Consider the following 57,671-nt stretch of genomic DNA (forward strand, 5'->3'; position numbering starts at 1 on the left):
AATTCATCATGAAAGATACAGAAGCTCTTCAAGAAGAGCTTTTCGAAGAGATGAAAGCCCGCTATAAAAAGGATGATGAGTCTCTCCCTTATTTCTTTAATGAATACTGGTATATTGTGCGTTATGAAAAAGGCAAAGAATATCCTATCTTCTGCAGAAAGTATAAAAGCCTTGAGAACGAAGAAGAAATTGTACTCGATGTTAATATTCATGCGGAAGGGAAAGAGTTTTTTGAAGTAGGAAGTGTAGCGGTAAGCCCCAACAACGAACTGGCTTCTTTTTCTTCAGATGATGTAGGAAGAAGAATTTATACTCTTAATTTTAAAAATTTAAAGACTGGAGAAATTTTGCCGGATACTATTCCTAATACGACAGGAAAAGCTGTTTGGGCAAATGATAACCAGCATATTCTTTACATCAGGAAAGATAAAAGCCTTCGTGCATTTCAGGTTTATAGACATCAGCTGGGAACAGATTCAGCAGAAGATGTTCTGATCTTCCACGAAGAGGATGAGACTTTTGATGTCAATGTATTTAAAACAAAATCGTTAGAGTATATTTTTATTGCAAGCTCAAGTACTATTTCTGATGAACACCGTTTTATTCCTTCTGACAATGTATTTGCAGAATGGACAGTGATCCAGCCAAGAATAGATGATCTTGAATATTCTGTAGAGCATTATGAGGATGAATTCTATATCATTACCAATGCTGACGATGCCATTAATTTCAAGATTGTAAAGACAAAGATTGATAACTGCAGCATGGAAAACTGGATTGATGTCATTCCGCACCGCGCAGAAGTTTTACTGGAAGGTTTTGAGATCTTTAAAGACTATCTGGTTCTTGAGGAAAGAGAAAGAGGCTTGCTTCAGATCAAAATCATTGATGAGAAGACACAGGAATCTTATTATCTCCCTTTCTCCGATCCTACTTATACGGCATATATTGGAATCAATCTGGAATTTGATACAGAGATTTTACGTTACGGTTACACCTCTCTTACACAACCAAGCTCCACCTATGAATATAACATGAAGGATAAGACAACAAAGCTTCTGAAACAACAGGAAGTTTTGGGTGGAAAATTTGCTCCTGAAAATTACGTTTCAGAAAGAATCTGGGCAGATTCAAGAGATGGAAAGACCAAAGTTCCTATTTCATTAGTGTATCATAAAGATACCAAAAAATCTGCTAACACTCCGCTTCTTCTGTATGGATATGGAAGCTACGGACATACGGTGGACGCCAGCTTTTCAAATGTAAGATTATCCATTCTGGACAGAGGTTTTATTTATGCTATTGCTCATATCCGTGGTGGAGAATATCTGGGAAGAGAATGGTATGAAGACGGAAAAATGCTGTTTAAGAAAAATACATTCTTTGATTTCATTGATGCAGGGAAATATTTAATCAAAGAAAATTATACTTCATCGAAGCATATGTATGCAATGGGAGGAAGTGCCGGTGGTCTGCTGGTAGGCGCCGTGGTCAATTATGAGCCTCAGCTATTCAACGGAATTGTAGCACAGGTACCTTTTGTAGATGTTGTTACAACAATGTTGGACGATACAATCCCATTAACTACCGGAGAATATGACGAATGGGGAAATCCAAATGATGAAGAATACTATCATTATATGAAAGATTATTCTCCATATGATAATGTAGAAGCTAAAGATTATCCCCATATGCTGATCACAACAGGATTCCACGATTCACAGGTACAGTATTGGGAACCTGCCAAATGGACGGCAAAACTTAGAGAATTAAAAACAGACGATAATATTTTAGTCTTTAAGACTGACATGAGTTCAGGACATGGAGGAGCAAGCGGAAGATTTGAATCCCTGAAGGAAGATGCGTTGGAATTCGCATTTCTGTTAAAGATAAATGATAATTCATAAATGATAAATGACGGATAGCCCAGATTATAACACAATTTTTGCTTTTAAAACAAAGCAGTTAGCCATCATGATCATTAAAGAATTTTCTAAACGTCCACATAATGAAGCCTTTTCTGTGATCAGAAAACAAATATTCCGGTCTTCTACTTCCATGGCTGCTAATTATAGAGCTATGTGCAGAGCAAGATCAAAAGCTGAGCGGTTTTCTAAAATATCTATCGTGATTGAAGAAACTGATGAAACTTTGTTTTGGCTTGAAATGTTAGAGGAATTGGAATATGTTCAAAAAGAAATTATAGCAGATATAAAAACAAAGACTGAAGAAATACTGAAAGTAACTTCTTCTTATAGAAAAATGCTAAAGAACTAACTTTATCATTGATCAACTATCATTTATCATTTAAATAGATTATGAACGAATCCGAATATTGGAAAAAAATAGAACAGTTCTTCGAAGATAATTTTCAGACGGAGAAAAACCCGCCTATTGAGACCCTTTTATTTCTGATAGGGCTTCAGGAGCTGGGAAGCGGCCAGCAAAAATATACAAAAGAAGATAAAGTAAACCTGATCCACATTGCTGTCTGCAGATTACTTGAACCTTTTGGATATTATAAATTTACACACTATGAAGACGGATGGCCACATTTTGAAACTCTGGAAGAACTTCCGGAATTAAAACCTAATGAGCAGACTTTGCTGATGAAAAAGGCAATTATCCAGTATTTTCAGGAAGAGGAGCTTTTGTAAAGGCAGGAAGCTTGAAGAATGAAGCAGGAAGTTAACCCCTGTTGATAAATAAAAAAGAGGATTTTCCATGGAAAATCCTCTTTTTCATAAATGATTATTTTTTACTGGTTCAAACTTATCCAATCAATTCTTCCAATTGATTAAGCCCCATTTTAAAACCTTCTTCAAATCCCATATCCATAAGTTTTTTCATAATTTCAGGAGAATGATAATGGATATTAATGGTTACTTTAGTTCCTTCCTCCACTCCGGTAAAGCCAAGCAGCCATTTTGACCTTGGGAAATCTTCATTGACATTCCCTTTCTCATCACAGAAGGCACTCATCCAGTCGAGACTTCTGTGCTCCGTTATTTCCCCATATTGAGTTTGAGCATACATAGGTCCTTTTTCACCGTTTGGGCCTACCATTGTATACATCCAGATCCCTCCTTCTTTGAAATCCTGACTTACCGTTTCACATTTCCACGGTTTAGGCCCCCACCACTCATCCAATAATCTGGCTTGTGTAAAATGGTTCCAAATGGTTGAAACATCAGCCTTAAAGATCTTCATAACATAAACATTTGATGCATCAAAATCTTTGTTGAAAATAATAGCAGATTCCATAATTTTTATTTTTAATAAAGTTAGCATTTTATTATTGAAAAGGACTTTTCATATAACAAGTAAAGGATAATTCATAAATAATTGTTAAAAAACACTCTTTTAAGAAAAAAAAAACAATTATTTGGCTCGTTTTTTGTTTATGTAGTCTTAAAATAATTAATTTTAACATTCATTTTTTCAAAACCTATATAATTAAATAATGAATAACAAATTCATCCCAATAATTTCAGTGTTTATGACAATCTCACTGATTGTCTTCGTGACGCTCCAATTTTATTGGTTGAAAGGCTATTACGGCGTACTGGAACAGGATTTTTCAAATAAAGTATATGCGGTTTTGGAAAGTACTTCAAAAAGTATTGAAGAGATTGAAGCTGATAAATACCTGAATCAGGATTATAAAGATTTCAGAAAAAATATTCTGGCAAACAGTAAACAGCCGTCTTTAACTACAATCCAACAAGTGCAAGACTCCGGTACTCAAAGACAGATTATTTATTCCAAAAATATTATTGAAAAAACGCAGCTCCCAATTTCTCAGAAAGGAGATTCTATTAAGCTGACTACTCTATATACGGACGAAGCTGCCTACAAAATAAAAAGAGACACCACAAACCGCGAACTTCTTACCACAGATATCAATCAGGAGATCGAAACGGGAGATTACTCTATGAAAGAGTTTGTGAAAGTATATGGAAACAACCTTCCTATTACTAAAAGAGTAGATCCTAAAACACTGGACTCCGTTATTGCCAAAGAACTTAAAATACGAGGGATCACTGCCAAGTTCGGATATGGAGTTCTGGATCGTAATAATAAGCTTACCAGCATTGCCAATAAGGCTTATAAAGAAAAGAAAGACAGCAATACCTACAGTTTTCCTCTTTTTGCAGATAAGAAAAATACGTTATACAGCCTTGCATTGGTATTTCCTAAAAAAGAATATTCCCTGGCGATGAATAACTGGCCGATGCTTTTGGGAACATTCCTTTCTCTCCTTACCATTCTTGGGATTTATATTATTTCCATCAATTATATGATGAGACAGAAAAAGCTTGCTGAAGTAAAAACAGACTTCATCAACAATATGTCCCATGAGTTTAAAACTCCATTGGCAACCATTTCTGTCGCAACAGATTCATTGGCTAATGACAAAATTGCCACCAATCCGGATAAGGTAAAATACTATTCCGAACTGATCAAACAGGAAAACTTAAGGATGAAAAAGCAGGTGGAAAATGTGCTTAATATGTCCAAGCTTGAGCGAAATGAAGTAGAGCTGTTTTTAAAGGAAGCCAACGTAAGAGAGCTGATTAAAAAAACAACAGAATCTTTCAATCTGATTGTACAGCAAAGAAACGGAACGCTTACGCAGAAGTTCAATGCTATGCAGTACAATTTTAAAATAGACGAATTCCATATCTCCAATATGCTGGTCAACTTACTGGATAATGCCAACAAATATTCTCCTGAAGCACCGGAAATACATGTGGAAACAAGAAATGAGGGACACTGGTACGTGATTGAAATTTCCGATAAAGGAATGGGAATGGATACCCAGAATAAAACCAAAATTTTCGAAAAATTCTTCAGAGAAGAAACCGGAAATATTCACAACGTAAAAGGACAGGGATTAGGCCTTTCTTACGTGAAGAAAATTGTAGAACTGCACAAAGGACAGATTATCGTAGACTCTCATAAAGGAAAAGGAAGTACGTTCACGATAAAGCTGCCAATGAGCTAGAAAATAAATGATAGATGATAAGTGATAAATGATAAAAAATATCTTCACATCAATTATCAATGATCGTTTATCAATTATAAGTTTAAACCAAATATCAAAATATAGAAGATAGAGTGAGGAAGTTCATTCTTAATTGTTAATTATTAATTATTAAAATTATGAGCAACAGAATATTATTAGTAGAGGACGATCAGAGTTTCGGGGCGGTGCTTAAAGATTATTTGACCATCAATAATTTTGAAGTAACTCTTGCCACTGACGGAGAGCAGGGACTAAAAGAATTTACAGAAAATGAATTCGATATCTGCATATTTGACGTAATGATGCCTAAAAAAGACGGATTTTCATTAGCGGAAGATGTAAAAAAGATTGATAAAAATACACCCATCATATTCCTTACTGCAAGAAATATGAGAGAAGATATCTTGAAAGGATATCAGCTGGGAGCTGATGATTATATCACAAAGCCTTTTGATACTGAACTTCTTTTATACAAGATCAAAGCAATTCTTCAGAGAAGTTCTACCTTGGAAAATGAAGAACAGGAACAGTTCAAGATCAGCAATATTTTCTTTGACTCTATGCTGAGACAGCTGAAAGTAGGTGATAAAGAATACAAGCTTTCTCCTAAAGAAAATGAATTATTAAAACTTCTTTGCATCCACAGAAATGATTTTATGCCGAGAGATCTTGCCTTAAGAAAAATCTGGAAAAAAGAAAATTACTTTACAGCAAGAAGTATGGACGTTTATATTGCCAAGCTTCGTAAGTTGTTAAAAGACGACGAAGGATTAGAAATCATCAACGTTCACGGAGAAGGATTCAGACTTTTGGTAAAAAATTAATCCAAAAATCAAATTATAAGTATAAAATTAGCAAAACAATTGAAAATGTTTTGCTAATTTTGTTTCATACCCATGGATATGAAGAATACATTTATAGGTTTGATCGCCGTATCACTATTAGCCGCATCCTGTAGTAAAAAGGATGAAAGAGCTACTTACTTAAAAGATGAAGCTAACGCAGGACAACCCAACGTAGCCCTAAATACCACCTCAAAAACCGCTCTGATGGATCAGGCAGGTATCCAATCCAGCCCTAATCCTGCTCCTATGGCTACCGCTCCGGGAATGAATCCTCCACACGGACAGCCCGGACACCGATGTGATATTCCGGTAGGACAACCTCTGAATGGTGCTCCTGTTACAGCTACTCCTGCTTCTCAAAATATAAATGCAAACGGAAACAATATTGTTCAGTTAGATCCTAATGCCGTAGCACCAGGAAAAATTACCATTGACAACAATGGAAAACAGGCGAAAACAGCGCCGGGAATGAACCCTCCACACGGACAGCCTGGACACAGATGCGACATTCCCGTAGGACAGCCATTAAACAGTAAGCCCGCTCCAACACCACAGCCAGCACAAAATACAGTTCAGGCTACTCCAAGTCCGGCTCCCGCTCCTGCTGCACAGAATCTGGCAATGGGTGAAAAACCCAAACTGAATCCGGCACATGGAGAACCCTGGCATAGCTGTTCTCTGAAAGTTGGTGATCCATTACCATAAATTTTGTATTTTTGCAGAGATGAAGCTGTTTCACCTACTTGCAATAGTTTTTTGTCTGGGAGTTTTTTTGATTCCCAAGGATAACTTTTATGCGCAATCTATGCAGAAAACATGCTGTAAAGCAGAATCTTCTCAAAAAATGGACTGCTGTAAAAATCATTCTTCAAAAAAAGACAGCAACCATGATAAAACAAAATCATGTAATGATGACTGCTGCTCGTCATGTGTTGCCTGTTACACGTTTATTGAAACCCCTTTCTCAAAAAATTTACGTCTGGAACTTTCTTATTACAAATCAAATAAGAATCCTCAGTTTCAGTATGCAGATCCTTATCTTTCAGACCGTTTAAAGGAAATCTGGCAGCCGCCCAAGATAGGTTAATTAAAATCTTAAGGGTTCATTATGTCCTATAGTGAACTGTTTTTTTAATTAATTTAAACTTTTAAACAAAATGAAATTATCTATTTCCAGGTTGATACTTGGTGCATTATTCCTGTTTACCCAATTGATATCTGCTCAGACCCTTTCAAAAAATCAGTTCAAGGTAAAAGGGAACTGCGAAATGTGCAAAACCCGAATTGAAAGTGCGGCCAAAAAAGCAGGTGCTAAAACGGCAGTTTACTCTATCAATCTTCAAACCTTAACCTTTGAAACAGACAAAACATCTGCCGATGATATCTTAAAAAAGGTAGCTGATGCAGGGCATGATAATGAGAAATTCAAAGCTTCTGATACAATCTATGAAAGCCTTCCGGGATGTTGTCATTACGACCGGGACTTACAGCCTTCACAGGCAGAAACACATCATGAGAACCATGCAGAAACTAATATTTCCACTAAAAAAGAAAATGAATTCTACGTAAGAGGAAACTGCGCTTCTTGTAAAGCAAGAATTGAAAAGGCAGCAAAAGATGCGGGTGCGAATACTGCGGAATGGAATGCAGAGAAACAAACGGTTGCTTTACATTTTGATCCTTCAACAACCTCATCAGATAAGATTTTAAAAGCAATTGCTGATGCAGGTCATGATAATGAAAAATATAAAGCATCAGATGACGTATACAACGGACTTCCGGGATGCTGCCTGTATGACAGGGATTTTACTTTTGGTGAACCCAATCCAAAAGTACACTACGAAGAAGAAACAAAGCATGAGAATCATAAAAGCAATGATACCTCGAATGCCCAGGAGGATCATGCTCAGCACGAAAGGAGTATTGATGGTGTTGTTGTAACAGGCTCTAAGACGGCAACAGCTTTAAGCAAGAAAGAGGCCGGACTCGTCTTTAATATCGATAAAAAAGAGCTGTTAAAGGCAGCTTGCTGTAATCTTTCCGAAAGTTTCGAAACCAATGCAACGGTAGATGTATCTTTCAGCAATGCGGTTACCGGGACAAAACAGCTGAAAATGCTGGGTCTGGATCAGAAATATACCAGCTTAACGAAGGAACAACTCCCTGAAATCAGAGGATTGGCTTCTGCTTACGGATTAAACTTTATCCCGGGAAGATGGATTGAGAGTATTCAGCTGACAAAAGGTGGAAGTACCGTAACGAACGGTTATGAAAGTATCACGGGGCAAATCAATACTGAGCTTTTAAAGAATGCAAAGACTCCTGAAACATCGCTAAACCTTTTTTCTGACTTCAATGCAAGAGCAGAGATCAATATTACCAATGTTTCTCCTATCAACGATAAATGGTCACAGACTTTCCTTCTCCATGGAAACGGAACGTTTGGAAATACAGATATGAATGATGACGGTTTTCTGGACAGACCGAAAGGAATACAGATCAATGCAGCCTATTTATTGAATTATAATGACCTTGAAAAGTCAGGATTCGGGTCTCATTTCGGGATTAATTTTATCAGAGATGAAAGAACTGCAGGACAGATTGGTTTTGATAAAAAATTGTCTCAGGATAAACAGTCTCCCTATGGTGTAGGAATCGATATTTCAAGATTCCAAGTCTGGAATAAAACAGGGTATGTTTTTAAAGGAAAACCTTACCAGAGTATCGGATGGATGAACCAGTATGTATATCACCAACAGGACAGCTTCTTCGGATTAAGAAATTATGCAGGGCAGCAGCACACATACTATTCCAATTTAATTTTTGAAAGCATCATCGGAAATACCAACCACAAGTATAAAGCGGGTGCAAGTTTCTTATATGACGGTTATAAAGAAACGTATTTGCTGGATGATATGAGAAGAAATGAAATTGTACCGGGAATTTTTGCCGAATATACTTTAACAGGTTTAAAATATACTTTAGTGGCTGGTTCAAGGGTGGATTTTCACAACCTTGCAGGCACTCAGTTTACACCGAGACTTAATTTTAAGTATGATTTCACGCCTCAGACTATTCTAAGACTTTCTGCAGGGAGAGGATTCAGAACGGCGAATGTTTTTGCGGAAAGCCAGCAGTATTTTGCATCGAACAGAGCCATTAATATTGTACCCAACGGAGGAAATATTTACGGATTAAGACCCGAAATTGCATGGAATTATGGGGCAAGCTTACAACAGGAATTTAAGCTATTCGGAAGAAAATCCAGCATTATTGCAGACTTTTTCAGAACAGATTTCCAGGATCAGGTGTTGGTAGATTTGGACAAGTCTCCTCAACAGCTGACATTCTATAATCTGGAAGGAAAATCCTTTGCTAATTCATTCCAGACGCAGTGGGATTTTACGCCTTTCAAAAATTTTGATGTAAGGCTAGCTTATAAGTATTATGATGTACAGGCTGATTATATCGGAGGAAGAAGAGAAGTTCCTTTTATGGCGAAACACAGGGGTTTTGTGAACCTGGCCTATTCAACCAATAAAAATGATAATGGTGGATTCTGGAGCTTTGATACGACTTTAAACTGGGTTGGAAAGCAAAGACTTCCTGATACATCAACTAATCCGGCAGAGTTTCAGCTGCCAGCTTATTCGGAATCTTATGCAGTTCTGAATGCTCAGATCTCAAGAAATTTCAATAAAAAGATCAGAGCTTATGTTGGAGGAGAAAACCTGACTTCTTATTATCAGAAAAATGCGATTGTAGATTTTAAAAATCCTTTCGGAAATTATTTTGACGGCGGAATGGTGTACGCTCCAATTATGAAGGCGAACTTCTATGTGGGACTGGATGTGACGTTTTAAAAGCGGGAAGCTGGAAGAATGAAGCAGGAAGTGCTATTAGCCGGTAGAATTCTTATTTGGGAATAAATTACAGATGTTCTCTGAATAAACAAAACCTAATAGGTCTTTGAGACCTATTAGGTTTATTTTTTTGCTGTCAGCTAATAAATTCAGCATTGATACCGAAGAATAATAAAAAGTTTTGAAAACCCGCAGCAACTCCCATCTTCCTGACTCAAGCTTCCTGACTCAATACAAAATCCGCTTCAATGAAGCGGATTTTGTATTTATCTCCCAAAGTCATCCTGTACTCTTACGATATCGTCTTCGTCTGAAGGATTGGAGGCATCGGTATGCTGCCAGATTTCAGCTACAATTCCCCAGCCTGACAAACCTATCAATCTGTGTCTTTCACCCTGCTGAAGTTTCACCTGATCTTTCGGCCCGTATTCTTTCAATTCTCCTTCTTCATCAGTATTGCTTCTTTTAATTCCTACCATTCCTTCCACTACCTGCCAGATTTCGGCTCTTCTGTGGTGATACTGCCAGCTTAATCTTGCTTCCGGAGCAACGATAAGAATTTTTGGGCTTAGTTTTCCTCCTATTCTCAGGTTATCTACATCAATTCCATCGAAATATTGGTTGGCAAAATCCTGTGCCTGTGTTTCATCAATTACAAAAAAACCACCCCATGGTCTTGTATCATCTTTTGCTGCGATGTTAAAACCTTGTGTCTGCAGCATGCTTCCTACTCTATCGAATATTTCTTTTTTTCCTGTACTCATACAGCTTGTATTTCTAAATTAACAATTATTTATTTGATTCTTCTTTTGACATTGAATAGGGAAAATCTTTTTCCTGTGAACCTCTTTCTTTATTGGGCTTGTTATCCATCTTAAAGTCTAAAATGGCTCCTTTCATCAATTCTTTATGGCTCAGCCAGTTTTTGGAGTAAGGCTGTTGGTTTACGTTCAAAGATTTTACATATAAATTATCTGCGTTGTTTTCCGGAGCTTTTATTTCAATTTTCTTACCATTTTCCAAATAGATGGTAGCTTCTTTAAATAAAGGTGCTCCCAACACATACTGATCCGTTGCTGGTGTTACCGGATAAAACCCAAGGGCTGAGAAAATATACCATGCGGAAGTCTGTCCATTATCTTCGTCACCGCAATATCCATCAGGAGTTGCATGATACAGTTTATTCATTACCTGTCTTGCCCAATATTGGGTTTTGTAAGGTGCTCCTGCATAGTTGTACAGATAAATCATGTGCTGAATAGGCTGGTTTCCGTGGGCATACTGTCCCATATTCATGATCTGCATTTCTCTGATTTCGTGGATCACGCCTCCATAATAACTGTCATCAAAAACCGGAGGCAATGAAAATACTTCATCTAATTTGGCTTCAAATTTCTTTTTCCCACCCATCAGTTCTGCCAAACCGTCGATATCCTGGAAAACAGACCATGTGTAATGCCAGCTGTTTCCTTCTGTGAAAGCATCTCCCCATTTGAAAGGATTGAATGGTTTCTGGAAATTACCGTCTTTATTTTTACCACGCATCAGACCTGTTTCTTTATCAAACAGATTTTTGTAATTATACGCTCTTTTTTTGTAAATATCAATTTCTGAAGCTGGTTTTCCCAATGTTTTCCCCAGTTGATAAATGGAAAAGTCATCATAGGCATATTCTAACGTTCTTGCCGCATTTTCATTGATTTTCACATCGTAAGGAACATAACCCAATTCATTATAATATTTTACTCCTGCACGGCCTACCGCTTCAATAGGGCCTTCGTTATTGGCTCCATGTTTTACGGCCTGCCAAAGGGTTTCCACATCGTATCCACGAAGTCCCTTGATATAGGCATCTGCTACTACGGACGCGGAATTGTTTCCGATCATAATATCAGAATATCCGGGGCTGCTCCATTCCGGTAAGAAACCTCCTTCTTTGTAAGCGTTCACCAATCCTTCCTGCATTTCAACATTGATCGAAGGATACACAAGATTCAGGAACGGGTACAAAGCACGGAAAGTATCCCAGAAACCTGTCCCGGCAAACATTCTTCCATCTACAATTTTCCCGTTGTAAGGACTCCAGTGTTTTATTTTGTTCTGCGCATCCACTTCATATAATTTTTGCGGGAAGAATAAAGTTCTGTATAAAGAAGAATAAAATGTTCTCATCTGCTGATCTGTTCCTCCTTTTACGTCTATTTTTCCAAGTGTTTTATTCCAGATATTTTTAGCATCGTTTTTTACCTGTTCAAAGTTTTTATTTCCGATTTCTCTTTTAAGATTCAATTCTGCCTGTTCAAAGCTGATGAATGAAGAGGCTACTTTTGCATAAACCGTTTCTTTGTTTTTAAGTTTAAAACCTACTACAGCTCCGGTATGATCACTGGTAATTTCCAATTGATCATTCACCAGTTTATCGTCTTTCCAGGTTTTTGTCAGTTCAAAATCTTTATCAAACTGAATGACAAAATAGTTTTTAAAGTTTTCATATTTCCCGGTAGAATATTTTGTCGTATAGCCCAGAATTTTTCTTTCCTTCGGTAAAATCTTGATGTAAGATCCTTTGTTTAACGCATCAACCACTACATAAGCGCTGTCTGTCTTTGGAAAATCAAATTTAAAATAAGAGGCTCTTTCCGTAGGGGTAAATTCTGTGGTAACATTGATGTCCGCAAGATAAACGCTATAGAAATAAGGTGTGGTAACCTCAGCTTTATGGCTGAACCAGCTTGCTCTTTCGTCTTCTTTAAATTTCACTTTTCCTACTCCAGGCATGATGGCAAATGCGCCATAATCGTTCATCCATGGAGAGGGCTGGTGAGTTTGTTTAAACCCTTTTATTTTATCTGCATCGTAGGTATATGCCCATCCGTCACCCATTTTACCAGTCTGCGGTGTCCAGATATTCATTCCCCATGGAAGTCCGACGGCCGGATAGGTATTTCCATTGGATAATGAAGGTTTGGATTGTGTTCCCATCAAAGGATTCACATAATCTACGGGAGATACATTCTGACCTAAAGCCCAGGCCTGTAATAACAGTAAGCAAGTAGAAAATATAAACTTCATTGTATCTTTTCGTTTTTTAATTTATATACGCTTTTTTAATGCATAGCTGGCAGCTCCAAGAATGGCCGCATCTTCAAATATAGCAGAAATTTTAACCTGCAAGTTAATATTATTCTTTGTTAAATTCTGGATAAATCTTTGCTCAAAATAAGGATAAGCTTTGGCTATATTTCCTCCTATAACTAAAACTTCCGGTTTGTAGTGATCTACATATTTAACGATAAATTCTGAGAAAGAGTCTGCATATTCATCAAATATTCTGGTCTGTATTGCTTTGGGTTTATCCAACAAATCTTTAGTCCCTGAGATTTCTTCTCCGGTTATTTCTTTATAACGATTCACAAACCAGCGTGTTGCCAGATAGTCTTCACTGATGGAACCTCTGAATGGAGAATCCCATAAGTCTTCATCAGTAGCCAATTCTCCATTGAAGAAGGTAGTTCCCAAACCTGTACCGAGCGTCACTCCAAAAATTCTGTTGAAACCCTGGGCACAACCTCCGTATACTTCTCCTTCCATAAATGCTGCAGCATCATTTACAAAATGAATCTGCTCCTGAGAAATACCGAGTCTTTTTGCCAGCTCTTCTTTAATATTCACCTGATAGATATCAATAAATTTTCCCTGCTGCATCAGCGATATCCCATTTTCATAATCGAAAGGTCCGGGCATTGCGATACCGATCAGAAGATCTTCTTTTACCAGATTATGAGCTACTTTATGGATAGCTGAAACCCATGCAGAGAAAATAATCTCTTTTTTATCAAAAGCATCTACATGTTCTCTCACATAGGTGGATGAAATGATTTCACGCTTTTCCGGATCCACCTGAGCCAGCGTGATATGTGACCCTCCGATATCAATTCCTACTATATTCTGCATTATTTTTTATTTTAAATTCAAACATCCTTTGACTGAAAAAACAGACAAACAGGAAAACACCTCCTGTCTGTCTGCTTTGTATTTCAGACTTTATATTATCAATTCCGATAACTATTTCATTATCTTAAACTTATTTTACGATTACTTTACCAGTCGATATCACTTTACTGTTTGCAGATGTAATCTTGTAAATATAAGTACCACTGATTAAATCCTGTGTATTCACTGCATTATTATTTTGATTAATGTTCTGTTTTTTGAATAATTTTCCTGAAATATCATACAATGCTACTTCAGCTGCCGAATTGTCGCCAATAGCAAAGTGAATATCATTTCCTCGTTTCACAGGGTTCGGATAGACTGCGCTGTTGTCTTTCACAGATTCAACATCTTTCACTGCAAGATTAGAAGCACAGGCAACATCTGTTCTCCAGTTGGCATCTGTCATATTGATCAGGGTTGCAAAATGAGTGTTGGCTGTAGCATCCAAAGCTCCCATTCCACTTCCTTCATCCATTTTCCAGTTGGCTTCAAGACCTGTAGAGTTGGCAGGAACATTACAGCTGTTACTCAGGATTTCCTGTGGTGTAAGTGCTTTTTTCCAAACTCTGAATTCATCCAGAAAACCGTTGATTGTACGGGAATTATCATAGTTTCGTCCCAGATAAAGGATTCCGTTTGCCGTAAAGTTACCCGTTACCGCAAAAGTGGCATCGAGGTTCCCATTTACATAAATTTTCATTGCCGCACCATCATAAGTGGCTGCTATATGATACCATGTATTAGTGTTGAATGCTGTATTCGTATTCAGTTTCACCTGTGACGAACCAAAACTCAATATAAACTGCAGCTTATTATTCGCTAGGTTTCCATCTCCGAAACGAAGCATGGCCGAGTTATTATCTCCTACTTCTATACCCATTACTGATGAAATATATGGGAAGCCTGTTTTGAAAGCATTTACTTTTACCCAGCCTTCAAATGTCACAGCATTTCCACTCAGGTTAAATTGTCCTGCATTAAGATAGTGTGTGCTTCCGTTAAAAGAAAGAGACCTTGCCCCCGGACTTGTAACCGGAGCAAAACCACTGTTGAATGCTCCTTCCCCTGAATAGGTACTTGTAGTTCCTCCCGCACATGAAGCCTGTACTTTCCATACATAGTTTGTATTAGGTGTCAGGTTTTGTAATGAATAGGAATTAGTTGTAATATTTGGAATTTCAGACCAGGTTGTAGCAGTGGCAGTTTTATATTGCAGTGTATATGAAGTTGCGTTTCCTGCATCCCAAGACAACTGAGCGGTATTACCAAGGAAACTTCCGGAAGTCAATCCTGATGGCGTAGTGCAGCCACTTCCGGAGTTGAACCTTGGGGCAAAAATATAAGTACTTGTTAACGTCGGTGAGCAGTTGGACTGTATTCTCCAATCGTAATTGGTATTCAGGGTAAGATTGTTGATGACAATATTATTCCCTGAATAATTATTAGCAACGTTTGTCCATACCGTTGAATTGGCCGGCTTGTAATCAATATTGTAAGACTGGGAAGCATTGGAAGTCCAGTTCAGCTGGGCTGAAGTTCCTGTCACGTTGGAAACATCAAGTCCCAATGGCGGATCACAAGCCTGTCCCTGAGACCATGAATATAACTGACCGCTTAAGAGTGTATTTTCATTATAAAGAATATTGGAGCCTGTGCTAAGATAGCTTGCTACGTCCGTTCCTCCCAGATCATACCACATAAACACTCCGTATTGATCATTCTTTGTACTGGTAGCTAAGCTTGCCAGTGTAGTTGCAGAAGTTGAACTTGGATTTGAGTTTTGAATCCAGGTTGCAGCAGCAGAAATTTTAGATTTATCAAGAGGTGGAACAACAGGTGCATTGTAAGTACTATACATTGCGTTCCAGGTATAATTAATATAATTTCCTGCTAAATCTCCGTTATACGTTTGTCTTGTAGTAGCAGGTCCGTAATAATAGAATGTGATCAGTTTATCCGGCATTGCAGCTTTTAATTCCTGCAAAAGCATTACAAAAGAACTGTTATTGGGCTGTCCTGTTCCGTTATTTCCATATCCCGCGTATTCATCATCAAGGTCTACTCCATCCAAACCGTAGGTATAAACAGTATGAGCTACCTGTAAAGCGAAATCTTTAGCCGCTTCACGGTTAGGAAAATTGGAAATCCCGGCTCCCTGGTGGTTTCCCAATAGATCCAGTAATACTTTTATTCCTTTTTGCTGTAAGGGTTTTACGTAAGTATTAACATCATTCAGAACTTTAGTAACATTATTATTGTTTGAGATATAAGCTCGGTTTTTGGAAACATCATAGTTGATATTCGCTGCAAAAATAATCGCAACATCAAAAAGCTGTCTGTTGGTATTCTGCAGAGTATATGAACCTGCATTCAGCATATTATTGTTATTCACCTCCACATAGCAGACTCCCAAAGGATTAAGCTGTTGTGCTTTGAGCAACGGCGCTGTCTGAAGCATCAGGGCCATTAGGGGAATAAAAAAGGATTTTTTTCTCATAGTATATCAATTTTGTAGTAGAAAAATCATTGGGCCGAAGCCCAATGAAATGGGTTATTATTTTACAATTAGTTTTTCAGATTGTTTCAGGCTTCCATCATGAGATTCAAACTGAACGATGTAATTTCCTGCCGGAATTCTGCTCAATTCATATTGATTATCTCCTGGATTCAGGGATTTTGTATCTACGATTCTTCCATTAAAATCATAAATTGTCAACTTTCCTTTATTGTATTCATCCGGAACAGACACTGTCAATAGTGAAGATTTGCTTACCGGATTAGGATATAATTTGATTTGATTTTTAAGGTTTGTCTCTCCTGCATTTATCGCTTTTTGCCCTGCAGTTCTTGCTAATACTGAACTTCCAGTTGTACATGGTATATCTGCTCCCCAATTAGAAGCATCAACACCTGTCAATGTTAAAGTCACACCATTCCCTGAAGTATCCTGAACAGTAGAGCCACTTCCTTCGTTAAACTTCCAATAAGCAGCCAGTGAAGTTGCCGGAACAGATACATTACACATCTTCTGGCTGATTTCCGTCTGGCTTAATGCGCGCTTCCAAACTCTTACCTCATCTATTTTTCCATTGAAATTCCTTGATGTGTTATATAAATATCCTACGTTGAATGCACCTGTTGAATTCACACTTCCGGTTTGTGTTTTAGTTGCATCCAAAACACCGTTGATGTACAATTTCATATTGGCTCCATCATAAGTAGCTGCTACATGATACCAGGTATTGGCATTCAAAGCAGTTGCAGAAGCCAGTTTTTGCTGTACATTATTAATACTTACCACAAACTGGAGTTTATTATTAGCCAGACTGGCATCTCCTAATCGTAAGAATGCAGAATTGCTGTCGCTTACCTCCGTTCCCATGATAGAGGAAATATATGGGAAAGCAGATTTGAAGGACGAAGGTTTTATCCATCCTTCAAAAGACAATGCAGAACCGCTTAGATTCATATTTCCGGCGGCTCCTGATTCACTGGTTCCATCCAGAGACAGAGCATAAGAACCTGTAGGCGTTGTTCCTGAAGTACTTGTAAATCTTGGAGCAAACATATAAGCGCTTTTCACGCTGCAGTTGGTTCTGATTCTCCAGTCATATTCGGTGTTAGCTGTTAATCCGGAAATAGTTACAGAAGTGGCACTTGTTGCAGATACGGCATTCGTCCATGTTGTGGAAGAAGCTGGTTTATAATCAACATCATAGGTATTGGTCCCTACGGCTGACCAGTTTAGTTTTGCGCTTGTTCCGGTAAGATTGCTTGTGTACAATCCGATAGGTGCATCACAATTTGTGCCTTGTGTCCAGGATTGTAAAGTACCGCTTAAAACGGTCGGCTGTCCATACAATGTCTGAGTTCCTGCTGAAAGTTGTGCCGTTTCATTGCTTCCGTGCAGATCATACCACATAAATACTCCGTATCCGCCATTTTTGGTCTGAGTTGCCAGACTGGTTGTTGTAGAATTGGAAGTATTTCCCATCCACACCGCTGCCGGAGAGATCTGTGCTTTGGTAAGCGGAGGTACATTAGGCGCGGAGAATGTTCCATACATCGCATTCCAGCTGTAGTTAACGTTGTCTCCTACTCTGGCTCCGTTCCAGGAAAGTCTTGAAGCAGCCGGGCCATAATAATAAAATGAAATAATTTTATTTGGTAACAATGCTCTTAACTCCTGAACAAGCATTACAAAAGAGCTGTCATTAGGCTGCCCTGTTCCGTTATTTCCGTATTCAGAGTATTCATCATCAAAATCAATTCCATCAAGACCGTAAGTGTTCACTGTATTGGCAAGCTGTAATGCAAAGTCTTTTGCGGCTTCGCGGGTAGGAAAATTACAGATCCCAGCACCCTGGTGATTCCCTAAAATAGTCAATACTACTTTAATTCCTTTTTGCTGAAGCGGCTTTATATAGGTATCCGCATTGGTAAGAACCTTCGTAACGTTATTATTGGAATACAGATAAGCTCTTCCACGGCTGGTATCATAATTAATATTGGCCGCAAAAATATTTACCACATTAAACAGATAGCTGTTCGATGTCTGCAGTTTGTACGCTCCTGCATTCAGGAGGTTGTTATTATTCACTTCCACGTAGCATATTCCTGTAGGATTAAGCTGTTGTGCGTTCATCAGAGAACCGGTCTGAAGCATCATGGCAATCAGTGCGGTAAAGATGGATTTTTTTTTCATTGTATAATTTTTTTAAGGTGTTTTTGGTGTGTGAATTTTATATAGCAATCCCCTGACACCTCCATTTTCGGGAAGGAATCTCAGTTGAATAAGCGATATAAAAAGGTTGGCTATGTCAGTAGCTCCGGGTTTTCGTTAAAGGTTTTCCATAACAATTCGCCAAACAGGGTATTGGCCCATGCAAACCATTCTCTGGTGAATTTTTTGTCATTGTCTTTATGGAAGGATTCATGCATAAAGCCTGTTCCTCCGTGCGTTTTCTGAAGAGTATTGATGCACCATTTGACCTCACTTTTGTCTTTCGTAGTGAGTGCCTTCATGATGATACTCATTGGCCATATCATGTCCAATCCGATATGCGGACCTCCTATCCCTTCTGCCAGCTTACCTTTGAAGAAGAACGGGTTGTTTTCTGACCACACAAATTTTCTTGTATTCAAATAAACAGGGTCATCAGCTTTCACCGCATCCAGATAAGGCAGTCCCAGCAAGCTTGGACAGTTCGCGTCATCCATCAGATTGTAGCTTCCGAAGCCATTCACTTCAAAAGCATAGATTTTTCCAAATTCAGGATGATTGTAAATTCCGTATTTTTTGATGGCTGCCTCTACCTCATCAGCAAGACTGTTCAGTTGTTGAGCCAATGTTTTTTCATTTTTAATCTCAGCCACCATTTCTGCAGCCTGACGTAAGCTTACCACTGCAAATAAGTTGGAAGGGATCAGGAAACCATAAATCGTAGCATCATCACTTGGACGGAACATAGAGCTGATCAATCCCACAGGTTTCGTTGGATAACCATATCCTCCCATAGGAACTCCGTCTGTAGCCCAAGCTGTGGTACGCTCGAATTTATAAGGTCCAAGATCATGTTTTCTCTGCTGTTCTGTAAAGGTCTGCAGGGTAAGTTTAATTCCTTTCAGCCAGTTGGCATCAAAAGGTTTTGTATCTCCTGTTGTTTTCCAGAAGTGGTAGGCCAGACGGATAGGATAGCAAAGCGAGTCGATTTCCCATTTTCTTTCGTGGGTGCCCGGCTTCATATCGGTGTGGTCATATTCTTTCCATTTACTGATCTTCTGGTCGTCGTTATAGAAAGCATTGGCATAAGGATCTTTCAGTATGAAAGTGGTCTGTTTGTGGATTACTCCTGAGATCAGCTTATGTAGTTTTTCATCTTTTTTTGAGAACTGCAGATAAGGGAAAACCTGTGCGGAACTGTCACGAAGCCACATGGCATCAATATCCCCTGTGATCACATAGGTATCCGGTGTTCCGCTGGTTTCTGTATAGTAAACAGTAGTATCCAATGTATTCGGGAAGCAGTTTTCAAAAAGCCAGCTTAACTCTTTGTTTTTTACTTTCTTTTTAAACGCTGCAATAGCACTTTCTACGGATTCGCTGGTAAAATGTCTTTTATCTTTAGGAACACGGACAACAGGAAAATCGTCCAGCACTAAATTTTTAGCAAAAACATTCTGAGTAAAAAGCAATCCGGCTCCTGCCAGCGCACTTGTTTTAATAAAATTTCTCCTTTCCATTGATACTTTGTTTCGTTTATTTTTATGAGTCTTATTTTACAGGTTTGCTTCCCATTACGAATCTCAATTCACCACCGTTCATGATATCGCTGTGATTTAACTCCCAGCTTTTGTATTCTTTTCCGTTCAGGAACATTTTCTGTACGTAGATATTCTTGTCAGATATTTTGTCTGCAATTACGGTGAATGTTTTTCCATTTTCAAGCTTTAAAGAAGCTTTCGGGAATTGTGGGGCTCCGATGGCATAAACAGGTTTCCCCGGTGTCACAGGATAGAATCCTAATGATGAGAAGATATACCACGCTGACATCTGACCGCAGTCTTCATTGTTAACGATTCCATCAGGTTTAGCTGCATACATATTGTCGCGGATATATTTTACCATTTTCTGAGTCTTGTAAGGACTTCCTGCATAGTTGTACAGGTATGGAACATGATGTCCAGGCTCATCCCCGAATCCTAAAGATCCGATGAATCCTGAGATATCAACATGTTGTTCTCCTTCCATATGAAGTGCTTCTGTGAAGGTTTTATCCAGTTTTTCTTCAAATCCTTTTTTTCCGCCGTATAGATTCATCATTTCATCAATCTGGTGAGGAACAAAGAAATCATAAGCCCAGATGTTTCCGGAAACCCAGTGGGGCTGCAGCTTTTTCCAGTCATTAAGCTTGAAATCTGCTAAGAATTTTCCGTCTTTCTGTCTTGGCCAGAAGTGATTATTTTCTTTATTGAAGGTATTCAGAAAGTTCATAGAACGTTTTTTATACACTTCTGATTCTTCTTTTTTACCTAATTTTTCAGCAAGCTGCTGGATACACCAGTCATCATATGAATATTCCAATGTTGCGGAAACAGAAGCTCCGTTCTCTGAAGGAGTATAACCTAATTTAATATAATCGTTAAGACCGCCGCCTCCATCGCTGCTGCTCATTTTATCAGTAAGAGAAGCGTCTTTCATAGCAGCAAATGCTTTTTCTGCATCAATACCCGGTATTCCTTTTGAGATTGCATCCCAGATTACGGATGCGCTATGATAGCCCAGCATACAGAAATTATCATATCCGCAAAGCTCCCAGATCGGCATGTGGTCTTTACGGTCTGTATATCTGCTGATCAGAGAATTGGCGAATTCTTTTGTATGTTTCTGATCCATAATGGTCAACAGCGGGTGGGTTGCCCTGAATCCGTCCCAATAGGAATAGGTACTGTAGTTGGTAAACCATTTGGTATTCATATTTTCCTGAGCGGCAACGTAATCTCCATTCACATCCATATAAAGGTTCGGTGCAATGAATGTATGATAAACCCCAGTATAGAAAATTTTTCTCTGATTGTCTGTACCTCCTGTCACCTGGAATCTGCCGATCAGATCTCTCCATGTCTTTTGTGCTGTTTCTTTTGCTTGTGCAAAGTTTATATTTTTAGCTTCAGTATCGAAGTTTTCCTGTGCATTTTCTGTACTCACGGGAGATAAAGATACTTTTACTTCTATACTTTCCTGATCTTCCGTTGAAAATCTTACAAAAGCTTTAGCATCCTTGGCAAGGGCAATTTTTTCATCATTTTTGATTTTTCCATCAGCATATACACCGTAAGACTTAAACGGTTTGGAAAACTCCATCACGAAGTAAGCAAACCGTTTACCTCCCCAGCCGTTGCTGTAACAGTAACCTTTGATTTTATTATTGCCTTCCACACTCACTAAAGTATGATAGATATTTCCGAAGATTTTGTTGGTAGGATCAATAATGATATTGGCTTCACTACTCTTCGGGAAAGTATATTTGTGGAATCCGACCCTTGGGGAAGCAGTAAGCTCTGCTTTAATTCCGTAGCTGTCCAGCATTACAGAATAATATCCCGGAGACGCTACTTCCTTATCATGGGTAAATTTTGAACGATAGCCTGTTTCAGGATTTTCTTCAGACCCCGGCACCATTTTCACCTGTCCTACGGTAGGCATTACCAGAATATCTCCAAGGTCGGCCCATCCTGTTCCGCTCAAATGGTTATGACTGAATCCCATGATCGTTTTGCTGCTGTAGTGATATCCGGAACACCAGTCCCAGTCGCCGCTTTTCGTATTCTGATCCGGACTCAGCTGTATCATCCCGAATGGCGTAGTTGCCCCCGGAAATGTATGTCCGTGGCCTCCTGTTCCAATAAAAGGATCTACCCAGGATAAAACATCGTTTTTATTTTGCTGGGCATTCGCTATAGAAATCAGGGTTGTAAAAAAGCAGATGAGCAGTTCTTTTTTCATGATAAGAGAGATATCGGAGATTTTTTTGTTTAAAAGCTGGTTTAAAAATAGGAAAACCATTATAAAATTCCCAGAAAACGGAAAAATTAAGATGATTAACCTATTTCCCTAAACTTTATATTACTGTATTAAATTGAATTCTTTTTCATAAAATCAATGATTTCTGAGATGTATCCAAAGGCAATCGCAACTACGGTATCAGCAGCACCGTAATATACTGTTACTTTGTCTCCTTCCGTCAATGCTGCACAAGGGAAAACCACATTGGGTACATCTCCTGTCAATTCATATGATTCGGCCGGAGCCAAGAGGTAAGGCTTCGTTCTGTACAATACTTTTGTAGGGTCTTCAAGATCAAGCAAAGCTGCTCCCATTGAATATCTGAATCCTCTGCAGGTATTGATCACTCCATGATAGAAAAGCAGCCATCCTTCTTCTGTTTTGATAGGAACAGGCCCACCTCCGATCTTTGTACACTGCCATGCACTGTCTTCAAAAGGCGTTACTTTCATCACGCAACGGTGTTCACCCCAGTATTTCATATCAGGGCTATAGCTGATATAAATATCTCCGAAAGGTGTATGTCCATTATCACTCGGACGGCTCAGCATGGCATATTTACCATTGATTTTTTCTGGGAACAAAACTCCGTTTCTGTTGAACGGAAGAAAAGCATTTTCACACTGAAAAAATTCTTTAAAATCAAAAGTATACCCAATTCCGATGGTAGGACCATTGTAACCGTTGCACCATGTAATCCAGTAGCGGTCTTCAATGAAGGTTACGCGGGGATCATATTTGTAATCGGATTCAATCATATCCGTGTTTCCGGCCTGCATTTCAATAGGATCATGATTGATATCCCAATTGATTCCGTCTTTACTGAAACCAGCAAAAATATTCATCTGTACTGACTTGTTGTCACAACGGAATACTCCGGCAAATCCGTCTTCAAAAGGAATCACGGCACTGTTGAATATACTGTTGGATGTTGGTATCGCGTATCTGTTAATGATCGGGTTTTCGGAAAACCTCCACATGATATCATTGCAACCTTCCGGGCGATCCTGCCAGGGGATCATTACTGATTGAGCTGTCATAAAGTATTTTTTACTTTTTATTTTTAATTATTATGAGTTGATTTATTGTTCTTTCTGATTTTCAGGGTAAGGGAAAGGAACGAATAAAGTGGCCAAAAAAGCAGGAATGGTAGCAATCAGCACCCAGATAAAGAACATTTTGTATCCGATCCAGTCGCTGATCGTTCCACTGATCATTCCGGGAATCATTACACCAAGGTTCATAATTCCTGTTGCAAATGCATAATGTGCCGTTTTGTGTTTTCCGGGTGCAATCTGCTGCATCATGTAGAGCATTAACCCTACAAAACCAAATCCATATCCGAAATATTCCACGACTACGGCAACTCCTACCGGCAAAAGGTCTGCTGGCTGATAATGCGCTAATAATGCATAAACCACAAATGGAATGTTGAATGCACAGCATAGCCATATCAAAGATCTTTTCAGTCCGCGGGCTGAGATAAAATATCCTGCCAATACGGATCCAAGGATAAATGCTGCAGAACCGTATGTTCCGTAAATAAGTCCGATATCTGAAGTAGATAATCCCAATCCTCCTGAGGTTCTTGGAGCTTTAAAAAATAAAGGAGCTATTTTGATGGCAAATCCTTCTGCAAAACGGTACAGAATAATGAAGAGTATACACCACAGAATTTTCTTTTTGGTGAAGAAAGAGGTAATGACTTCCAATAGTTCCTGACGAACGTTTCCGGCCGTTTTCTCATCTTTCTGCTCTTCTTTGTTTTCTTTTGGCAGAATGAAATAGTGATAAACAGCCAATCCCAAAAAGAGTAATGCATAAATCACCATAATGATCATCCAGGCATGGGTAACTCCTTTTGTTTTTTCTAAAACACCTGCGAAATAAACTAATGCTCCACTGCTTATAATCTTGGCAAGATTGTAAAAAGCACCCTGCCAGCCGATATATTTTGCCTGCTCCTTATTGGTCAAAAACCCGATATACGTTCCGTCTGCTACCACATCATGGGTCGCTCCACAAAATGCTATTACTGCAAAAAGCGCAATACTGTATTTGAAAAAATCATGCATTGGAAGACTTAAGGCTACTAATGCGAATAGAATTCCTATCGCAAACTGAGTAGAAATAACAAAGAACTTTTTTGTTTTATAGATCTCCAAAAACGGACTCCAAAGTGGTTTTAACGTCCATGAGAACAGGATAAGAGCTGTCCAGAATGTAATCTGCGAATCCGAAACCCCCATGTCTTTATACATAATTCCTGAAACCGCATTAATGGTTACAAAGGGAACACCCATTGCAAAGTATAATGTGGAAATCCAGAGAATTGGCTGAATCCGACGGGTTACGGAGTTGTTTTTTCCCATATTTAAAAATAAGATTCCAAATAAAAGAGAACATCTCAAACATTCATTCAGGCTAAAAAACGAAACTATAAATTTTTTGGAGATTCTACTCTATTCTCCTGCCTTAATGAATGTATCAAATAAAAATCTGATGTTGAGATGTCTCTTTATTAATGAGTGATTCTGAATATTTTTTATTTCTTATCCCACCAAAGCTTTGTACCTCCGGTATCAGGTCCGTTCAGCATTTGTGCAGCCTGCTGGTAATTATATAATGAAGTTTTGGTATCAATAGTGAAAGGAATTCTTCTGATCATTGCTTCTGTACTGATCGCTCCGCCGCTGTCATTTTTTCTTACTTTGAAAAGAATCGGGTAGCCTGTTCTTCTCTGCTCAGCCCATGCTTCTGGGCCGTTCGGATAAAGAGAAAGCCATTTTTGGGTAATAATTCTTTCTAATTTTCTTTCGTTGGTATCCCCGTTATTCCACGCAATCGTAATGGTACTTAGCTGAGGATTTCCTACAGCAACATTATTGTCTGCATTTTTTGGGTCAACATAAGGAGCTTCTGTAGAAGTTGTATCAGCAAGATAAGCTGCAACACTGGCACTTTTTCCCCATTCTCCGAAAGATTGCTGCACTCCGGTAGTATAATTGGTCTGAATATCACCTGCGCCGGCATAGCCTCTCAAAGCAGCTTCTGCTTTCAGAAACCATGTTTCTGCAGCAGTGAATAATTTCATTTTCCCATCAGTTCCGGAAAAATAATCTCCGCTGGCAGATTTTGCCTGTGGCTGAGAGAATCCTCCGTATGTTGATTTTCCATTTAATAAATCAATTCCCTGGCGTATTCCTATATATTTACCCTGAACATCGGCATCTTTTGCAGGAATTGCATATGCCGAAAGTCTCGGGTCATTATATCCGTTCATATAAGCCATCAAAGGTGCACCTATTAAACAGTCTCCCCATGAGTAAATGATGAAGCTCAATTCTGACTGTCCTACACTGATTAAAGCGTTATCTGCATTGTCAGTAATTAATCCCGCAGGTGAAGCCAAAGCCTCTTCTGCATATTGCTTAGATTTTGCAGGATCAGCATAGCTCATTCTCATGGCTAATCTCAGCTTTAATGAATTGGCCAGTTTTGCCCATTGTGCCATATTTCCTCCATACACTAAATCTGCACTTTTCAATGAGGTCTTATCTTCAACATTCTGTGTTGCCGACATTGCAATTACTTTCTGTAAATCTGTAATGGCTGCCGTAAGATCTGCAATAAAATAGTTGTAAGCTTCTTGTTGAGAATCAAAATCTGTAACTCCGTTAGGGTTAGGTTTTTCATATTTGCTGTAAACTACAGGACCATGGCTGTCTGAAACTCTTGCCGCTGTAATAACTTTCAGAATTTTTTTCACAGCAAGGGTTCCCGTAAAATCTACACCCGGATAGTTCCCTTTGGCAGCATTATCAATAATGATAGAATAATTAAAAATATCCTGTTGTCTGGCAATGATTCTATTGTTCCATCCATCCATCATAGAGTAAGTAAGGTTATTTACTCCTCCGTTAAATGGTGTTGCGGTACTGAACATTCCGCTGTACATATCTGCACTCAGGTTAGGATATAACTGATAATCTGCCTGCAACCCTCTCTGGATAGATTTCATAGGGTTCACAACTGCGATAAAGTCAGCGTAAAAATTTTCAGGGCCTCCAAGCTTTTCCTGATTATATTGGTCAAAGTCATTAGTACATCCGGAAGCTGAAAACAGAACTGCAGCTCCAAATACCAATGTTTTAATAGTATTGATTTTCATTGTCGTAATTGTAAAAGTTAGAAGTTAGCTTTTAATGATAATCCAATAGATCGGGTAATCGGTAATCCGAATGAATCTACTCCCACTCCACCAGGCGTATTCCCTGATACCTGCTCAGGATCAAACGGTGCTTTCTTATAGAAGAAAAATAAATTGGTTCCTACTAAACTTACCGTTGCATTTTTCAAATATTTTGAATTGACATCAAACAGATACGAAACAGATACCTGACGTAAACGTATTGTTGTAGCACTATACAGATAGGCTTCATCAACTCCTTTTCCAAATCCTTCAGTTGTTCCTACTGCTTTATAATAATCTTTAGCGTTAGTCAACCCAGTATAGGCCTGCCCTGCATTAGGAGTTCCCGGTGCATACACTGCATTTGGGATTGATACGCCTCCAGCATCTCTAGCATCAGCAGTGGTCTGACTTACTCCATATAAATCATTGGCTTTTTCTGTAAGTGATAATACTTTACCTCCGAATTTCCCATCAATAAGGAAAGAAATCCCCAGTTTACCGATATTGAACGCGTTATTGAATCCAAGAATAAACTTCGGGTTCGGGTTACCCAAATAAGAAGGCGTACTCTCTGCTAAAGGAACCCCTTTCTCATTCACAAGAACACGGCCCTGATCATCTCTTTTAAATTTGATTCCGTAAAGATCTCCAAAAGCCCCCCCCAGTTTTAATCTTGTATAGTCACCACCTCCGGTTAGTGAAAAAGTCAAGTCTTTAGAAACATTTATGCTTGTTGGTAATAATTCAACGATCTTGTTTTTATTGGCCGAAGCATTCAATGTAGCGGTCCATCCGAATTTTTCCGAATCAAAGATTTTATAAGATAATGAAGATTCAAAACCGGTATTTCGGATTTTTCCCGCATTAATATAATATGATCCCGGAGCCAAACCTCCTAAATAAGAAGGAATTGTGGTTTCCAACAACTGGTTGCTGGTATTTGAATTGTAATAAGTAATATCAAAATTCAGTTTGTTATTCAGCATTCTTAACTCAGTACCTGCTTCAAACGTTTTATTAAGTTCCGGTTTTGGAAGCAATGCCTCAAAACCTGCCCCTGTAGCAAAAGAACTCTTAGGATATACAATCGTTCCTGCATCTACTCCATAAACATATCCTTTATTATATTCAACCATTGCATTGGTGATATTCGTAGGTAATCCCAAACCAACAGTTGCATAAGACCCTCTGACTTTCCAGAAATTAATAACTTCCGGAAGTTTGAAAACAGAAGATAATATAGCATTTGCTCCTACAGATTCATAATCAAATCCGGTTCTTCCTGTTAATGCTAAAGTAGAATCCCAGTCATTTCTGAAAGTCATGTCCACATAGAACATATTTTTGTACCCTACGGAAGCACTCGCAAAAACAGACTGTACCTGTTTTTTCATGTTCGTATAGGTATTATGATAACCATCTCCCGGCGCTCTGTTTATATTCCACTGAAGGTTATTCAGTGTAAAAAGATTAGGATTTGCCAGATAAGCATTATCAATTTGTCCTATTTTATTTCTTGTCGTATTAATACTTCCTCCTACTGTAAAATCTAAAGAGATAGATTCACTTACTTTAGGACTACCGATCAATAAAACATCACCATAAGTAGAAGAATTTTCATAGGTGTTTTTAAGCATTCTACCATTAATACCATTTGCAAGTAAGCTAGGCGCTGAAAAAGCAGCAATATCACGCTGGCTGTCTGAAATATTCCAACTGTAGTTTCCTCTCACTCTTGCAATCAACCATGGATTTATCTGGTAAGACAATGAAAGGGCACCGTATATATTTTTGTTACTCACTGTTACTGGGTTTTTGTTTAAGATCCAGTAAGGATTCTGTGTCACAGGATTTCCTTTGAAGCTTCCGTCCGGATTTACTTCCCACCAGTTTTGAGCTGGCAAAAATCTCGTTTTATCCAAATAAGAATAATTATCGCCTCCGTATTGATCAAAATCTACTCCTCTCGGTAACCAGTACAAACTTGTCAAAGGAGAAAAAGAAGCTCCCGGAGTCTGTCTGTTTTTACTTTCCTGTAATGACCCGATAAAGTTGGCATCCAATGTCAGTTTATCATCAAGAAACTTACTTGAGTTTCTGAAAGAGACATTATACTGATCAAAATACGACATTGGAACCACTCCTTTATTGGTAGTATTTCCGATAGAGAAATAGTTTGTTGATTTTTCATTTCCTGACTGGAAAGAAAGGCTGTTTACCCATGTAGTTCCTGTTTGCAGAAAATCTTTAAGATAATCCTTTGAAGATCCTTTTGCACCCCAGCTGTCTACAGCCTGTCCTGGCTGCTGCCCAGCAACAGATGGATCATAAGACAGATAACTGTGCTGCAGTTTTGGAAGACTGTATGCTCTGTCTACAGTAAGGCTGGAACTGTAAGTAATTGAACTTTTCCCTGCACGTCCTTTTTTAGTCGTAATCAGAATAGCCCCGTTACCTCCGGCAGATCCATACAATGCACTAGCAGAAGCTCCTTTCAGGAAGTTGATACTCTCAATATCATCAGGATTGATGGAGCTTAGTACATCTCCCGGATCCGGCATATTGGAATACTGTCCGATATCTGCAGACTTCCCTGTTCCGTTAATAATAGGAATACCATCAATTACATACAATGGCTGTGTATTGTTTACAGACTTATTCCCTCTCATGATCACCCTTACGGAGCTACCTACACCATTGGTTCTGTTGATTTGTACATTGGAAACTTTTCCATTGATCGAATTTAATAGATTGGGAGTTTTCACTTCTGTAAGCTCATCCCCGCCAATCTGCTGGCTGGAATACGTTAAAGAGCGGGCCTGCCTTTTAATCCCCAAAGAGGTGACTACGACCTCCTCAATACTGGTTGTCTTCGTAGTGTCGGCCGCTTTTTTCTCCTGTGCATTCGCAGTAAGTGAAAAAACGAACAGAACGGGTATAACTGCTTTTCTCATAAGGTATAGATTCGTTAGATTTAATTGAGAATCAGTGACATTACTTTATTTTTTAATACAAAAAAAATTATTGTTCTTTCAGCAAAACTTTGCCATTTATGTATTAAATTATTTAAAGTTTTGTTAAGATTTAATTCACATTCACAAATCTAAATTTTGTAGTCAGTCTGATATAATACTATTTTATCATAAAACGATATTATTTTTTCAGCAATCAAAATTAAAAGCTATTAATGCTTTAAATATCAGCAAAATACAACACTTCCCTAACAATTAAAAAAGGGGATTTATTCCGTTATTTTAACAAAAAAAGTAGATTTCTGGACGGAATTATAGAACGCCAGATAGGATAAAAAAAGAAAAATGTAAATTTTTAATACGTACTATTCAATCTTTTTAACTCCTTTGAATTGCTCTTTAAATTCGGTTGGAGTTGTTTTTTTGATGGACTTAAATACCTTGTTGAAGTTCGCAATATTATTAAACCCGGCTTCGAAAGCAATTTCAAAGACCGTAAGATTTTTTTCCATCAACCAGCGTGCAGCATAACTGATTCTGATCTCATTAAGATAATTAACAAATGTTTTCCCTGTTCTTTTTTTAATAAACCTGTTAAATGTCACATTGCTCATGTTCACCAATGAGGCTACATTATCCAGCGTTATTTTATTCTCAAAATTTTTATGAACAAAATCATGAACAACCTTCATTTTATCATTATCAGCAAAAGACTCAAGCTCAATACTATACGAAGATAAAAGTGTTTTATTTTCTGCCACAGCCAATTCGTTCAGAATCTTCATAATTTCTATGAAAGATTCAAAACTGTTCATTTTTGACAAATTGAGAAACGAATCTTTTAGTTTCTCAGCCGTTTCTGTAGAAAAAAGAATCCCTCTGATGGAGTCTTTCATCAGATTATTGATGGGTTTCAAAATATTTTTCTCCATTAATGACTGCTGAAAGAAATCCTGGTTGAATTGTATGGTGATTTCGTGGGTTTTTCTGTTTTTGCATCTGTAATTAGCCCAACAGTGCGGTAAATTAGGACCCACCAACACCAACTCTATATTTCCGATCTCTCCGGTATGATCTCCTATCATCCTTTTGTATCCCTTCCCTTTATAAATAAAATTGATTTCAATTTCCGGATGGTAGTGGTACGGAAAGTCGAATGAAGCTTTAATCCTGTCAAATACGAGAAAACTATCTTCAGGAGATAGTGGAGTTATTTCTCTCAGAATATTTTCTAATTCGCTCATACAGGCAGTTATGAAAAAAAGTTAATACTATTAGGTCACAATACAAATCTTTGTAAAAATGATAAAATAATATCAATGTAAAAACATATTTCCGATTTATTTATTCCAGATTTTTATGTCAGACATCAGAAATTAGCGTTTCAATAATTTAATACAGCTTACATCATTCATTTTTGTATCTTTAAACTAAAGTTAAAGGATGCAGCAACAGCTTATTTTTGAAGATCAATATAAAAGACTTGGACTGGAAGTATTTACACCGGAAAATCTGGAGAACTTTAATGGAAATCATTTCAAAACTGATATCAAAGTATTTTTTATTCCTTCAGGATATGAGCTTACGGTAGATTTTAATCATTATAAAACAAATAAACCTTCTTTGTTTTTTCTGACCAACCAGCATCTAAGCATACAAAAAGGGAAAGAGGAATTGATCCTTCTTTTCTACAACCGTGATTTTTACTGCATTCAGATTCATGATAAAGAAGTAGCCTGCGATGGGCTTCTCTTTCATAATGTATTTGAAATTCCTTTTGTAGAGCTTGACGACTCAGAAACAACTCTTATAAAATCTCTGTTTCAGAATATTCAGGATGAACTTGAAGGGAAAGATTCTTCTGCAGAGGAAATGATAAGAACCTATGTAAAACAGATCATTATACGCGCTACCCGAAAGTGGAAAAAACAAAATCTGGATAATGACACGCTCAGAATACCAGGCAGTGAACTTGATATTTTCAGGGATTTCAGCAGACACCTGGAAATTCATTTCAGAGAAAAACATAATGTCGCTGATTATGCAGAGCTTCTTCACATCGCTCCGAAAACTTTAACTCATAAATTTAAAAACCTAAACCTGGAATCTCCCAATCAGTTTATCATCAACAGAATTTTATTAGAAGCAAAAAGATTATTGTTTTATACAGACAAACCTATAAAAGAAATTGCCTATGATCTGGGCTATGAAGATCCGGCTTATTTCAACCGTCTTTTCACCAATAAAACAGGAAGCACTCCCGCAAATTTCAAAAAAAATTACATTACGGGAAAAAAGTACAATATTTAGCTCTTTTTATCTATTGAAAATACCTTGTCACAGACATACCTTTGTAACATCAAAATCAAACAATACTAAATACAAAAAAACAACATTATGAGACGTAACGCAACAGCCGTTTGGAACGGTACTATCAAAGAAGGAAAAGGACATTTAACTACTCAGAGTACAACTTTAAATCAGACTCAATATTCTTTCAACAGCCGTTTTGCAGATGGTGTAGGGACAAACCCAGAAGAATTGCTGGCAGCCGCCCATGCAGGATGTTTCACAATGAAACTGGATGCCGAATTATCTCAGGCGGGTTACAATCCTGAAGAATTAAAAACAACTTCTGTCATTACTCTTGATCCCAATATCGGAAAGATTACAAAATCTGAACTGACTCTTACAGCTAAAGTTCCGGGAATCTCAGAAGAAGAATTCCAGAAATTTGCTAAAATCGCAGAAGAAGGATGCCCTGTGAGTGCAGCATTCAACTTTGAAATTACATTGAACGCTACTTTGGAAAACTAATTTAAGTATTCATTCAATATCAATAGAAACGGGCTAAAAGTCCGTTTTTTTAATTTAAAAAGAATCCATTGGCTTCAGCCAAAACTTAAATCCAAAACACTCAAATTAATTATTCTTCCTCAATAAAATATACCGAGTGGTATATTTTTGTATATTTGCATCATATTTAAACATTTATAATGTCAAAGGCAGAAAAAACAAAACAGCATATCATTGAGAAAACAGCAACTCTTTTTAATACCAAGGGTTATATTTCCACTTCGCTGTCAGACATTACACAGGCAACAGGATTGACAAAAGGCAGCATCTATGGAAATTTTGAAAACAAAGATGAAGTAGCTATTGAGGTTTATAAATACAATGCCGGATTATTAGGCAAAACCCTCAGCCGTTCCTTTGGCGATGAATACATTACTTCGTTGGATAAGCTTCACGCATTTGTAGAGTTTTACAGAAAAAACTGGAAGTTTGTTTTTGCAAACGGCGGATGCCCTTTGATGAACGCTGCAACAGAAGCTGACGACTCTTTTCCGGCATTAAAAACTCAGGTTAAAAGATCTTTTGAACAATGGTTGACAAAAATATCAGATGTCATCGATGAGGGACAACGTAAAGGGGAAATTGATAAAAAAGCCAGTGCTGAACAATATGCTTCCTTATTCATCATGCTTATTGAAGGCGGGATTTTGCTTTCAAAAACGATGGGTGATCAGAGTTTTCTAAACCATGCTTTAGACAAAGTCGCCAGCATAATTGATCATGAACTTACTATTCTTCCATCATAAATTATACCATATGGAAACAAAAAAAGTGGCTATTGCAGGATACAACAGAATTCCTTTTGCCAGAATGAATACCTCTTATTCAGAGCAGAACAATCAGGATCTGCTGCTTGCTTCTCTCAACGGATTGATAGATCGTTATCATTTAAAAGGAAAGAGACTCGGAGAAGTTGCGGGAGGCGCAGTGATTAAGCACATCTCTGAAAGCAACCTCATCAGAGAAACGGTAATGAATACGACTCTTGATCCCGCAACACCTGCTTGTGACCTTCAGCAGGCATGTGATACAGGAATTGAAGCTGCTATTTATATCGGAAATAAAATTGCTTTGGGTCAGATAGATTGCGGCATTGCCTGCGGAGTGGAAGCCATGAGCAACATTCCATTCGAATCTTCACCAAAATTAAGGAAAGCACTTTTACGTGCGAATAAAGAAAAGTCAGCGTTTGGAAAATTGAAACAGTTGTTAAGCCCGAAACTGAAAGACTGGATGCCCATTCCTTATAAAGGGCAGGAACCCAAAACAGGTCTTGTGATGGGTGAACATACAGAAATTACTGCCAATTATTACAATATAACAAGAGAAGAACAGGATGAACTGGCATTAAAAAGCCATCAGAATATGGCAAAAGCTTATGATGAAGGCTTTTTTGACGACATGATTACTCCAGCTTTTGGTCTGGACAAAGATAATAATCTGAGACGTGATAGCAGTATTGAAAAGCTTTCACAGCTGAAGCCTGCTTTTGATAAACAGAACGGAAGCTTAACGGCAGGAAATTCAACACCATTTACAGATGGCGCTTCAGCAATTTTACTGGCCAGTGAAGAATGGGCAAAAGCCAATAATCTTCCTATTTTAGCTTATATCACTTTTTCAGAACTGGCAGCCATAGAATATGTTGAAAATAAACAGGATCTGCTTCTTGCCCCTGTTTTTGCAGCAGAGAGGATGCTTAAAAAAGCAGACATGAATTTATCAGACTTTGATTACTATGAAATTCACGAAGCATTTGCTGCACAGGTTTTGGCCACCATAAAGATCTGGGAAAATGATGAGCTTGCCAAGAAATTCGGATTGGAAAAGGCTCTCGGAAAAATAGACAGAAGCAAACTGAATGTAAAAGGGGGAAGCCTTGCGGCAGCTCATCCATTTGCAGCAACCGGAGGAAGAATTATCGCAACACTGGCAAAATTACTTCATGAAAAAGGCAGTGGAAAAGGATTTATATCCATTTGCGCAGCCCGTGGACAGGGAGTAACCATGATTTTGGAAAAGTAATAGCAGCCTTATTCCATATTCAAAAAAGAGCAGATTCTTTTATTATGCAGTAAATAATATGATTGATTATTCGTTTGCAGAGAAAGAAAATTGATAATATTGCAGTGGAAAATGAGCTGATAAAAGAAGTAATTAAAATGAAACATGAGATAAACAGTTTTTATCTCATGAAAATCTAATCTATTAAAAAAGAGTAACTATATATGAAAAGAGTTGTCATTACAGGATTAGGTGCTGTGACACCTTTGGGAAATAATGTTGAAGAATTTTGGCAAAACAGTATTAAAGGAGTCAGCGGAGCAGGACTCATTACCCATTTCGATACGGAAAAATTTAAAGTGCATTTTGCCTGTGAGGTAAAAGGCTTTGATCCAAAAGTATATCTGAACCATAACGAAATCAAGAGAAGTGATCTGTTTACACAATATGCCATGTATGCTTCTGCGGAAGCGATTCAGGATTCCGGGCTGGAACTTGAAAAAATGGATCCGTTCGATACAGGAGTCATCTGGGGAACAGGACAGGGCGGAATGTGGACCTTTGAAAAAGAAGTGATGGATTTCGCTGCAGGTGATGGTACACCACGTTTCAATCCGTTCTTTGTGCCAAAGTTTATCGCGAATATGGCTTCGGGAATGATTTCCATGAAATATGGTCTTCAGGGAATTAATTATACTACTGTTTCTGCCTGTGCTACAGGAAATACGGCATTGATGGATGCTTTTAATTATATCCGTTTAGGAAAAGCAAAAGTAATCATCAGCGGTGGTTCTGAGGCAGCCATCACTCCGGCTTCCATCGGAGGATTCTCTATTATGAAAGCCATGTCTACAAGAAATGATGATTTTGCAACAGCCAGCCGCCCTTATGACGTAAACAGAGACGGTTTTGTAATGGGTGAAGGTGCAGGAGCTCTGGTTCTTGAGGAATATGAACATGCTGTTGCCAGAGGAGCAAAAATTTATGCTGAATTAGCAGGAGCCGCAATGACAGCAGATGCTTATCACATGACAGCACCTCATCCTGATGGTGTAGGAGCCATTAAAGCAATGCAGCTGGCAGTGAAAGAAGCAGGAGCGAATATGGAAGATATTGATTATATTAATCCACATGCTACTTCCACACCGATTGGAGATACGATTGAATTAACGGCGATCAACAAAGCCTTTAAAGGAAGTAAAAATCTTGATATCAGTGCAACAAAATCCATGACCGGACACTTATTGGGTGCTGCCGGAGCAGTGGAAGCCATTCTTTCGATCAAGGCTATTCAGAATGGAATTATTCCTCCAACCATCAATCTTCACAGTATTGATGAGAAGATTCCTCAGGATATCAATATCGTTTTCGGAGAAGCGAAAGAAAAGAATATCAATTTTGCATTGAGTAATGCCTTTGGGTTCGGGGGGCATAATGCAACGGTTGTTTTTAAGAAGTTCAACTAATCAGATTAAATAATTGAAAATCCCTGTATGAAAACCATGCAGGGATTTTTTATCTACTTTACAGATAAACAATACCTTTTTACAAGTAATAATTTTCTGATTAAAAAAAAATGAAAAATTAATTATAATACGACTTCTTTTGTCGCTACCCGTCAATACTTTTGTTTTAGTAAAATTACTTGCAAGAATTTACAAATAAAATTATTTAAACAGAAAATATGATGTGTAATTTAAACTTAACAACCACAGAAAATTTTTTATCCAATTGTCCAAAATTAGCAATACATAAAAAAAGCAGCCCAACCTGACTGCTTTATCTTATACTTGCCCTTTCAACCATTCCGAAGAGGAAAGATAATTCTGATCAGGATAATAAATGAACAGAAGATTTCTACCTTTTATGGTATTGATGATCGGCTGCGTCAGCTCTCTTGGTACTGCGGGGCATCCCCAGCTTCTTCCGATCCTTTTGTGCATAGCAGCAAATTCATCGCTTACATAATTGGCTCCGTGCATTACAATTGCTCTTCTGTAAGCTGCATCATTGAATCCCTTGTCCATGCCCAACAGTTTTAAAGAATATCCGTTGTCTCCCTGATAGGTTGCATCTGTGATATAAAATCCCAGGCTGCTCTGTAACGAACTTTCCCTGTTAGAAAAATTCGTCGCAAATTCTTCGCCTGTATTTTTACCATGGGCAACCAATGAGTTGAACAGAACTTTTTTGTCTGCAAGGTCAATAACCCAAAGTCTTTTGGTGTTGGAAGACATAGAAAAATCGCAGATCGTTAATAAATGCGAATCCTGAGTAAGCAATCCTGCTTTCTTTAAGTTTTCGTAACCGGTCAATGCTTTTGAGAATACGTCATAGTTCAGTTCATGCCCTTGGTCAAATGCAATTGATTGGTATAATGCTTCTGATGAAGAAACAGCAGTTGTAGTCTTCTCAGATTTCGTGTCATCAGCAATAGATACTATTTCAGTCTTTGCCGTCATGAAATTTTCATTCTTTACAGCTCCTCGTGGAGAAATGTAGAATGAGGTGGTAACCATGTAAACAAGGCCTAATACGCTATAAAATCCTTTCATTCAATACTATATAAATCCAAATTAGTGGAGCAAAAGTATAAAAACATCATTACGCAAAGGGTAAAAACGAAAAAAGTTTAACGCTATTTAAGAAACTTTAACGTCCTGATTCTGTGAATAATTTAATATCAATACTTTAAAAACATCAATATTCAAAATAACAAAAAAAAACAAAATTATTATGTCAATACAAATTGTAAACCCAGCAACCAATGAAACGCTGAATTATTTTCCAACCGCTACATTTCTTCATAATAACTCTCCTATTTCATCAACTATTAACAATGAAGATGGAGTTATTTATCTGGAGCATTCCGGAAATACCTATGTGCTTGAAGACTATATGGGAGGTCACCCAATTAATGTCAGAAGATTTGGACTTAATGCAGACAGAGGCTACACTTCAACCGCTATCAATAAAGGAATAAAGCTTGCAAAAAAATATAATTACAAGTCTCTATATATTCCCAATGGTGATTATGATATCACCGAAACGGTTAATATAGATGTTGCTCCCGATACAACAATAAAAATTGAGGGTAATTTAAATGTAAAAGAATCCTTTACCGGAAATGCTATTGTTATAGGAACTCATGGCCCTGCTATTACTCAACCTGTAGAGGATTCATTGGCAGGATTAAATATCCAGGGGCTTAATTGTTCAAAAAAGATATATAATGACTCAGACTCAACAGGAATAGTAATTATGAATGTAATCGCTTCGACCATTGAAATTAAAAGGGTGACCGGATTTAAAATAGGGACATTAATATATTCTGATAATGGCCGAGGTGGCGGAACTTCATATAACACCTTCTTTATCAACTATTTTCACGACAATAAAATCAATCTGAAATTCGAGAAAAATGATGTTCAAGGCTATATCAATGAAAATACTTTCTATGGTGGAACATTCAACCATAGTACCAGTTTCCCGAAAGTTAAAACATTCCATATACTTATGGAAGATAAACAAATCAATCTCCATCCTTATAATAATAACAGATTTCTTTATCCGTCTTTCGAAGACAATGATCCTGACAATGCTACCGCAGCACAAATAACCGGAGAAAGCAATACTATCGTAGGACCAAGAATGGAAAATCCACAAGATCCATTCTATGCAATCATATTTGATAAATATTCTAAAAGATGTCAGGTCATTTCAAAAGGTTTTGGACTTTATAAAAGTTCTGTAGAAAACAATGGGGAAGAAAATTCTTATGAAACGAACAGCGGAAATTTACTAACCACAAATTCAGTAAACCCTGTATTAACCTTACAAAATCAGGCATCTTCCTCATATGAACTTTATAGCGGATTAGATGCCTCTGGCAATAAAGTATTTTTTGTGAACGGTGAAGGAAAAGGATTTTATGGAAATTCTGTATATGCAGAACAAGGATTCAGATGGGCTACTTCTGATGGCAGTAAAAACGATAGAGGTCTTTTTAATGGAAATGGAGCTCCAAGCATTGCGGCCAATCCTGGAAGTATTTATATCAATAATGATGGAGGTAACAAGATGCTATGGATAAAAACAGCCAGTGGAAGCTCATCCGGATGGAAACTCATAGGAACACAGGCCGATGCGCTCACAGCAGCTGAACCTTCACCATCAGCAACAGCACAAGATGTATGGGTAAGGTTAAAAAACCTGGAAGATAATCTTAAAGCAGCCGGACTATTATCCTCTTAAAAGTGAGAAACCACCTGTAGCAGGTGGTTTTTATTTATTTTTGAGAATCCGGAACAAATTCCAGGCTTACAGAATTCATGCAATATCTCAATCCTGTAGGCTTCGGACCATCATCAAAGACATGTCCCAAATGGGAATCACATCTTTTGCAGAGTACTTCTACTCTATCCATTCCATACGACTGATCTCTTACATAATACACGCCTTCTTTATCCGCTTCAAAAAAACTTGGCCATCCACAGCTGCTGGAAAATTTAGATGTAGAACGGAACAGGTGATTTCCACATACGGCACAATAATACTCTCCTACCTCATCAAATTCATTGTATTTTCCCGTAAAAGCTCTTTCTGTAGCTGCTTCTCTGGCAATGGCGTAGAGATCCGGAGCAAGGATCTTTTTCCATTCTTCATTGGAAATATTGAGTTTTTCAATATCTGTTCTGGAATAGTATGGATTATTATTTGCTTCTGTATTTTTCATAGAAGGGGTTTTAATGGGTTGGTAGTTCTGCGTACAAGCCTGCAGAATAATTAACAGGGTTATTAAAATTAAAAATTTCATCATCAATTTTAATTCTGTAACCACGAATGGTTTCATAACCAAATTTAGTAAATTTGAGAATATGAATGACGAAGCAAAAAGAAAACAACTCAGAAAATACAAAGCATTTGCTACAGGATTATTTGTCCTGATGGCTGTTATTTTTATTGTTACCACTATTTTACAAAAGTCTAATCAATCTCATTGGATCGGCTATGTGCGCGCATTTGCTGAAGCTGCAATGGTAGGTGCACTTGCTGACTGGTTTGCGGTTACTGCATTATTCCGGCATCCTCTGGGGCTTCCTATTCCCCACACCAATCTGATTGAAAACAGCAAACAGAGACTGGGATATAATCTTGGAAATTTTGTAGTGGGAAACTTCCTTTCCCCTCAGAATATACGTCCTTATATTCAAAAGCTTAAAGTTTCCAATTTTGCCGGGGAATGGCTGGCTAAGGAAAAAAGCCAGGAGATTTTAATTAAAAACCTTTCGGATATTGTTCTTGATATCCTTAATAAACTGGATGATTCTACAGTAAGCCAGTTTATCAGCAAAAAGGTTTCTGAAATGACAGATGATATCAAGCTCAATAAAGTGGTTGGAAACGGAATCGGATATATTCTGGAAAAGAATGACCATCAGAGAATCATCACCAATCTTTCCAAACAGATCAAAGAATATATTATTGAAAACGATGAAATGATACAGGAACGGGTAAAAAAGGGCAGCTATTCCTTCATTCCGTCTTTTGTAGACAATAAAATTGCGGATAAAATTACCGACGGACTTTCTGATTTTTTCAAGGAAATAGAAGAAAATCCTCAACACGAAGTAAGAGGATTAATTACTCAGAAAATTCATGAATTCTCTATTGATCTGAAAGAAGATCCGAAGTGGGATGAAGAGTTTAAAACCATTAAAAACGGTCTTCTCAAAAATGATAAACTGGATGAATATTCCAATGATATCTGGGTTTCCATAAAAAAAACATTGATGAAAGAACTTCAGGAGGAAAACTCGGCTTTGAAAAACTATCTTACTAAAAATTTAAATGAGTTTGCCCAGAATTTAAAAACCGATGAAAATCTTCAGAACAAAATTGATCATTGGGTTCGGGTGACAGCTTATAAATATATTCTGAAAAACACTCATCAATTCGGGAACCTCATCAGTACTACTGTTGGAAACTGGCAGGGAAAAGAACTCAGTGAAAAACTGGAACTGGAAGTAGGAAAAGACCTCCAGTTTATCAGGGTCAACGGAACATTAGTTGGCGGACTGGTCGGGCTCATCATCTACACCATCGCTCACTTTTTCATTTAAAAAACTAAAAACCACGATAACTCAACATGAAAAAAGTCTTCACTGCATTCTTTTTTTGTTTCCTCACATTGGTTCTCTGTCAAAAAGTTGAATTAAAGAAAGTAACGGATTCTTCCCAGACGTTTAAGGGAGAAATCGGAGGAATGCCTATTACCATGGAACTCAACTATACAGGCATTGTAGATTGTGATCAGTATCAGCATTATGTGGACGGATGGTACTATTATGACAAATACAAAAAGAAAATCTCGCTTACCGGAATATATGATTATTATGGAAATATTTCTCTTTATAATTTTGGAACCCGGCAGAAGCAAAATTCCAGGCTTTTAAAGGAACAGATCACATCCCTTCAGAAAGTAGAAAAGACGGATGAAATAGCACAAAAATTACTACCAAAGGAATCTATTATATTTGAAAAAAGCAGCCAGAATACCAATCCAATTCCAGGGAACTTTTATCTGGGCAAAAAGGTTCAGCCTGCAAAATTATTTACAGGTAATGCGATGATCTACCGCCTCAACAATTATCTGTACTTACCGAATAATAAAAAGATCAACACTTTTGATTTCATTAATAAAGCAGGTGGAAATGAATTGATCTCCTATGCTTCAGGAAAAAACGGAAACAGGATTTTACTTTATTTTGAACAGACTTCAAATTTTAATGCCTGCGGCCAATGCGGAGCAAGTGAAGGAGAAAAAGGTTACAGAGTTCTCTATTTCACAAAAGACTGGAACTATAAAAACTATGAAGAATTCCTTACTGAAAGCTGTCGGGAAAATATGTATGACGTTACCAAAACGAAATCCAAAGACCAACAAACCATTACCTATAAAATAGGCAAATCCGAAAGCACTCCGCCCCATACGCTTACGGTAGATATTAAAAACGCATCTGTAGTAAAGTTAAAATAAAAAAGAGAGTCATATCAACTCTCTTTTATGTTATCTTGGTAATCTTCCTGCTCTTTTCAGAAGCTCCTGATTGATGTCGTTGATCAGTTGCGGACCTTCATAAATAAATCCGGTATACAACTGAACCAATACAGCTCCTGCATCCAGCTTCTCCATCGCATCTTTAGCAGAATGAATTCCTCCTACTCCAATGATTGGAAATGCCCTGTTGCTTTTATCAGAAAGGTATTTGATCATTTTTGTACTTCTTTCACGGATGGGTTTTCCACTTAATCCACCATTTCCTATCTGTTCTAAAACTTCGGGAGAGGTTTTCAGCCCTTCTCTGTTCACAGAAGTATTGGACACTACAATACCATCAATCTTTGTTTCTGCAATCAGTTCAATGATTTCATCCAATTGATTATTATTAAGATCCGGTGCAATTTTAAGTAGTATAGGTTTCTGTACAGATTTTGATTCATTTATCTTTTTCACTTCCGTAATCAGCTCTCTCAGATAGTCTACATCTTCCAGCTTGGCGTGGCTTCCTACGTTCGGGCAGCTCACATTCAGGACAAAGTAATCTACATGAGGATGAAGACCTTCAAAGCAGTCCAGATAATCCTGGGTATAATTTTCCGGGCTTGTATCTGTATTTTTTCCGATGTTTCCACCGATAATTATTTTTCCTTTGTTGGATTTCAGCTTCTCAATAGCTGCTTCAAGACCGTCATTGTTGAATCCCATTCTGTTGATAATTCCACCATCTTCAATAAGGCGGAATAATCTTTTCTTAGGATTTCCGGCTTGCGCTCTTGGGGTTACCGTCCCTATTTCTACAAATCCAAAACCAAGATCTCCCAATTCATTGAACAGTACTGCATTTTTATCAAAACCGGCAGCCAGTCCTACAGGATTTTTAAATTTTAATCCGAAAACTTCTCTTTCCAGACGTTTGTCTTCAATAGGTTTTGGTAAAAACAGTTTGGTAAGAAATCCAAAATTCTTAAGCATTGAGAATGTAAAGTGATGAACATCTTCAGGATCGAATTTGAAAAGAATAGGACGAATGAGCGATTTGTACATTGAAAAAAAGTTTTACAAAATTACTCTTTTTAAAATTAATGCTATATTGATGTATAATATTTTATCGAAATGGCTCATCTATAGTATCTATAAGCTGGAAAACAACTATATATGCAACAAATCAGTGGGGTTTTTTAACGGTGCGACTGCAAAGAAAGATGATTATCCTGAAAACATTTTGGTTCGCAAGGGCGTTTCACTTAGCGAAGCACCCGATATTAGGATTTGCTGAACGAAGTGCCCTTGCGATCGGAAATAAAAAGCAGACATAATTAAACTTTGCGAACATTGCGTTAAAAACAACAGATACAGAGAAATCTACGTTATCTGTTAAATGAAATGGGATACTTTTTAATATAATTATAAACACCATCCTTGTCAAGGTTTTAATGAAGAGTACGCACTCAGGTCAAAATTCAGAATATCCCCTACCCTTTTGAACTCTTCATCTATAGTAGCATTTACCGTAATTCTTTCGTTAGAAACAGGATGATTGAAAATCAATTGATGGGCATGAAGCGTCATTTTATTGATCTCAAATGTTTGAAGCCACAATTTATTCTGTTTATTGCAGCCATGTTTCCGGCAGCCTAAAATAGGATGGAGAATATGTTTAAAATGTTTTCTCAGCTGATGAAATCTTCCTGTTTCAGGGATGGCTTCTACCAAAGAATATCTTGAAGTCTGGTGTTTTAAAAAGGGTAAATCTATTTCTGAAGTCTGCAAACGACGATAGTAAGTAACCGCATTCTGTGTGACTTCATTTTCATTAACCAAATCATAATCAATGGTTTCTTCTTCTTTTGTCCAGCCCCGAAGAATAGCCAGATATTTTTTCTCTACGTCGCGTGAAGCAAACTGTTCACTCATGATTCTAAGGGTATCTTTATCTAAGGTAAACAGCAGAACACCCGAGGTTTTCCGGTCTAACCGGTGTACGGGATACACTTTTTGCCCAATCTGCTTCTTCAGCTCCTGAATAGCATAGGTATCGGCTTCTCCCGCATAGAAAGATTTATGAACCAATAATCCGCTGGGTTTGTTGATGGCAATAAGATGCTCGTCACGATAAAGAATTTCTAACATTCGGCAAAAGTAAAGATTTTCGACTGATATTATATGCGGCCATATTTGTAAACCTAACAGGTTTTGAAAACCTGTTAGGTTTAGACATTCCTTTATCAATAGCCCCGATCTAAGAGAAAATCCCGCATTGAGGCGGCGGCGCGAAGCAGAGCCGCCGAGCGAGGAATTGGAACGGAGAGCGGGTTCCCGGCTCCTTAAAAATTAATTTGTAGATATTTGTCTGTTTATTAACGGCTTTTTTTATTGAAACTCATGATTTTGATTCCAAATTCATATTTTTGCATATCAGACGTAAAAAAATTATGGCAAAGCAAGAAGATGTTTTCAAGAAAGTGATTTCTCACGCTAAAGAATATGGTTTTATTTTCCCATCGAGCGAGATCTATGATGGTTTATCCGCTGTTTATGATTATGGACAGAACGGTGCCGAACTAAAAAATAATATCAAACAATATTGGTGGAAAGCTATGGTACAGCTTAACGAAAATATTGTCGGCATTGATTCGGCGATCCTTATGCATCCAACAACCTGGAAGGCATCGGGCCACGTAGACGCTTTCAACGATCCATTGATTGATAATAAAGATTCTAAGAAGCGTTTCAGAGCAGACGTTTTGGTTGAAGATTATTGTGCTAAAATTGAAGATAAAGAGAACAAAGAAATTGAAAAAGCAGCGAAAAGATTCGGGGATGCTTTCGATAAAGATCAGTTTGTGGCTACAAATCCAAAAATTCTGGAATACAGAGCCAAAAGAGAGACTATTCTCTCAAGACTTGCAAAATCTCTGGAAAAAGAAGACCTTGCTGATGTAAAAGCTTTGATTGAAGAGCTTGAAATTGCAGATCCTGATACGGGTTCTAAAAACTGGACAGAGGTAAGACAATTTAACCTGATGTTCGGTACCAAGCTGGGAGCTTCCGCTGACAGCGCCATGGATCTTTATCTGAGACCAGAAACGGCTCAGGGTATTTTCGTTAACTTTTTAAATGTACAGAAAACTTCACGTCACAAGCTTCCTTTCGGTATTGCACAGATTGGTAAGGCTTTCAGAAATGAAATTGTGGCAAGACAGTTTATTTTCAGAATGCGTGAATTCGAACAGATGGAAATGCAGTTTTTCGTTGCTCCGGGTACAGAACTTGAATTCTACGAGCAGTGGAAGCAAAAGCGTCTGAACTGGCACAAAGCTTTAGGTTTGGGAGATGAGAATTACAGATTCCACGATCACGAAAAGCTTGCTCACTATGCAAATGCTGCAGCTGATATTGAGTTTAACTTCCCATTCGGATTTAAAGAACTGGAAGGTATTCACTCAAGAACAGATTTCGACTTAAAAGCGCATGAAGAATTCTCGGGAAGAAAACTTCAGTTCTTTGATCCTGAGAGAAACGAAAACTATGTTCCTTACGTAGTGGAAACTTCAGTAGGTTTAGACCGATTATTCCTTTCTATATTCTCACATTGTTTAAGAGACGAAGTATTGGAAGACGGTTCAGAAAGAACAGTTTTATCGTTACCTCCGGCATTGGCACCAATTAAAGCAGCTATTCTTCCATTGATGAAGAAAGATGGTTTAGCAGAGTATGCAGAAAAGATCTTCAATGATCTGAAATATGATTTCAACCTGTTCTACGAAGAGAAAGATGCTATCGGAAAACGTTACAGAAGACAGGATGCCATTGGTACTCCATACTGTATCACTGTAGATCATGACTCTTTAGTTGATCATACGGTAACCATCAGAGACAGAGACACGATGCAGCAGGAAAGAGTTCCCGTTTCAGAGTTGAGAAGAATCATTGATGAGAAGACAAACTTCAGAAATTTACTTTCTCAATTATAGTTTAAAAGCCCTGTTTTTCAGGGCTTTTTTATTTTTCATACATTCCGGATCAACATACCATAAAAATGATTATTTTTAGCGGATTAAAAAACTAATAATAACCATGAAAAAGCTAATACTTTCATCACTGGCTGTGGCAGTGCTCTCAAGTTGTGTGTCTAATGATAATCCGGCCGACCACAGAGACAACAGCAATAACTCTCATAACAATAACACGGGTACTTCTCCACTCTTGAAAAAAGCAACTGACGTCAATCCTGGCGGCCAGCCTTATGTGGTGGAATTTAAGTATAATGGAGACAAGCTTATAGAAACCTACAATGCATCAGATGATGATAGAGTGATTTATACTTACAGCGGAGATTATATTGCTAAGACAGAAGAGTTCATTGGTGGCTCTCTGGTCCTTATGAGAGAATTCACCTATTCCAATGGAAGACTTTCAACGGAAAAGATAACTGATAAAGAACAGGGAACGCTGATCTATACCAAAATTTATCAGTATCTCAGTGATACCCATGTTCAGTTTGATGAGTATAAAAGCGGAACTTATAATCCTTCAACAGGAACGTATTCCAATCTTGTATTTGCACAGGTGGATGTTAATTTAACCAATGCAGGAAATGTGGCTTCAGCAAAATATACATATAACGGAGTTACCTACAATATTACCAATACTTATGACACCTTCAACAATCCTATGAAGAATATAAAAGGTTTTGTTAAGATTAATTTATTTGATGTGAGTGACGGGCAAATAGGGTATAATAATCTATTGAATCAAACAGAGAGTTATTCCGGTTTATCCAATGGAACCAACAAAATTACCGCAGTTTACACGCTTAACGGAGACAACTATCCTACCAAAGCTGTTACTACATATGATATCTCAGGCTATGGAACAAGTACTCATAACTGGCTTTACGAGTACTATTAATAATTATTTTGCATTTTAGGTTGTAAGCTTTGGAAATATTTCCAGGGCTTTTTTATTTTTCACAACATATGAGTTAATTTATTACTTTTATCCCTCAAATTTTAACCATGAAAAAAATAACGCTGATGATGTTTGGATTAATCCAGACATTTGCATTTTCCCAGACTCAGGACCTTACAACACTCGCTGCAGGTGATCATGTGGGGATGAATGCTCTATTCGATGATAAAGACAATCTGTACGGTTACGTTTCTCTATATTCTTACGGTAAATCCGGTGATAAGACCAAGAAGTTTGAGTATGTGATCCTGGATAAAAACCTCAACCCTGTTGCCAATAAAGAGTTTGAAGGAGATATCACGGCTGCCTCTTATCTGGGATATGTTGATTTTAAAGGTCAGATTATCTTAAAGCCTTCCATGATGGATTATTCTCTTGTGAAAAGCAAAGAAATATTTACTCCGGTTTCTATGGTAATCGACCCGAAAACCAATGCTATTACCCGAAAAATATATTATGATTATCTGGAAAACGGTACTTTCAAAGAGATCAACGAACCGAAGAGCTGGAAAGAACAGCGTAAGGAAAACCGTGATGAGAAAAAAGAAAAAGGCTACAACTACGTTTCCGCAGTAGGAGAACTGAAAGAAGGCGGTTATTTTGCTGTTGAATACAAAGACTATGGGAAGTACGAAAATAACAATAGTCTAATGAGGTTTGATGAAAACAAAAAGGAAATCTGGAGGTATAGATACAATACTGACGGAAGTAAAAAACTGTACACTACTTTATCCGTTCTGGAAAGAGACGAAAACTATATGTACTGTATCCTGAAGAAAGTGAATGACAAGCAGAAGACATTCAGCCTCATGGTTCTTGACATGAAAACCGGAAAAGAAACCTCCAACAAACCGATTACCGGATTATCTGATGATACAATAGACAATATTGAATCCTTCTACTCCAACTACAGAAAGCTTGATAATGATAAAACTTTTGATGATAAAGTAGTTCTGTTGGGAAGAAATTATGATGATTCCGAATCTGTAGGATTTGCAAGAATGATCCTCAACAAATCTGATTTTTCAGTAGATATGAAAGCGATCAATTATGAGACCAATATCTCTGCTTTTCTTCCAAAAGTCAACAAATATGGAATGGTAGAAAGCGGTTACATGCTTCAGACCAAAGATATGTACTTTATGAATGATGGAAGTGTAGGTATTTTATCCGAAAAATACAAACCGGCTGGTCAGTACAACGCTCCGAAGACCACTGATCTTGTATACATTTACACTGATAAAGATTTCAAAGTGAAAAATGTTCAGGTTTTTGAAAAGGAAAAATCAAAATGGGTAAACAGTGATTATCTGTTCTCCCAGTACCTCAACGGAGGAAAAGACGTGGTATTTTTCTACCGCGACTATCAAAAAGATGAAGTAACCAAACAGAAAAGATGGAATCTGTTTATCAACACCATTATTGATGGAAAATTCAAACAGGAAATTATTCCAATCTCTGAAAAAGATAATTATGCAGTAACGCCGTATGTAGGAAAAGAAGGTTATATTCTGCTCCGTGAGTATAATGAAAAAGAAAAATTCAACAAGATCCGTTTGGAGAAATTAAATTACTAGTATAAAAGAAAAGAGGCCGTCTCCTATGTTTGCAAAGTCAAATGTAGGATACAGCCTCTTTATTAGAAATCACTTTACTTTCGCTATGGTTTCATTAGTCTGATAAAAGTCTGCGATATTCTTTATTTCATCAAGACTTAAGTTCCACATAAAGTTCAGAAACTGCTGATAACTTTCACTTTGATTTTTGGGTTCTATTCTATCCAGATACCGGTTCAGATTATAGTTTTTTCTCGCTTCATATATTTTTGAGAAACATCTTCCCAACCAGCTTTTATAATACTTTTCTTCCTCATCATCCTGTAAAAACTGCATGGCAGTATAAATTCCCAGCCCATAATCTTCTGAATGGAAATAATTGGGTAAAATCTCCATCCTCGCCGTTTTCTTTAATGTTAAGAATAGATCTGAAGGCTTTTCCGGACTAACAGAAGTTTTAAGTTCGGTAAAAGTTTTTTTAAGCATTTCAATCCTTCTGGATACTTCAGGATGTGATGCCAGAGAATCTTTGTTCAGTTTTTCTTTGTAGAAATTATAATTGTACAGGGAGAAATCTTCCTTTTTCATCCATTTTTCATTGAACGCCTGTTTGGGAAGGTTAAAAAGTTTTTTATAGGTTTCAACCTTTAATTCTCTCGGAGAAATGGTATCAAAATCCTGTAATCTCTGAAGAGCATTGACGAATTCCGCTTTCCTGAAATCACCGTTTCTGAAAAAGACATACCCCAAAGAATCTGCCTGCATTTCACTTTGTCTTCTTTCTACTCCTTTCCTGTAGACTCTGTTTTTAAAAATATCGAAAGCTTTTTGGTTCCGGCTCTGGCTTCTGCTTGTTGTAGTGGATTTTATATTCTCAACCACCGCTTTATCCTGTTTATCCTGTTCAATAATTTTTAGAAAAGTTTTCAGGGAATGCTCCTCTATTTTATGTCCCAGCTCATGGGAAATCACTGCAGCAATCTGTTCCTCGTTATTCAGCCAGCTGTAAAGCCCCATGTTGATTACAAAGGTTCCGTCAGCAAGGCAATAGGCATTGGGAGTGTTGTCTTTGGCAATCAGAATTTTCAGATCCTGAGGAATTGTTGGGTTATTCTTTTTAAGACGTTGAATCATAAACTGTATACTGGTTTCAAATTCAGATTTAAAGATAAAATCCTTATTCTTCACCTGCTTCTCAAAGTCAGTTCCGAATTCTTTATAAATTTTGGATAATTCTGAGCCTGTTCTCCCGGAATATTGAGACTTTAATCTCTTTACAGTTGCTTCATTATTTCCTTCAAAACTCTTTAAAAATGCTTTTCTCTGTATATAATCTGCAGTATCTATCGGTTTATAAATCTGGGCCATTCCCATGATTGAAAATAAGAAGTACCCCAATACAAAAAGTTTTCTGGTCATAGTTTTCATCAATTAAGAGCAAAAATAACTTATTTGCTGGTTCATTTTAAATTTTATAGCCAAATTATTCTAAATTTGTTGAAGACCCATTCATGAAAAAATGAGAATACTAAAGTATATGGTAGGTGGAGCGGCAGCAGGTGCAGCGGCGGCTTATTTTTTTGGATATGATTATTTATTTAGTGGTATTTCCAAAACCTACCTTAAAGGAAAGTTGAGCGCACACATTGATGACGGAGATCTTTTTCCCAGCAATCCTATTGTAACAGAAGAGCCCAGACTCTGGGAAGAGGATTCTGAATATAACAAAAAAGACTTACCTAAACATTTAGTTGAAAACTTAAAACACTCCAGAACAGCAGCTCTGGTGGTGATAAGAAATGGGAAAATTCTTCATGAACAATACTGGGATGGCTACAACCAGCTATCGCCAACCAATTCTTTTTCTATGGCAAAAGCAGTGACTGTGATGCTTTTGGGAAAAGCGCTGGAAGAAGGAATTATTCCGACTATCGATGAAAAACTTTCAGAATTTTATCCGGAATTTAAAAATAAACCTTTCGGAAATCAGGTTACTCTTAAAAATTTAGCTCAGATGGAAGCCGGATTAGACTGGAATGAAGACTACAACAATCCTTTTCTTCCCAATGCTAAAGCCTATTACGGAAAAAGCCTTGTAAAAGCTGTTTTTTCAAGGAAATTCAAGGAAGAACCAGGAGCCAGATTTGAATACCAAAGCGGCTCTACCCAACTTCTTGGTTTTGCTCTTCGAAAAGCATTGGATAAGCCATTGGCAAGTTATTTATCAGAAAAATTCTGGAGTCCTCTGGGAATGGAACAAAATGCCAAATGGAGCACAGATGATTATGGTATAGAAAAAGCCTATTGCTGTATTCATTCCAATGCAAGAGATTTTGCCAGACTCGGACAGCTGTTTCTGGATGACGGAAAAGTCGGATCTCATAAGATCCTTAATGCAGATTTCATTGAACAGATGAGAACTCCAACAGAAAAGTCTGAAAACATTTATGGAATGGGGCTTTGGATCAATCATGACAATCCTATCAAACATTATTATTTTCTGGGATTGCAGGGACAGTTTATCATTATGGTTCCTGAACACAATATGGTTATTGTAAAAACCGGAAGTTATTCCAACAACCCTAAAAATGACAGAGGAAGACCTGATCAGGTAAAATTCCTTGTGAATGAAATTGTACAATTATTCCAATAAACATGATGGAGAAGTATAGTTCTACAATTGATGCATATATTGAAAAATCACAGGATTTTGCAAAACCTATCCTGCATTACATCCGTGAAGCCGTTCATGAATTCTGTCCTGATGCCGAAGAAACGATGAAGTGGGGTTTTCCGCACTTTATCTATAAAGGGAAAAATCTTTGTGCCATGGCTTCTTTCAAACAGCATTGTACTTTTGGATTCTGGCTTGAAAGAGAAATGAAAACCATGCAGGAAATCACTCAGGATATTGAGAAAAATTCAATGTTCAGTTTAGGAAAAATTGCACAAATCGGGGATCTTCCCTCCAAACCTCAGCTGAAAAAAGCGATTAAGGAAGCCATGGAGCTTACGGATATGGGCGTTACCATGAAAAAAGCAGCTCCTTCCAAAACAGAAATGGAGGTTCCTGACTATTTTCAGGATGTCTTAAATACCCATCAGATAGCTCTTGACGTATTTTTGAAGGCTTCCCCATCTTTCCGAAAGGAATATATTACATGGATTGCAGATGCTAAAACAGAAGCTACGCGACATAAAAGAATGGATCAGGCTTTAGAATGGATCGCTGAGGGTAAAGGAAGAAACTGGAAATATGAAAGAAAATAGATATAAACTGCAGACGAGATATTCTTAATGAAATCTGAAGTTCGCTTCCGGTAATGTGTTTTTTTTCAGAAAGGCCTCATATTCCGGGGACAGTTTTGCGCGCCCAAAGGTATTTTCCCCGCTCATGCTTCCCAGTCTCACTTTATCCTTTCCAAATTTCCTGTTCATCGCATCCATAGCTTTCATCACAGGAAGGTGTTGGTTTTGAATATCTTCCTCGAAAAGACCGATCTGTCTCTGATCTTCAGGCACAAAATCATTCACCATTACTCCTGCTCTCTTATAATGAAACCCTTCTCTGTAAACCGATTCAAAAAGTTCATTAACCACCCTTCCGATGAGAATGGACGAATTGGTAGGATTAGAAAGAATGCGGGTCACCGCATTTTTGTATTCAGGAAGATCTTTTCTGAACCGGTTGGTTTGTACAAAAACAGTGATCATTTTACAGCAGGTATTCTGCTTTCTTAATCTTTCCGAGCAATACATTCCAAAAGTCTCTACTCTTTCCCGTACTTCTTCTTTCTTTGTAAGCATCTGCATAAAACTTCGGGTAACCGCTATGGATTTTTTAGGAGAAGGAGCATCCAGTTCCAGCTGACGAATTCCCCTCAGTTCATGGATCATTCTTACTCCATGAATTCCCATAACTTTTCGAACCCACATTTCAGGTTTCTGAAGAAGATCCCATGCCTTGTATACCCCATTGTCATTCATTTTGGCAGCAAGCCTTCTCCCTATTCCCCACACGTCTCCTATATTGAGCCATTTCAAAGCTTTTTCAATTTTCTCAGGAGTATCCAGAATATACACTCCTTTAAATTTATCCGGAAATTCTTTTACGATTCTGTTTGCCACTTTACATAAAGTCTTGGTGGGCGCAATTCCTATACTTACCGGAATATTTTCTTTCTCATCAATCTCATTTCTGATCTTGAGACAATATTCATAAATATCAATGTACTTGAATCCCGTCAAATCAAGAAAAAGCTCATCAATGCTGTAAACCTCATGATCAAGAACATACGATTTAGCGATATTAATAACCTGCTGGCTTTTGTAATTATACAGTTCAAATTTTGCTGAAAAGCTTTTTACATCATATTTCTGAAAAAGCTCTTTATACTTGAATGCGGGAGCAGCCATAGGAATCCCCAGATCCTTTGCCTCTTTGCTTCTGGACACAACACATCCATCGTTGTTGGATAATACCACAACGGGTTTGCCTTCAAGGTCAGGATCTAAAGTCCTTTCACACGAAACAAAAAAATTGTTACAATCTACCAGAGCATACATGACAATTGTATAGTAAAATTCTACACAAAATTATAGTTTTTAAAGAATAAAACAATCTTTTAAACCATAATTAACATCACATTTAACAATCTGAAAAACAAATGAATAAAATTTTTAAACACGACATGTTTTGTCGCATTAACGCTTTAATTTTGTTTTCAAAAACATTGATTGTGATACGGATTAAATCATCCTTAAGCGTTCTTCCTCAAGGTCGAGCTGATAGAGCTGATGGCGGATAATTTCTTCATTAACGGAAATATCTTTATTCAATTCTGAAAGAAACTGTCTCTGGCTTTCCAGCATTTCAAAAAAGATATCTTTGGTCTTTTCATTCATCCAGTCTGTATTATGAGTCTGTATTTTTTCCTCCCATTGTTTCAGCATTCTTTCTAATCCTGCATGGCTGTTCAGTTCATTTTCATGCTTATTTTTAAGAAAATGATAAACATGCTGTTTCAGTTGATGTTTTATTTCTTCCCTCGCCTTTTTATCTTTCTCTTCATCTGTAAAATCATCAAATACATGTCCGTATTTTATAAAGTAGGGCAAAGTAAGTCCTTGTACGAGTAAGGTAAGCAGAATCACAACGAAAGTAATAAAGAGGATAAGGTTTCTGTTGGGAAAAGGGAGTCCGTTTTCAAGGGTAATCGGAATGGCAAGTGCAGCAGCCAATGAGACAACACCTCTCATTCCCGTCCATCCCAGCATCAGAGGCATCAACAGGCGTCTTCTTGCAGAAGAAGCACGAGGAGCAACACTTGGTCGGAAAATCAATGTAGCCAGCATAGCAGCATAAGAACTTATGATTCTGGCGGCAATCAGAATACCGGTCACCAACACTCCATATTGGATAGCAATTCTTAAAGGAATTCCTTCAGAGCTCAGCCCTCCCACAATTTCAGGAAGTTCGAGTCCTATTATTAAGAATACAATACCATTCAGAATAAATACAAAGCTTTGCCATACGCTATATCCCATAATACGGCTGGTACTGTTTAAAAATATCAATCTTTTACCTGACATATACAGCCCTCCGCAAACTACAGCCAACACCCCGGAAGAATGAAACTGTTCTGCAATCCAATACATAAGATAAGGTTCAATAAGTGTGAGTGCAATATCTGAAGAAGCTTCTGTAGGAAGTCTTTTGTGAGCCTGTACAAAAATCCATGCCACTAGTAACCCGATTCCTGCCCCGCCTATTACCATCCATAAAAAATCCAGCGAAGCTTCCTGCCATATAAACTGTCCTGTTCCTACAGCAATTAAAGCAAAACGGAATATAATGAGTGAAGATGCATCATTCAGCAAACTTTCACCTTCCAGAATAGCAGATGTAGTGGAGGGTATTTTTACAAACTTCATAATGGCTCCTGTACTCACGGCATCCGGTGGAGATACGATGCCTCCCAGCAAAAACCCGAGAGCAAGTGTAAATCCGGGTATAAAATAATTAGCCGTCACTGCTACTGCCAGTGCCGTAAAAAATACTACCAAAAAAGCAAAGCTTCCGATAATACGCCACCATCGTTTCATTTCTTTAAAGGAAATTGACCATGCTGCTTCAAATAAAAGAGGAGGTAAAAAGATAAAAAAAATAAGATCGGGATTGATCTTTACAACCGGAAGACCTGGCACAAAACTGACCAGCAATCCGAATACAACGAGCAAAATAGGGTAAGCAATTTTTAGCTTTGCAGCCCACATATTGAGCAGCACAATGGCCACAATCATGGCTAATAAAAAAGGTAGGATAGTATGCATTAATATTGTGTTTTATCCGTCATATTTACTACTTCTATTTGATTTTTAAAAATTTAAAAGCAAATTTTCTCATTTTTTTGTGTATAGATTAATTTAAGCATTTCTGAATATGTCTCCCTTTTATGTTTTCATCCTCTGATAGAATGTTATATAATTTTAATCAAAATTCAAATAAAACACGTCAAGTTTCGTCGCATCCGCGCTATACTTTTGTCCTGTAACAAAATAAGAAATATGGACAAAGTAACCTTAGAAAGAATTCAGAAGCTTCACCCGTTGGTAAGAGATGAAGTGAAGCAAATTATACAGGAATGTGATGAAGCACTTACCGGAAGAGCCAAAGTACGGATCACTCAGGGATTAAGATCTTTTGAAGAGCAGGAAAAGCTGTATGCAATCGGAAGAATTACTTCAGGAAAAAAAGTAACCAATGCAAAGGCAGGACAAAGTATTCACAATTATGGCCTGGCAGTAGACATCTGTCTTATGATTGACGGGAAAACAGCAAGTTGGGATACGGCAAAAGACTGGGATAATGACAACGTTGCAGACTGGTACGAATGTGTAAAAATATTTGCCCGCCACGGCTGGGATTGGGGTGGAAACTGGAAAACATTTAAAGATCTTCCCCACTTTGAAAAAAAGAACATTCCTTCTAAAAAAGGACCTGTAAAAACCAGCTGGAGAAAGCTTTTGAAGATGCCAAAAGACCAGCAGAATTACGTTGTTTTTTAGTGTTATTTATTTGAAATTAAATTTAATACGACACGTTCTGTCGCTTCCCCAGCCTACCTTTGCTTTATAAGAAAACAACGAAAAAAGCAATGAAATCTAAGTATGGAATCTCAACATTTTTTGATTATTCAACGGATTCTGTAGATTTAAGATTGCATGTGTCCTTTTAAAAAACCATTAAAAATATCACATGAAAAAGACAACCATTCTTTCTTTGGACGGAGGTGGGATAAGGGGAATCGTAACCTGCATTATTCTGCGTTACATAGAAGAACAGCTCCAGTATTATGATAAGCCGGCTGCCAAGTTGGGAGACTATTTTGATCTGGTGGCCGGCAGCAGTACCGGAGGTCTGATTGCTTCTATTATTCTCTCTCCTGATGAAACCCGAAAAGCAAAATATTCTATTCAAAAAGGGTTGGAATTATATGCTGAAAAGGGTGGCGACATTTTCCAGGTTTCCTTTTGGGAAAAACTGGTCAATCCATTCGGATTATTGAATGAAAAAATTTCCCAGGAAGCTCTTGAAAAAAACTTAAATGACTTTTTTGGAAATCTAGAATTAAAAGAATTCATAAAACCATGTTTAATAACGAGTTATGATATTGAAAACAGAAGAGCAAAACTTTTCAACTCCTGGAAAGCCCACCTCAGCACAGACAATTTCTTTGTAAGAGATATCTGCAGAGCGACTTCAGCGGCTCCCACTTATTTTAGTCCGGTGCAGATCAAATCTATGTATGGACAGATCTTCAGCCTGATTGACGGTGGAATGTTTGCGAATAATCCTGCACTCTGCGCCTATGCTGAAGCAAGAAAGATCCCTTTTGCAGAAGTTTTAAAAAACCATCAGAAAGCCAACCATCCAAGTGTAAACGATATGATCATCGTCTCTATCGGAACAGGAATTGAAGCAAGACCTTACTCTTTTAAAAGACTGGAAAAAGCAGGAAAAATTGGCTGGGTAGGCCCAATCGTTGACATTTTGATGTCTGCCAACGCAGAAACTGTAGATTATCAGCTGGAACAGATGTTTCAGACTCTGGGCCTTAGAAATCAAAAAAACTATTACCGTTTGAATCCTTCATTGAAAAATGCTTCTCCCGCCATGGATAATGTAAGAAGATCCAATATTGAGAATCTGATACAAGCCGGATTGAGCTATATTGATGATAACAGAGAAACATTAAACCAAATTGTTCAGAAGCTCATCAAAAATAAAATATAAGCTTTTAACCTTATAAACCCTTCATATAAGCTATTGAGATTATAGCGAAAAATTTAAAAATCTTTTTTAAACACGTCAAGTTTTGTCGTTTCACCCGATTACCTTTGGAATATCAAAAAAGACACAAAACAACAATTCATAAAAATTTTTAAAAGCCTTTGAATTCAACATTCACCTATGCTGAACAGCCTGAAATATGTTCAAAAAATTATAACCAACACCTTATCACACAAAACATGGAAACACCAGATCACAATACAGATATACTCATCGATGAAGATCTCTATACGATAGAATGGAGCGATATCGAAAATGCTGAGATGGATTATGAAAACTATCTCAATGACATTGAAAACTTCTTCAGAGAAGATTTTGAAAAAGGAATACCTGAAGAAGATGTTTTTTAAATAAATTTAAAAAACACGACAAGTTCTGACGCTGTCCGCCATTATCTTAGATATCTCTATAACACACGCACAGCCATCTCATTAAATAGTCTCAACACCTTTGAATTCACCATTCACAAAATGCTGGACAGCCAGAACTATGTCTGAAAATACAGGATAAAAATGGAAACTCCGCCATCCATAAAAGGAGAAAAAATGAATTTATTAACCTACAAATCACACAAAATTTTATGAAAACAAAAGAAGAATTAAAACTCTATTTCGAAAATGGAGATATCCCAAAACAGGAAGACTTTTGGGAATGGCAGGACGCTTACTGGCATAAAAGTGATATGATTCCATCAGAAAAAATTACAGGCATTGATGCCATAGGTGTCGGAGGTTTGCTGGAAAATATTAAAACAGGAGGCGTTAGAAATTGGGTTCTGGGCTCTTACAAAGCTGGTGAAGTTGTTAAGCATCTTGATATCTTATGGAAAGCTAAAATAGATATTACAAGTGCTATCCCGGGTAATAATGCTAATTGGGAGGTTTATTTCCCACTTCCAAAGTCATCGGGTATTTTCACATCACATTCAACAACTTTGACAATTGACACTGCTGCTAATACTGTTACATTAATTGGCTCTTCAACAAATAAAATTATTACGAACCAAGGTGTATTTAATGTTCGGGCACAGTCTGTCGATACTTCTGTAAATCCCACTTATTATGCAATTGTTTATAATACGCTAAGCACAAATGCAAGAGCAGTTACCATTTATGATAATGCTGCAAGACCTTTGGGGGCCAATGATTATGTTTTATTTTATGTATTAAATTTAAATTCAACAATACAGGATATTTTTGGAGCAAAAGGATATACCTTAATCAATACGGTCGGAACAACTGTGTACCCAATAAAGCCTGTGGCATCTGCTGATGTTTTGTATAATAAAACATTTTCAACCTGGCAGGAACCGAGAACGTCAGATGAAAAATTTTGGCTCAGTAAAGCAATTCTAGATGCTGAATTTTATAATGTAAAAGACAATGCTTTGATTACATTATAT

The 57,671-nt window shown here is 37.6% G+C and carries 45 protein-coding genes (2 of these 45 cut by a window edge); 25 read left to right on the forward strand and 20 right to left on the reverse strand.

From position 1 onward, the window contains the following. The 3 genes in view from C8D70_RS04640 to C8D70_RS04650 are tightly spaced (at most 41 nt apart) and all read left to right on the forward strand, a layout consistent with a single transcriptional unit that may run on beyond the window. Positions 1-1,907, forward strand: the 3' portion of a protein-coding gene (locus tag C8D70_RS04640; RefSeq protein ID WP_110366523.1) for a S9 family peptidase. Its footprint begins 139 nt before the window's first position; the window shows 1,907 of its 2,046 coding nt (coding positions 140-2,046); its start codon lies off the left edge, out of view; it ends in the stop codon at positions 1,905-1,907. 7 nt (positions 1,908-1,914) lie between these two features. Continuing rightward, positions 1,915-2,277, forward strand: a complete 363-nt coding sequence (locus C8D70_RS04645; RefSeq protein ID WP_110366524.1) for a four helix bundle protein — start codon at positions 1,915-1,917, stop codon at positions 2,275-2,277. Positions 2,278-2,318: 41 nt separating this feature from the next. Continuing rightward, positions 2,319-2,657, forward strand: coding sequence for a hypothetical protein (locus tag C8D70_RS04650; protein WP_110366525.1), 339 nt, complete (start codon positions 2,319-2,321; stop codon positions 2,655-2,657). A 115-nt stretch (positions 2,658-2,772) separates the two neighbouring features. On the opposite strand, the gene C8D70_RS04655 is transcribed toward C8D70_RS04650, so the two are convergent. Next, positions 2,773-3,264 carry an SRPBCC domain-containing protein gene (locus C8D70_RS04655; protein WP_110366607.1) on the reverse strand — a complete coding sequence of 164 codons (492 nt, stop codon included), beginning with the start codon at positions 3,262-3,264 and terminating at the stop codon, positions 2,773-2,775. Between the two features lie 199 nt (positions 3,265-3,463). On the opposite strand from C8D70_RS04655, the gene C8D70_RS04660 reads away from it, so the two are divergent. From C8D70_RS04660 to C8D70_RS04680, 5 genes are all read left to right on the forward strand, one after another. After that, positions 3,464-5,008: a sensor histidine kinase gene (locus tag C8D70_RS04660; RefSeq protein WP_110366526.1), complete on the forward strand. Its 1,545-nt coding sequence runs from the start codon at positions 3,464-3,466 to the stop codon at positions 5,006-5,008. A 158-nt stretch (positions 5,009-5,166) separates the two neighbouring features. Further along, the gene (locus C8D70_RS04665; protein WP_002982671.1) at positions 5,167-5,853 is read left to right on the forward strand and encodes a response regulator transcription factor; all 687 of its coding nucleotides are present in this window, start codon (positions 5,167-5,169) and stop codon (positions 5,851-5,853) included. Positions 5,854-5,931: 78 nt separating this feature from the next. Then, positions 5,932-6,579: a hypothetical protein gene (locus C8D70_RS04670; protein WP_228407979.1), complete on the forward strand. Its 648-nt coding sequence runs from the start codon at positions 5,932-5,934 to the stop codon at positions 6,577-6,579. A 100-nt stretch (positions 6,580-6,679) separates the two neighbouring features. Beyond that, complete coding sequence (locus tag C8D70_RS04675) at positions 6,680-6,961, forward strand: hypothetical protein (RefSeq protein ID WP_228407980.1); 282 nt, start codon at positions 6,680-6,682, stop codon at positions 6,959-6,961. 70 nt (positions 6,962-7,031) lie between these two features. Beyond that, positions 7,032-9,737 (forward strand): TonB-dependent receptor domain-containing protein, encoded by a 2,706-nt coding sequence (locus C8D70_RS04680; protein WP_110366528.1) that lies wholly within the window; start codon positions 7,032-7,034, stop codon positions 9,735-9,737. 266 nt (positions 9,738-10,003) lie between these two features. Here the strand turns inward: C8D70_RS04680 and C8D70_RS04685 are convergent, their stop codons facing one another. The 12 genes from C8D70_RS04685 to C8D70_RS04740 all read right to left on the reverse strand — a co-directional run bounded on the left by C8D70_RS04685 (position 10,004) and on the right by C8D70_RS04740 (position 30,710). Further along, entirely contained in the window at positions 10,004-10,501 is a 498-nt protein-coding gene (locus C8D70_RS04685; protein WP_110366529.1) for a phosphoheptose isomerase, read from the reverse strand. A gap of 25 nt (positions 10,502-10,526) precedes the next feature. Next, positions 10,527-12,809 (reverse strand): GH92 family glycosyl hydrolase, encoded by a 2,283-nt coding sequence (locus C8D70_RS04690; RefSeq protein WP_110366530.1) that lies wholly within the window; start codon positions 12,807-12,809, stop codon positions 10,527-10,529. A gap of 21 nt (positions 12,810-12,830) precedes the next feature. Further along, the gene (locus tag C8D70_RS04695; protein WP_110366531.1) at positions 12,831-13,691 is read right to left on the reverse strand and encodes an ROK family protein; all 861 of its coding nucleotides are present in this window, start codon (positions 13,689-13,691) and stop codon (positions 12,831-12,833) included. Positions 13,692-13,821: 130 nt separating this feature from the next. Next, positions 13,822-16,230 carry an endo-beta-N-acetylglucosaminidase H gene (locus C8D70_RS04700; RefSeq protein ID WP_110366532.1) on the reverse strand — a complete coding sequence of 803 codons (2,409 nt, stop codon included), beginning with the start codon at positions 16,228-16,230 and terminating at the stop codon, positions 13,822-13,824. A gap of 57 nt (positions 16,231-16,287) precedes the next feature. Continuing rightward, a complete protein-coding gene (locus tag C8D70_RS04705) occupies positions 16,288-18,438 on the reverse strand; it encodes an endo-beta-N-acetylglucosaminidase H (protein WP_110366533.1) in 2,151 nt (716 codons plus the stop codon). Positions 18,439-18,548: 110 nt separating this feature from the next. Continuing rightward, a complete protein-coding gene (locus C8D70_RS04710; protein ID WP_076597869.1) occupies positions 18,549-19,976 on the reverse strand; it encodes a glycoside hydrolase family 125 protein in 1,428 nt (475 codons plus the stop codon). Between the two features lie 31 nt (positions 19,977-20,007). Continuing rightward, the gene (locus C8D70_RS04715; RefSeq protein WP_110366609.1) at positions 20,008-22,239 is read right to left on the reverse strand and encodes a GH92 family glycosyl hydrolase; all 2,232 of its coding nucleotides are present in this window, start codon (positions 22,237-22,239) and stop codon (positions 20,008-20,010) included. A gap of 128 nt (positions 22,240-22,367) precedes the next feature. After that, positions 22,368-23,339: a glycoside hydrolase family 130 protein gene (locus C8D70_RS04720; protein WP_110366534.1), complete on the reverse strand. Its 972-nt coding sequence runs from the start codon at positions 23,337-23,339 to the stop codon at positions 22,368-22,370. Between the two features lie 42 nt (positions 23,340-23,381). Further along, positions 23,382-24,671 carry an MFS transporter gene (locus tag C8D70_RS04725; protein ID WP_110366535.1) on the reverse strand — a complete coding sequence of 430 codons (1,290 nt, stop codon included), beginning with the start codon at positions 24,669-24,671 and terminating at the stop codon, positions 23,382-23,384. A gap of 173 nt (positions 24,672-24,844) precedes the next feature. Further along, positions 24,845-26,470, reverse strand: a complete 1,626-nt coding sequence (locus C8D70_RS04730) for a SusD/RagB family nutrient-binding outer membrane lipoprotein (protein ID WP_110366536.1) — start codon at positions 26,468-26,470, stop codon at positions 24,845-24,847. A gap of 17 nt (positions 26,471-26,487) precedes the next feature. Beyond that, positions 26,488-29,448, reverse strand: a complete 2,961-nt coding sequence (locus tag C8D70_RS04735; RefSeq protein WP_110366537.1) for a SusC/RagA family TonB-linked outer membrane protein — start codon at positions 29,446-29,448, stop codon at positions 26,488-26,490. A 383-nt stretch (positions 29,449-29,831) separates the two neighbouring features. After that, complete coding sequence (locus C8D70_RS04740) at positions 29,832-30,710, reverse strand: AraC family transcriptional regulator (protein WP_076597865.1); 879 nt, start codon at positions 30,708-30,710, stop codon at positions 29,832-29,834. A gap of 199 nt (positions 30,711-30,909) precedes the next feature. Here C8D70_RS04740 and C8D70_RS04745 point away from each other — a divergent pair, with 199 nt between their 5' ends. From C8D70_RS04745 to fabF, 5 genes are all read left to right on the forward strand, one after another. Further along, positions 30,910-31,776 carry a helix-turn-helix domain-containing protein gene (locus C8D70_RS04745; protein WP_110366538.1) on the forward strand — a complete coding sequence of 289 codons (867 nt, stop codon included), beginning with the start codon at positions 30,910-30,912 and terminating at the stop codon, positions 31,774-31,776. An 87-nt stretch (positions 31,777-31,863) separates the two neighbouring features. After that, positions 31,864-32,283, forward strand: a complete 420-nt coding sequence (locus C8D70_RS04750) for an OsmC family protein (RefSeq protein ID WP_002982623.1) — start codon at positions 31,864-31,866, stop codon at positions 32,281-32,283. Between the two features lie 179 nt (positions 32,284-32,462). Next, positions 32,463-33,068 (forward strand): TetR/AcrR family transcriptional regulator, encoded by a 606-nt coding sequence (locus C8D70_RS04755; protein WP_110366539.1) that lies wholly within the window; start codon positions 32,463-32,465, stop codon positions 33,066-33,068. A 10-nt stretch (positions 33,069-33,078) separates the two neighbouring features. After that, positions 33,079-34,347, forward strand: coding sequence for an acetyl-CoA C-acetyltransferase (locus tag C8D70_RS04760; RefSeq protein WP_110366540.1), 1,269 nt, complete (start codon positions 33,079-33,081; stop codon positions 34,345-34,347). 203 nt (positions 34,348-34,550) lie between these two features. Beyond that, a complete protein-coding gene (gene fabF, locus C8D70_RS04765; RefSeq protein ID WP_110366541.1) occupies positions 34,551-35,792 on the forward strand; it encodes a beta-ketoacyl-ACP synthase II in 1,242 nt (413 codons plus the stop codon). A 318-nt stretch (positions 35,793-36,110) separates the two neighbouring features. Here fabF and C8D70_RS04770 read toward each other — a convergent pair whose 3' ends face one another. Further along, the gene (locus C8D70_RS04770) at positions 36,111-36,881 is read right to left on the reverse strand and encodes a murein L,D-transpeptidase catalytic domain family protein (RefSeq protein WP_110366542.1); all 771 of its coding nucleotides are present in this window, start codon (positions 36,879-36,881) and stop codon (positions 36,111-36,113) included. Positions 36,882-37,062: 181 nt separating this feature from the next. Here C8D70_RS04770 and C8D70_RS04775 point away from each other — a divergent pair, with 181 nt between their 5' ends. Beyond that, positions 37,063-38,580 carry a hypothetical protein gene (locus tag C8D70_RS04775; protein WP_110366543.1) on the forward strand — a complete coding sequence of 506 codons (1,518 nt, stop codon included), beginning with the start codon at positions 37,063-37,065 and terminating at the stop codon, positions 38,578-38,580. 34 nt (positions 38,581-38,614) lie between these two features. On the opposite strand, the gene msrB is transcribed toward C8D70_RS04775, so the two are convergent. After that, positions 38,615-39,061 carry a peptide-methionine (R)-S-oxide reductase MsrB gene (msrB, locus tag C8D70_RS04780; protein ID WP_410493704.1) on the reverse strand — a complete coding sequence of 149 codons (447 nt, stop codon included), beginning with the start codon at positions 39,059-39,061 and terminating at the stop codon, positions 38,615-38,617. 142 nt (positions 39,062-39,203) lie between these two features. Here msrB and C8D70_RS04785 point away from each other — a divergent pair, with 142 nt between their 5' ends. Together C8D70_RS04785 and C8D70_RS04790 are read left to right on the forward strand one after the other, a co-directional pair. Further along, positions 39,204-40,448 carry a DUF445 domain-containing protein gene (locus tag C8D70_RS04785; RefSeq protein ID WP_110366544.1) on the forward strand — a complete coding sequence of 415 codons (1,245 nt, stop codon included), beginning with the start codon at positions 39,204-39,206 and terminating at the stop codon, positions 40,446-40,448. Positions 40,449-40,474: 26 nt separating this feature from the next. Continuing rightward, the gene (locus C8D70_RS04790; protein WP_110366545.1) at positions 40,475-41,365 is read left to right on the forward strand and encodes a hypothetical protein; all 891 of its coding nucleotides are present in this window, start codon (positions 40,475-40,477) and stop codon (positions 41,363-41,365) included. Positions 41,366-41,395: 30 nt separating this feature from the next. Here the strand turns inward: C8D70_RS04790 and C8D70_RS04795 are convergent, their stop codons facing one another. Together C8D70_RS04795 and C8D70_RS04805 are read right to left on the reverse strand one after the other, a co-directional pair. Further along, positions 41,396-42,433: a quinone-dependent dihydroorotate dehydrogenase gene (locus C8D70_RS04795; RefSeq protein ID WP_110366546.1), complete on the reverse strand. Its 1,038-nt coding sequence runs from the start codon at positions 42,431-42,433 to the stop codon at positions 41,396-41,398. A 378-nt stretch (positions 42,434-42,811) separates the two neighbouring features. Then, positions 42,812-43,519 carry a pseudouridine synthase gene (locus tag C8D70_RS04805; RefSeq protein WP_110366548.1) on the reverse strand — a complete coding sequence of 236 codons (708 nt, stop codon included), beginning with the start codon at positions 43,517-43,519 and terminating at the stop codon, positions 42,812-42,814. 302 nt (positions 43,520-43,821) lie between these two features. Here C8D70_RS04805 and C8D70_RS04810 point away from each other — a divergent pair, with 302 nt between their 5' ends. The 3 genes from C8D70_RS04810 (at position 43,822) to C8D70_RS04820 (ending at position 47,937) form a co-directional block, all read left to right on the forward strand. Beyond that, on the forward strand, positions 43,822-45,363 hold the full coding sequence (locus tag C8D70_RS04810) for a glycine--tRNA ligase (RefSeq protein ID WP_076596419.1): 1,542 nt from the start codon (positions 43,822-43,824) through the stop codon (positions 45,361-45,363). Between the two features lie 103 nt (positions 45,364-45,466). Next, positions 45,467-46,300 (forward strand): hypothetical protein, encoded by an 834-nt coding sequence (locus C8D70_RS04815; RefSeq protein ID WP_110366549.1) that lies wholly within the window; start codon positions 45,467-45,469, stop codon positions 46,298-46,300. Between the two features lie 107 nt (positions 46,301-46,407). Further along, positions 46,408-47,937, forward strand: a complete 1,530-nt coding sequence (locus C8D70_RS04820; protein ID WP_110366550.1) for a hypothetical protein — start codon at positions 46,408-46,410, stop codon at positions 47,935-47,937. Positions 47,938-48,006: 69 nt separating this feature from the next. Here C8D70_RS04820 and C8D70_RS04825 read toward each other — a convergent pair whose 3' ends face one another. Next, the gene (locus C8D70_RS04825) at positions 48,007-49,335 is read right to left on the reverse strand and encodes a M48 family metalloprotease (RefSeq protein WP_228402561.1); all 1,329 of its coding nucleotides are present in this window, start codon (positions 49,333-49,335) and stop codon (positions 48,007-48,009) included. Positions 49,336-49,435: 100 nt separating this feature from the next. Between C8D70_RS04825 and C8D70_RS04830 the strand changes: the two genes are divergently transcribed. Together C8D70_RS04830 and C8D70_RS04835 are read left to right on the forward strand one after the other, a co-directional pair. After that, complete coding sequence (locus C8D70_RS04830; protein ID WP_083688863.1) at positions 49,436-50,569, forward strand: serine hydrolase domain-containing protein; 1,134 nt, start codon at positions 49,436-49,438, stop codon at positions 50,567-50,569. 2 nt (positions 50,570-50,571) lie between these two features. Continuing rightward, positions 50,572-51,186, forward strand: coding sequence for a YdeI/OmpD-associated family protein (locus tag C8D70_RS04835; protein ID WP_228407982.1), 615 nt, complete (start codon positions 50,572-50,574; stop codon positions 51,184-51,186). 24 nt (positions 51,187-51,210) lie between these two features. On the opposite strand, the gene C8D70_RS04840 is transcribed toward C8D70_RS04835, so the two are convergent. Together C8D70_RS04840 and C8D70_RS04845 are read right to left on the reverse strand one after the other, a co-directional pair. Continuing rightward, positions 51,211-52,482, reverse strand: coding sequence for a Y-family DNA polymerase (locus C8D70_RS04840; RefSeq protein ID WP_110366551.1), 1,272 nt, complete (start codon positions 52,480-52,482; stop codon positions 51,211-51,213). A gap of 183 nt (positions 52,483-52,665) precedes the next feature. Continuing rightward, positions 52,666-54,249, reverse strand: a complete 1,584-nt coding sequence (locus tag C8D70_RS04845; protein ID WP_110366552.1) for a Na+/H+ antiporter — start codon at positions 54,247-54,249, stop codon at positions 52,666-52,668. A 234-nt stretch (positions 54,250-54,483) separates the two neighbouring features. On the opposite strand from C8D70_RS04845, the gene C8D70_RS04850 reads away from it, so the two are divergent. The 4 genes from C8D70_RS04850 to C8D70_RS04865 form a co-directional block, all read left to right on the forward strand. Continuing rightward, on the forward strand, positions 54,484-54,984 hold the full coding sequence (locus tag C8D70_RS04850; protein WP_110366553.1) for a M15 family metallopeptidase: 501 nt from the start codon (positions 54,484-54,486) through the stop codon (positions 54,982-54,984). Between the two features lie 190 nt (positions 54,985-55,174). After that, positions 55,175-56,212: a patatin-like phospholipase family protein gene (locus tag C8D70_RS04855; RefSeq protein ID WP_076596426.1), complete on the forward strand. Its 1,038-nt coding sequence runs from the start codon at positions 55,175-55,177 to the stop codon at positions 56,210-56,212. Positions 56,213-56,448: 236 nt separating this feature from the next. Continuing rightward, positions 56,449-56,619: a hypothetical protein gene (locus C8D70_RS20720; protein ID WP_168801917.1), complete on the forward strand. Its 171-nt coding sequence runs from the start codon at positions 56,449-56,451 to the stop codon at positions 56,617-56,619. Between the two features lie 230 nt (positions 56,620-56,849). Further along, on the forward strand, positions 56,850-57,671 hold the 5' end (the start) of the coding sequence (locus C8D70_RS04865) for a M14 family zinc carboxypeptidase (RefSeq protein WP_110366555.1). The gene runs 1,407 nt beyond the window's last position; 822 of the gene's 2,229 nt are visible here — the first part of the coding sequence; it begins with the start codon at positions 56,850-56,852; the stop codon falls past the right edge of the window.

The organism is Chryseobacterium sp. CBTAP 102 (genome assembly GCF_003201365.1).
GTDB classification, from domain to species: domain Bacteria; phylum Bacteroidota; class Bacteroidia; order Flavobacteriales; family Weeksellaceae; genus Chryseobacterium; species Chryseobacterium candidae.

Coding starts and splice junctions, on each gene's coding strand:
- C8D70_RS04820 (WP_110366550.1), top strand. CDS start 46,408: ATGAAAAAAATAACGCTGATGATGTTTGGATTAATCCAGACATTTGCA.
- C8D70_RS04695 (WP_110366531.1), bottom strand. CDS start 13,691: ATGCAGAATATAGTAGGAATTGATATCGGAGGGTCACATATCACGCTG.
- C8D70_RS04665 (WP_002982671.1), top strand. CDS start 5,167: ATGAGCAACAGAATATTATTAGTAGAGGACGATCAGAGTTTCGGGGCG.
- C8D70_RS04755 (WP_110366539.1), top strand. CDS start 32,463: ATGTCAAAGGCAGAAAAAACAAAACAGCATATCATTGAGAAAACAGCA.
- C8D70_RS04745 (WP_110366538.1), top strand. CDS start 30,910: ATGCAGCAACAGCTTATTTTTGAAGATCAATATAAAAGACTTGGACTG.
- C8D70_RS04775 (WP_110366543.1), top strand. CDS start 37,063: ATGTCAATACAAATTGTAAACCCAGCAACCAATGAAACGCTGAATTAT.
- msrB (WP_410493704.1), bottom strand. CDS start 39,061: ATGAAAAATACAGAAGCAAATAATAATCCATACTATTCCAGAACAGAT.
- C8D70_RS04750 (WP_002982623.1), top strand. CDS start 31,864: ATGAGACGTAACGCAACAGCCGTTTGGAACGGTACTATCAAAGAAGGA.
- C8D70_RS04730 (WP_110366536.1), bottom strand. CDS start 26,470: ATGAAAATCAATACTATTAAAACATTGGTATTTGGAGCTGCAGTTCTG.
- C8D70_RS04825 (WP_228402561.1), bottom strand. CDS start 49,335: ATGACCAGAAAACTTTTTGTATTGGGGTACTTCTTATTTTCAATCATG.
- C8D70_RS04720 (WP_110366534.1), bottom strand. CDS start 23,339: ATGACAGCTCAATCAGTAATGATCCCCTGGCAGGATCGCCCGGAAGGT.
- C8D70_RS04830 (WP_083688863.1), top strand. CDS start 49,436: ATGAGAATACTAAAGTATATGGTAGGTGGAGCGGCAGCAGGTGCAGCG.
- C8D70_RS04785 (WP_110366544.1), top strand. CDS start 39,204: ATGAATGACGAAGCAAAAAGAAAACAACTCAGAAAATACAAAGCATTT.
- C8D70_RS04735 (WP_110366537.1), bottom strand. CDS start 29,448: ATGAGAAAAGCAGTTATACCCGTTCTGTTCGTTTTTTCACTTACTGCG.
- C8D70_RS04790 (WP_110366545.1), top strand. CDS start 40,475: ATGAAAAAAGTCTTCACTGCATTCTTTTTTTGTTTCCTCACATTGGTT.
- C8D70_RS04685 (WP_110366529.1), bottom strand. CDS start 10,501: ATGAGTACAGGAAAAAAAGAAATATTCGATAGAGTAGGAAGCATGCTG.
- C8D70_RS04760 (WP_110366540.1), top strand. CDS start 33,079: ATGGAAACAAAAAAAGTGGCTATTGCAGGATACAACAGAATTCCTTTT.
- C8D70_RS20720 (WP_168801917.1), top strand. CDS start 56,449: ATGGAAACACCAGATCACAATACAGATATACTCATCGATGAAGATCTC.
- C8D70_RS04650 (WP_110366525.1), top strand. CDS start 2,319: ATGAACGAATCCGAATATTGGAAAAAAATAGAACAGTTCTTCGAAGAT.
- C8D70_RS04740 (WP_076597865.1), bottom strand. CDS start 30,710: ATGAGCGAATTAGAAAATATTCTGAGAGAAATAACTCCACTATCTCCT.
- C8D70_RS04710 (WP_076597869.1), bottom strand. CDS start 19,976: ATGGAAAGGAGAAATTTTATTAAAACAAGTGCGCTGGCAGGAGCCGGA.
- C8D70_RS04705 (WP_110366533.1), bottom strand. CDS start 18,438: ATGAAAAAAAAATCCATCTTTACCGCACTGATTGCCATGATGCTTCAG.
- C8D70_RS04855 (WP_076596426.1), top strand. CDS start 55,175: ATGAAAAAGACAACCATTCTTTCTTTGGACGGAGGTGGGATAAGGGGA.
- C8D70_RS04715 (WP_110366609.1), bottom strand. CDS start 22,239: ATGAAAAAAGAACTGCTCATCTGCTTTTTTACAACCCTGATTTCTATA.
- C8D70_RS04815 (WP_110366549.1), top strand. CDS start 45,467: ATGAAAAAGCTAATACTTTCATCACTGGCTGTGGCAGTGCTCTCAAGT.
- C8D70_RS04795 (WP_110366546.1), bottom strand. CDS start 42,433: ATGTACAAATCGCTCATTCGTCCTATTCTTTTCAAATTCGATCCTGAA.
- C8D70_RS04700 (WP_110366532.1), bottom strand. CDS start 16,230: ATGAGAAAAAAATCCTTTTTTATTCCCCTAATGGCCCTGATGCTTCAG.
- C8D70_RS04660 (WP_110366526.1), top strand. CDS start 3,464: ATGAATAACAAATTCATCCCAATAATTTCAGTGTTTATGACAATCTCA.
- C8D70_RS04675 (WP_228407980.1), top strand. CDS start 6,680: ATGCAGAAAACATGCTGTAAAGCAGAATCTTCTCAAAAAATGGACTGC.
- C8D70_RS04840 (WP_110366551.1), bottom strand. CDS start 52,482: ATGTATGCTCTGGTAGATTGTAACAATTTTTTTGTTTCGTGTGAAAGG.
- C8D70_RS04725 (WP_110366535.1), bottom strand. CDS start 24,671: ATGGGAAAAAACAACTCCGTAACCCGTCGGATTCAGCCAATTCTCTGG.
- C8D70_RS04845 (WP_110366552.1), bottom strand. CDS start 54,249: ATGCATACTATCCTACCTTTTTTATTAGCCATGATTGTGGCCATTGTG.
- C8D70_RS04680 (WP_110366528.1), top strand. CDS start 7,032: ATGAAATTATCTATTTCCAGGTTGATACTTGGTGCATTATTCCTGTTT.
- C8D70_RS04770 (WP_110366542.1), bottom strand. CDS start 36,881: ATGAAAGGATTTTATAGCGTATTAGGCCTTGTTTACATGGTTACCACC.
- C8D70_RS04810 (WP_076596419.1), top strand. CDS start 43,822: ATGGCAAAGCAAGAAGATGTTTTCAAGAAAGTGATTTCTCACGCTAAA.
- C8D70_RS04835 (WP_228407982.1), top strand. CDS start 50,572: ATGATGGAGAAGTATAGTTCTACAATTGATGCATATATTGAAAAATCA.
- fabF (WP_110366541.1), top strand. CDS start 34,551: ATGAAAAGAGTTGTCATTACAGGATTAGGTGCTGTGACACCTTTGGGA.
- C8D70_RS04850 (WP_110366553.1), top strand. CDS start 54,484: ATGGACAAAGTAACCTTAGAAAGAATTCAGAAGCTTCACCCGTTGGTA.
- C8D70_RS04655 (WP_110366607.1), bottom strand. CDS start 3,264: ATGGAATCTGCTATTATTTTCAACAAAGATTTTGATGCATCAAATGTT.
- C8D70_RS04690 (WP_110366530.1), bottom strand. CDS start 12,809: ATGAAGTTTATATTTTCTACTTGCTTACTGTTATTACAGGCCTGGGCT.
- C8D70_RS04645 (WP_110366524.1), top strand. CDS start 1,915: ATGACGGATAGCCCAGATTATAACACAATTTTTGCTTTTAAAACAAAG.
- C8D70_RS04670 (WP_228407979.1), top strand. CDS start 5,932: ATGAAGAATACATTTATAGGTTTGATCGCCGTATCACTATTAGCCGCA.
- C8D70_RS04805 (WP_110366548.1), bottom strand. CDS start 43,519: ATGTTAGAAATTCTTTATCGTGACGAGCATCTTATTGCCATCAACAAA.